This is a genomic window from Actinosynnema sp. NPDC050436, from assembly GCF_040655415.1.
Classification (GTDB): Bacteria; Actinomycetota; Actinomycetes; order Mycobacteriales; family Pseudonocardiaceae; genus Actinosynnema.
Window position 1 is genome coordinate 1 of the sequence record NZ_JBFAJV010000013.1, and the last position, 56191, is coordinate 56191.

Below are 56191 nucleotides of genomic sequence, written 5' to 3' on the forward strand. Positions count from 1 at the left end.
CAGCGAACCGCGCTTGAGTGGGTAGTGCAAGCACGCCCTTCGCTTGCACTACCCACTCAAGGGTGGTTGTCTCCGACCGGGCCACACGGGGATGACACGACGACCACCGCACTACCCGTCATCCTTGGCGGCTCGCCCGTCCGGCGAGGACGCCTTTATCTTTTTCTTCCCTGAACGCCCACAGAACCGCCCAAAACGGACCCCCAAGCAACGTGACCCCCGTCACTCACCACAATGGGTGACATGCTCTCCAGCCCCGTAGGTCGTTTCCGTCTCTTCGCGATGGCCGAGGCCGTGTCCTGGGCAGGTCTGTTGATCGGGATGTTCGTCAAGTACGCGATCGGCCCCGAGATCGGCGTCAAGATCTTCGGCCCGATCCACGGCGCGATCTTCGTCGGGTACGTCCTGGTCACCCTCATGCTCGCCGGCCGCTGGGACCGCCGCACCACCTTGTGGGCGCTCATCGCGAGCATCCCGCCCTTCGGCACCGTCTTCTTCGAGCGCTGGGCCGCAAAGCACAACAAGCTGACCCCCGCCACCTGACGAGCCGAGCCCTGACGAGCCGAGCCCTGCGAGCCGAGCGCTGACAAGGCGAGCGCTCAGAAGCTGAGGGCCGTCCGCAGCTCGCGTTCGGGGTCGCCGAGGTGGTAGACCCGCTCGCTCTCCTCGATGCGGTCCAGGAACTCCTGGTACACCAACGCGCCCACCAGGTGCGAGGCCGGCCGGGCGCACTTCAGGGCTGCCTGCGGATCGCTGTCGGGCCGGTGTCGCAACCAGGCATCGGCCCAGACCTCCGCGATCCCGAGGTCGTCCCCGACGAACCCGATCAACCGGGCGGCGTCCAGAGCGGGGTGCCCCCAGTGCGCGTCGCCCCAGTCCAGCACCACTCCGCCGGACCGCCAGTTGCCGGGGTGGAAGTCCCCGTGCAGCACCGTGTCCGGAAGCCCGAACGAGGGCACGTGCACGTTTCTCTTCCTGAGCCCTCGCCCTCGTACCTCGGCTCGTGCACCGAGAGCGGCCTGCACCGCCACCCAGCGCGGCACGATGTCCGCGATCACCTCGGCGGAGGGCTGCCAGCAGTCGACCCCCGAGGCCGCGCGCATCAGCACCCGCTGCGGCGCGGACGCCACCACGTCCGGCACCAGCCCCGGGTCCACCGAGCGCACCATCGAGATCACGGCGGACTCGTCGGCCATGAACGCGGGGATCTCCTTGGCCCAGAACGTCCCGCCTTCGGTCTCCAGCCGGTACAGGCACGACAGGTTCCACGTCTTCACCTGCACCGCCTTCCGAACCTGCCGGCCCACTCCCTCAAGCCGAGCGCCCGCCCACGCCACGAGGTCGGCCGGTCCGCCGGGCTCGGCCCACGGCATCCGTAGGGGATCGCTTTTCGCGAACTGCTCGGAACCTACGATCGGCTCGTTGCCTTCGAGCGCCTTGGAGCCCCAAGAAGAAGGGCGTGAAGCAGCTTCGACCAGGTAAGTGACCGTGCCGCCGCGCATCCCGGAGCCCGTGGCCGAGATCAGCCGCAGCACGCTGGTGGGCACGCCCAGCATCGCGTCCAGCCGGGTCACCACCGGTTCGACGTCGTTCCACCACGGGCTGTCCACGGTGAACCCGACCGAACCGAGGTGCTCCCCGCCGACCGTCACCAACGCCACGACGTCCCTCATGTCGTGCAGGGTGCTCGACCGGCCGGCCCGGCGTCGAGTGGTTTGGGGTCTGCGGCGGGGAGCAGAGCTAGTCGGTGAAGTCCCCGACCGCCCGCCGGACCTTCGCCAGCAGGTCCGTGAGCTGCTCGGTCTGCCGCTCGGTCAGCCCGCGCAGGCCGAACTCCACTTCGGTCACCGCTTCGGTGGCCGCCTCGCGCCGGGCGTGGCCGTCGGGGGTGATCTCGACCAGGGTCGTGCGCCGGTCCGTGGGGTGGGGGTTGCGCCGGACCAGGCCGTCGGCTTCGAGCCGGTCCACGATGTTGGTCACGCTCGTGGGGTGCAGTTGCAGCCGCTCGCCCATCACCCGCATCGGCAGGCTGCCGGTGCGCGCGAACGTCAGCAGCACCAACGCCTCGAACCGGGCGAACGTGAGGCCGTGCGGCTTGAGGGCGGCGTCCACGGCGGACTGGATGATCTGCTGTACTCGCATGACGCTCGTGACCGCCGCCATCGCAGTCGACGGTCCGATCCGCTTCTCCCACAGCTCGGCGGCGCGCGCGATGGGGTCGAACGGCAGCGGTTGGGACGTCATGCGCCGAAGCTATCAGTGGATACCGGGAAACCAGGAGGCAACTGTGCTCGTCGCGTTCAGCGTCAGCCCGCTCGGCGGGGAGTCGGACAGCGTCGCGGAGGCCGTCGCGGCGGCCGTGCGGGTCGTCCGGGAGTCCGGGCTGCCCAATGAGACCAACGCGATGTTCACGCTGGTCGAGGGCGAGTGGGACGAGGTGATGGCGGTGGTGAAGAAGGCGACCGAGGTGGTCCAGGCGGTGGCTCCCCGGGTCGGCCTGGTGCTCAAGGCCGACATCCGGCCCGGCTACACGGGGCAGCTCCGGGCGAAGGTCGAACGCGTGGAGCGCCACCTGGCCTCGGAGGATTAGTTCGGCTGGAAAGCAGTCGGATTTCCACCTAAAGTCGGGTGGATGACACCGCGTGATCTGTGGCTCCGGTTCGAGACCTACCACGACGTCACCTACTTCACGCCCGAATCCCGAGCCGTCACCGATGACCTGGGGTGCAAGGGCGGCTGGATGGGCTACTTCGCCATGCGCGCGGCACCGCTGGGGGCCGCGCCGCCGCAGACCGTGACGGCGGCTTTCTACAGCTTCGCCCCGTGGATGGTGGCGCGAGCGCTGCCGGACGCCTGGGGCGTCGCTGAGCCTGAGCGCTTCCTCGAAGCGCGGCTGCGGGGCGTGGACGGGGCGCTGCGGCGGATGCTGCTCGGCTCTGGCTCTGGCTCTTGTCCTGGCTCTGGTCCTGGCTCTGGTCTGTCCTCGGACCGGACAGAGGAGAGGATCGGAGAGGCTGCGCAGTTGGCTGCGGAGGCCGTGGAAGGCGCGACGCTGGCCGGACGGACCCTGGGCGCGGCCAACGCGGCGCTGGCGCTGCCCGAGGAGCCGCACCTCGCCCTGTGGCAGGCGTGCACCACGTTGCGGGAGCTGCGTGGCGACGGGCACATCGCGGCGCTCGTGGCGGCGGACCTGACGCCGTGCGAGACGTTGGTGCTGTTCGGCGCGGAGAAGGGGTTGGACGCGGCCTACCTGCGGGCGGCCAGGGGGTGGAGCGACGCGGAGTGGGCCGTTGCCGAAGCGTCGCTGAAGGACCGGGGCCTCTACGACGGAGGCTTGACCGAGGACGGCAAAGCGCTGCGCCGGGAGGTCGAGCAGCGCACCGACCAGGCTGCGGCGGGCCCGTGGAAGGCGCTCGGACCTGCCAGGACGGCGCGGTTCGTCGAACTCGTGACCCCGCTCGCGCTGACCATCGCCGAGCAGAACGACGCCATGCGCACCAACCCGATGGCCATCGACCCGGTACGCGAGCTGAGCGGGTGAAACCAGGCGCGGGTCGCGCGCAGCCAGGTCGGGGGTTCGTGCCAGGATGGAAGCGTGACAAGGCCAGACCCACGCAAGACCGCAGCACTGTCCGCCGCGCTGTCCGGGGCTGTCGACCTCGGCGCGTTGAAGGCACGGGCCGACGCCGCCCGTCAGCGGACCACCGCGCCGCCCACCTCGGCCGCCTCCGACGGTGGTCAGAGCCCGTGGGTGCTCGACGTCACGGAGGCGACGTTCCAGTCCGTCGTCGAGCGCTCGCTGGACGTCCTGGTCGTGGTCGAGCTGACCGCCGCCATGAGTCCCGAGGCCGGCCGGCTCTCCCCGGTCCTGGAGCAGGCCGCGCGGGCCGGCGGCGGCGCGTGGATCCTGGCGCGCGTCGACCTGGAGGTCAGTCCCCGCGTCGGGCAGGCGTTCGGCGTGCAGTCGGTGCCCACCGTGGTGGCGATGGCCGCCGGGCAGCCGGTGGACGCGTTCGTCGGACCGATGCCGGCCGCCGAGTTCGACCAGTGGATCGCCCGCCTGCTGGACGCCCTGCGGGACCGCCTGCCGGGGATCAAGGCGGCGGAGGCCGGTGGCTCCGGCGAGCCGCTGGAGGAGCCCGAGGACCCGCGCTTCGTGGCCGCCGAGGAGGCGTTCGAGCGCGGCGAGTTCGACCAGGCCATCGCCGCGTACGAGGCCATCCTGTCGGCCGAGCCCGCGAACGCCGACGCCAAGGCGGCACTCGCCCAGGTCCGGTTCACGGCTCGGGCCGAGGGGCTGTCCGCCGACGCCGTGACCGCTGCGGACGAGCGCCCCGACGACGTCGACGCCCAGTTGGCCGCCGCTGACGTGGAACTGGCCAACCAGGAGGTCGAGCGCGCCTTCGCCCGGCTGATCGACCTCGTCCGCCGGGTGTTCGGCGACGACCGGGACCGGGTGCGGGAGCACCTGGTCGGGCTGTTCGAGCTGTTCCCGGCTGATGACTCGCGGGTGACGGTGGCTCGGCGTCAGTTGGCCAGTGCGTTGTTCTGAGTGTCTGTAAATCTCAAAAGATAAAAGCGTCCTCGCCGGACGGGCGAGCCGCCAAGGATGACGGGTAGTGCGGGTCGTCGTGTCATCCCCGTGTGGCCCGGTCGGAGACAACCACCCTTGGTCAGGTCATGCAAGCGAAGGGCGTGCTTGCATGACCTGACCAAGCGCGGTTCGCTGCGCGCGGGCCACACGGGGATGACACGACGCGCTTGGGTGCTGGTGCGCTGGCGCGCTGGTCGGTGTGGTTGCGCGTGTAGAGGGTGGTCAGTCCGAGTACTTGCGGGTGCAGAGGCCCGAGCCGTCGTAGAAGCCGTCTCGGAAGGCTTCCACGCGGGCGAAGCCCGAGGGGACCACCTGGCCGTTCACGTCTGCCGCGATGAGGCTCTTGTCCGCCAGGAGTTCGGCCACCGCTTCGTCCAGGTCACCCGAGGACAGGCGGAGCGTGGCTTTCGACTCGGTGGTGGTGCCGGCCCAGGCTCCGGTGAGGCACGCGGTCCGCAGGCCCGCCGCCGGGCCTTCCAGGGAGTAGCCCGTCGCTTTCTGGATGGACAGGGCGTAGCGGGACGCGATTTCGGCGAAAGCCGCGAAATCCCCGATCCCGCCCTTCTGGCCGCGTTTCGGCGGGGTGCCGATCTTCACCAGGTCGGGCAGGTCGATGGTGATGGCGTTGGTCGACGGGCAGTATGCGGCGGGACTGGTCTCCTGGGCGTCGGTGCACTTCGCGTCACCCGTCTTGAGGGTGGGCGGGGTCGCGCCGCTCTGGTTGTAGGCCTTGCGGAGGCTTTCCTCCAGCAGGTCCAGGTAGCGCTTGTCGTCCACCTTCACGTTGCCCTTGCCCTGGCCCGTGTCGACGTCCAGCGCGTCGAACTTCTCCTGGGTGATCCGGGTCTTGATCTCCTGCTCGTCGATCTCGGCGCAGCGCTTCGGGTCGCCGGCGAAGCCGAACTGGAACGCGGCGACGCGGTCGAACGCGCTGCCGTGCGCTCCCTGCTTCTCCGCCGACGTGCCGGCCGCGTCCCGGATGAAGAACATCGTCGCCAGCACCTGGTTGAGACCCGGGCCGGTCGAGATCCGGAAGTGCTTCGACTTCCCTTCCGCCACCCAGCGGAAGAAGTTGCCCGCGTAGCAGTCGGCCTGCTGCTCCTTGATGATCGACGGGGTGCCTTGGGTGACGCCGCTGTCCGGGCCCAGCTTGTACTGCACCGCGTGGCCCATCTCGTGGGCGAGGACGGTGACCACGGCCATCGGGCCGAAGGCGTCGTCCAGCATGGGCAGCAGCTCGCCCCGGTCCCACGCGATGCTGTCGTCCAGCGAGCAGTAGAAGGCGTTGGCCACGCCCCTGGTGTTGGTGCGGCAGATCTCGACGCCGGCACCGTTGGAGTCGTACGACACCAGGCGCTTGACCGGCTCGAACTTCTTCCCGCCGAAGTTCTTGGGCAGTTGCTCGGCCCAGTACTCCTCGACGTCGGCCAGGGTGTTGATGGCCAGGCGGTCCATCTCGCCGCCGTCGCCGTTCTCCACCCGCAGGTCCGCGTCCGGCACGCCCGGCTTCGGGCCGCTGTCACCGGTCGTGATGTCGAGGCCCGACACCTTGGACACGTCCGGTTTCACCGCCCGCGCCGAACCGTGCACGCTCTGCGAGCAGCCGGCGGACAACGCTGCGACCGCGACCAGCGCCGCGACCGTGAACACCCGTCGAGCCATGTCCGAGCACCATCCCGATCTGTGCGGTCCGTGCCGAACACTACTTGTCCGGTGCGGTCGGCGTGACCGGAACTACCCCAGCCCGCACGCCTTGTCGCCGGTGAACACGCCGCTGCGGAACACGTCGACCCGCTTGAACCCCGGTGCCACGGTCGCGCCGCCGGCTCCGTCGCGGGCCGCGTAGTCGTAGGCGAGCAGCACCTTCACGGCCTCGTCCAGGTCGCCGGGGGACAGGCCGAAGCCCTGCCGGCGGCTGAACACCTCGCGGGTGTAGGCACCGGCCAGGCACAGCGCGCCGGCCGCCGCCTCGTCGCCCTCGACCCCCTTGCCGAGTGCCGCGCGCGCCGCCAGGCCGTACCGGGACGCGAGCAGGATGCCGGTCGCGTAGTCGCCGATCTTGGCGTGCAGCTTCGGCAGGTCCTGCGCGACCTCGACCTGCACCGACTTGTCGGCCGGGCAGAACGCGACCGGGCCCTGGTCGCCGGAGCAGTCCGGCTCCTCCTGGGTGGGGGTGGTCTTGGGCGGCGTCCAGGTCTTGCCCTTGGCGGTGACCAGCGCCTTGTAGTAGTTGTCCAGGTCGGGCGTGATGGCGTTGAGCATCTCGTCGAACGGGAGGTTGCCGCCCCGGTCGCGGTCGTCGACGCTGGTGAACGCCTGCTGGGTGAACTGGCGGTTCTCGACCGTCATGGCGGCGCAGAACTTGGTGCCCTCCTGGTACCCGTCCTGGAAGGCGGACACCCGGTCGAACGCGTTGCCGTGCGCGGCCTTGTCGGAGGGGGAGGTGCCGACCGGGTCGCGGAACGAGATGAGCGCACCCAGGGCCGAGTCGAGGGTGTCGGTGCCGATGTCGAGGTGCTCCGACTTGCCGTCGTTCACCCACTTCACGAAGCTGCCCGCGAAGCAGTCCGCCATCGCCTCGGTGAGGATGGTCGGGAACTTGCGCGGGTTCGCGCGCTCGGCCTCGGGCGTGATGCCCATCCGGCGCTGCACGGCGTGCCCCATCTCGTGGGCCAGGACGATCACCACGGCCGCGTCGCCGTAGCCGTCGCGGAGCACGGGCAGCAGCGCGGCGCGGTCCCACGCGATGGCGTCGGCGCTGGGGCAGTAGAAGGCGTTGCCCTCGACGTCGCCGGCCTTCTCGGTGCACGGCGGCGGCTTGGCCGCCGGGTCCGAGGTGTCCACGGAGTAGATGCCGCCCTGGACGGGCCGCCACGGCTCGCCGAAGGTGGCCGGGAACGCCTGCTCCCAGAACTGGTCGACGTCGGTGATCGCGGTCGCGCCCAGCCGGTCGATGTCGCCGCCGTCGGTGCCCTTGATGAAGCTCGGGTCGACGCCGCCCTCGGTCACGACCTTGCCGGCCACCGGCCGCCCGGTGACCGACCGGGTGCACGCCGACGCGACCAGCGCCGTCGAGACCACCGCTACCAGCAGGATCAGTCGAGCCGAAGCGTGCTGCATCGGTCCATTGTGCCGCCAAAGCGCCGACTTTCGACCCCTTGGAGGAGGTGAACCGGTCCATGTGGAGGAGAGGGGGAGGGAGGGGTGGGAGTGCGGGGGAGGGGGCTGGGGTGGTTGCTGAGGGGGGTCGGGTGGTGGCGGGTGGTGTTCACCTCGCATTGGGCGGATGGCCGTTGACTCCGGTCGGGGGTCGGGGCTAGCCTGCCAATTGTAAACATTCTTTACTATTCTGCTCCCGAGCCGCCGCCCCGGACCGTGAGGAGAACACCGTGCGCCGTGTCGCCCCGTTGGCGTCGGCGGCTGTGCTTCTGTTGCTCGCACAGCCGCTGACCGCCGCCAGCGCACCAGCCGATTCCCTTCTCTCCCAAGGCCGACCCGTCACCACGTCGTCGGTCGAGGACTCCAGCTTCGACGGTCGGCTCGCCGTGGACGGGCGAACCGACACCCGCTGGGCCAGCGCGCCCGGCATCGACCCCCAGTGGCTCGCCGTCGACCTCGGCGCCACCTCCGAGGTGCACCAGGTCATCGTGCGCTGGGAGGACGCCTACGCCACCAAGTACAAGGTCCAGCTCTCCGCGAACGGTTCCACCTGGACCGACATCAGCAGCCGCACCACCGGTGACGGCGACTCCGACACGCACGCCGGGCTCCAGGGCACCGGCCGCTACCTGCGGATCCTCGGCACCGCGCGGGCCACGACCTACGGGTACTCGATCTGGGAGCTGGAGGTGTACGGGGTTCGCGGCGGCGGTGACACCGTCGCCCCCAGCATCCCGACGAACCTGAAGGTCACCGGCACGACGTCCAGCAGCGCGTCGCTGTCCTGGACGGCCGCCACCGACAACGTGGGCGTGGCCGGCTACGACGTGCTGCGCGACGGTGTCGTCGTCGGCACGGCGAACGGCACGTCCTACACCGACAACGGGCTCGCGCCCAGCACCGGGTACGACTACGCGGTGCGGGCGCGGGACGCGGCCGGGAACACCTCCGGGTCCGGCAACGTCGTGCGGGCCACGACCGGGGCCGGCTCCGGGTCGTTCGTGGTCGCGGCGGCGGGTGACATCGCCGAGCAGTGCACGGCGAGCAGTTCGTCCTGCGTGCACCCCAAGACCGCCAAGCTGGTCGAGCAGATGAACCCCGTGGCCGTGATCACCATGGGGGACAACCAGTACGACGACGCCCACCTGTCGGACTTCCAGAAGTACTACGACAAGACGTGGGGCAAGTTCAAGTCCAAGACCAAGCCGATCCCGGGCAACCACGAGACCTACGACAGCCCGCCGCTGGCCGGGTACAAGGACTACTTCGGCTCGATCGCCACGCCGCAGGGCAAGACCTACTACTCGTGGGACCAGGGCAACTGGCACTTCGTCGCCCTGGACTCCAACGAGTCGAGCAAGCCCGGTTCCGCGCAGCTCGAATGGCTGAAGAAGGACCTGGCCGGCAACCGCAAGGGCTGCGTCGCCGCGTACTTCCACCACCCCCGGTGGAGTTCCGGTGAGCACGGCAACAACACCAGCAGCGCCACGTTGTGGGAGACGCTGGTGGCCAACAAGACCGACCTGGTCCTGTCCGGCCACGACCACCACTACGAGCGGTTCAAGCCGTTGAACGCCGCCGGGAAGGCCGACCCGAACGGCACCCGCTCGGTGATCGGCGGCGGTGGCGGCGCGTCGCTCTACAAGGTGTCCGCCAACCCGGCGGTCACCGAGTTCGCCAAGTCGGTCCACGGCGTGCTCAAGCTGACCCTGACCGACAGCACCTACTCCTGGCAGTACCTGGGCCTGGACGGGAAGCCGGTCGACAGCACGCCGACCTACGACTGCCACTGATGTACCTCTCGACCGCACGTCAGGCGCCGGAGGGCGCCCGGGGCGGGGGCCGGGTGGCGGGCAACGTGCTCGCCCTCGGCCTGGTCAGCCTCGTCACCGACATCTCCTCGGAGATGGTCACGGCCGTGCTGCCGCTCTACTTCGTGGTCGCGCTCGGGTTGAGCCCGCTGCTGTTCGGCGTGCTGGACGGGCTCTACTCCGGGGTGACGGCGGTGGTGCGGCTGCTGGGCGGCCACGTCGCCGACCGGTTCCAGCGGCGCAAGGCCGTGGCGCTGGCGGGCTACGGCCTGTCGGCGGCGGCGAAGATCGGGTTCCTGGTGGTGTCGTCGCCGGTCGCGCTGGGCGGTGTGCTCGCCGTGGACCGGACCGGCAAGGGCCTGCGGACCGCGCCGAGGGACGCGCTGATCTCGTTGAGCAGCCCGGCCGACGGGCTGGGGCGGGCGTTCGGCGTGCACCGGGCGATGGACACCGTCGGCGCGTTCATCGGGCCGCTGGCAGCGATGTTCGTGCTGTGGGCGAGCCTCGGCTCGTACGACGCGGTGTTCGTCACCAGCTTCTGCTTCGCCGTGCTGGGTGTGGCGCTGCTGGCGCTGCTGGTGCGGGACAAGCAGTCGCCGGCCGCGACCCGGCCCCGGCTGAGGTCGTTGTGGACCCGGGAGTTCCGCCGGGTCGTCGGCTGGGCCGCGCTGCTCGGCGTGGTCGCGGTCGGCGACGGCTTCCTGTACCTGCTGCTCCAGCAGGAGCTCCGGCTGGACGCGGTGCACTTCCCGCTGCTGGCCCTGGGCACGGCGGCGGTCTACCTGCTGCTGGCCGTGCCGCTGGGGAAGCTCGCGGACCGGGTGGGCCGGTGGCCGGTGTTCCTGGCCGGGCACGTGGCGCTGGCGGCGGCGTTCGGGCTGCTGCTCACCCCGTACGTCAACGTGGTCGCCGTGCTCGCCCTGCACGGCCTGTTCTACGCCGCCACGGACGGCGTGCTGCCGGCCGCCGCCGGCCCGTTGCTGCCCGCCGCGCTGCGCACCAGCGGCATGGCGGTGCTGCAGACCGGGCAGGCGTTGGCGAAACTCGTGTCCTCTGTCCTGTTTGGAGCGTTGTGGACGATCTGGGGAGTGTCGACGGCGTTGACGGTGTCGTTGACCGCACTGGCCGTCGTCTTGGCTGGCGCAGCGGTGTTGCGGCCGCTGTCGTCCTGATCCTGGCGGCGGCGGGCTACGTGCTCTACGCCCGGGGCCACGCGGTCGGGGCGTCCGACGAGTGCAAGCGGCGGTCCTCGGCGGCCGGCACCTCGGCGTGCCTGCGGGCGCTGCCCGGCCTGCCGCCGGTGGTCGAGCTGGTGGTGACGGCCGGCGGCCGGGAGACGCGCCACGAGGTCCCGGGCATCCCGAGCCGGCTCCAGGTGTCGCCCAGCGGGCGGATGGTGTCGTGGACGGTGTTCGTGTCCGGCGACTCCTACAACACCGCCGGGTTCTCGACGCGCACCGGCATCCTGGACACCTCGAACGACGAGGTGCGCAAGTCGATCGAGGACATCCCGCTGACCGTGGGCGGGCAGCGGTACTTCGCGCCCGACCTGAACTTCTGGGGTGTCACGTTCACCGCCGACGACAGCGCGTTCTACGCGACGGCGGCGAGCCGGGGGCGCACCCACCTCATCCGCGCGGACTACCGGGCGTGGGAGGCGGAGGCGCTGCGCGACAACGTCGAGTGCCCGTCGCTGTCCCCGGACGGCACGCGGCTGGCGTTCAAGAAGAAGGTCGACCCGGGCCCGTGGCGGCTGCACGTGCTGGACCTGGCGACCATGGCGGAGACGCCGCTGGCCGAGACCCGCAGCGTCGACGACCAGGCCGTGTGGCCGGACGCCGACACCGTGGGCTACGGGCTGGACGGCGCGACCTGGACCGTGCCGGCGGACGGCTCGGGCACGCCGGAGACCGCCCGGGGCTGAGGTCCCGGCCGAGGTCGCGGTGGTCGGCGGCGCTCCCGCCGGCCACCGCGACCGCGCTCACGCGGGGACGAGCCAGAGCACGCCGGCCGGCGGGAGCTGGAGGACCGCCGACGCCGGGCGGCCGTGCCACGGCACCTCCTCGGCCTCCACGCCGCCCAGGTTGCCCACGCCGGAACCGCCGTAGCCGACCGAGTCGGTGTTCACCACCTCGCGCCAGCGGCCCGCCGAGGGCAGGCCCACCCGGTAGTCGTGGTGCGGCATCCCGGAGAAGTTCGCCACGCACGCCAGCACCGAGCCGTCCTCGCCGACGCGCAGGAAGCTGAGCACGTTGCCCGCCGAGTCGTTCGCGTCGATCCAGGAGAAGCCCTCGGGCCTGCCGTCCGCGCTGTAGAGCGCGGGGCTGTCCTTGTAGACGTCGTTGAGGTCCGCCACGAGCGACCGGACGCCCGCGTGCAGCGGCGAGTCCAGCAGGTGCCAGTCCAGCGAGCGCGACTCCGACCACTCGCCCCGCTGGCCGAACTCGCCACCCATGAACAGCAGCTGCTTGCCGGGGTGCGCCCACATGAACGCCAGCAGCGAGCGCAGGCCGGCGGCCTTGTTCCAGTCGTCGCCGGGCATCCGCTGCCACAGCGAGCCCTTGCCGTGCACGACCTCGTCGTGGGACAGCGGCAGCACGAAGTTCTCGCTCCACGCGTAGACCAGCGAGAAGGTGATCTCGTTGTGGTGGAACGACCGGTGCACCGGCTCGCGCGAGAGGTAGTGCAGCGAGTCGTGCATCCAGCCCATGTTCCACTTGAACCCGAACCCGAGGCCGCCCAGGTGGGTCGGCCGGGTCACGCCGGGCCATGCGGTCGACTCCTCGGCCACCATCACCACGCCGGGGTGCCGCTTGTAAACGGTCGCGTTCAGCTCCTGGAGGAACCGCACGGCGTCGAGGTTCTCCCGGCCGCCGTACTGGTTGGGCAGCCACTGGCCCTCTTCGCGCGAGTAGTCCAGGTACAGCATCGAGGCCACCGCGTCGACCCGCAGGCCGTCGATGTGGAACTCCTCGATCCAGTACAGCGCGTTGGCCACCAGGAAGTTGCGCACCTCGTTGCGGCCGAAGTCGAACACCAGGGTGCCCCAGTCCGGGTGCTCGCCCCGGCGCGGGTCCTCGTGCTCGTAGAGCGCGGTGCCGTCGAACCGGGCCAGCGCCCACGAGTCCTTGGGGAAGTGCGCGGGCACCCAGTCCATGATCACGCCGATGCCGTGGCCGTGCAGCACGTCCACGAAGTGCCGGAAGTCGTCCGGGGAGCCGAACCGGGACGTCGGGGCGTAGTAGGAGGTCACCTGGTAGCCCCAGGACCCGCCGAACGGGTGCTCGGCCACCGGCATCAGCTCGACGTGGGTGAACCCGGCCTCCACCACGTAGGCGGCCAGCTCCTCGGCCAACTGCCGGTAGTCCGGGCTGCGGCCGTCCTCCCGGTGCCGCCACGAGCCGAGGTGCACCTCGTAGACGCTCATCGGCGCGTTGATCCACTCGGTCGCGGCGCGCTTGGCCGCCCACTCCTCGTCGCGCCACGTGTAGGTGGAGGCGGTGACGACCGAGGCGGTCGCGGGCGGCGTCTCGGTGGCGAACGCCATCGGGTCGGCCTTCTCGTGCCAGCCGCCGTCCCGGCCCAGGATGCGGAACTTGTACCGGGTGCCCGTCGGGATGCCCGGCACGAACACCTCCCAGACGCCCGACGAGCCCAGCGAGCGCAACGGGGTCGCACGGCCGTCCCAGCTGTCGAAGTCGCCGCACACCCGCACGCCGCGCGCGGTCGGCGCCCACACCGCGAACGACACGCCGGTCACCGTGCCGTCGGGCGTGTCGTAGGCCCGGAAGTGCGCGCCCAGCACGTCCCACAGCCGCTCGTGCCTGCCCTCGCCGATCAGGTGCAGGTCCAGTTCGCCGACCGTGGGCAGCCACCGGTACGGGTCGTCCACCTCGACCACCGTGCCGCCGTAGGAGACCTCCAGCCGGTAGTCGCCGGGGTGCTCGGGCAGCCCGCCCTCGAACAGGCCGTCGGCTACCCGGTCGAGTTCGAAGCGCTTGTCGCCGGCCAGCACGGACACCGAGGACGCGCCCGGCCGCAACGCGCGCGCGACCACCTCGCCGGAGGGCAGGTGGTGCACGCCGAGCACCGAGTGCGGGTCGTGGTGCGACCCGGAAAGCAACCGGTCGACGTCCTCGGTCATCGTGCTCCCTCTCCAGTGATCCGGGCGATCGACGACAGCGGCACCGTCAACCACTCCGGCCGGTTCGCGTACTCGTAGGCCACCTCGTACACCGCCTTGTCCAGCTCGAACGCCCGCAGCAGGTACCCGCGGGCACGCGGGTCGCCCACCGAGGACGCCGCCGCCTCCGCGTAGCCCTCGGTGAACGCCGCGCGGTTGCGCCGCGACCACTCCAGCGCCCGCACGGCCAGCTGGTGGTCCTCCGGCCGGCCGACGAGGAGCTGGTGGGCCGCGTAGTCGAAGGATCGCAGCATCCCGGCCACATCGCGCAGCGGAGAGCGCAGCGAGGTGCGCTCCGCGATCGGTGCGCCCGGCTCGCCCTCGAAGTCGATCAGCAGCCAGCCCTGGACCGTGCGCAGCACCTGGCCCAGGTGCAGGTCGCCGTGGATGTGCTGGATGGCGATCGCGCCGGGCGTGTCGCGGGCCTGCTCGAACGCCTCGCGCAGCGCCGGCGCGAACGGCAGCAGCTCCGGCACCACCTCGGCCACCGCGTCCAGCCGGGCCACCATCGCGCGGACCGTCCGGTCGATGTCCTCGGCGTCCGCGTGCTGCGTGCCCAGCGCCCGCTCCAGGTCGGCGTGCACGGTCGCCACCGCCTGCCCGAGCCGCTGCGCCTCGCCCGCGAAGTCGCCGCCCACCTCGTCGGCGTGCAGGTCGCCCTCCGCCATCAGGTCCCGCACGCTCGTGGTGGCCATCGCCCAGCCGTCCACCGCGTCCGGCAGGAACTGCTGGAGCATCCCGACGGTGGTCGGCTCGCCCTCCAGCGTGCCGGTGATCGAGCCCAGCGGCTGCGCGACGTGCTCGCAGCCCACCTCGTGCAGCGCGCGTTGCAGCACCAGGTCGGGGTTCTCGCCCTGGCTGAGCTTGCGGAACAGCTTGAGGATGTACTGGCTGCCGAACACCAGCGAGGTGTTGCTCTGCTCGGAGGTGATCGGCCGGCCGCGCAGCCCGGTCTGCAGCTCCACGCCCGGTTCGTGCGCGAAGGCCAGGCCGTCGACCGAGGCGTTGCCCGCGATCAGGTCCAGCAGCCGGCCGGTCAGCTCGGGCTCGCCGGTCGCGTCGTAGTTCTCCACCAGGTCGGTGAGCAGGAGCTGGTAGGGCGCGCGCCGGTCCTGCTGCTCCACCTCCACCACCAGGTGCACCAGCAGCGGCTCGGTCGCGTTGAGCACCGTGCTGCGCAGCGGGCGCACGGCGGTGACCGGCCGGTCCTTCCCCCCGAACCACCGCTGCGCGGGCAGCCACGCGGGCAGTTCGGTCATCACCTTGTCGACCAGGTCCTGCGGTTCGGTCACCGGGTTCACCTCGTCTCGCCCTCGTCGCCCGCTTCGACCAGTTGGAACCAGTAGAAGCCGTGACCGGGCAGCGTCAGCAGGTACGAAAGGTCGCCCACGGTCGGGAAGCGCACCCCGCCGGTCAGCTCGACCGGGCGCGCACCGCGGTGCTCGGACAGGTCCAGCTCGACGGGCTGCGGGAACCGGGACAGGTTGTTCACGCAGAGCACGATGTCCTCGTGCCCGTCCGGCCGCCGCCACCGCCGCCGGTAGGCCAGCACGCTCGGGTTCGAGCCGCCCAGGTCGGTGAAGTCGCCCTCGGCGAACGCGTGGTGCTGCTTGCGCACCTCGATCATCCGCCGCGTCCAGTTCAGCAGCGAAGACTGGTTGTTCAGCTGTGCCTCCACGTTCAGGCCCTGGTAGCCGTAGACCGGGTCCATGATCACCGGCAGGTAGATGCGCCCCGGGTCGCAGGAGGAGAACCCCGCGTTGCGGTCCGGGGTCCACTGCATCGGTGTGCGGACGGCGTCGCGGTCCCCCAACCAGATGTTGTCGCCCATGCCGATCTCGTCACCGTAGTAGAGGACGGGTGATCCGGGCAGGGACAGCAGCATCGCCGTGAACAACTCCTGCTGGTTGCGGTCGTTCTCCAGCAGGGGGGCGAGCCGCCGTCTGATCCCGATGTTGGCCTTCATCCGGGGGTCTTTGGCGTACTCGGCGTACATGTAGTCGCGCTCTTCGTCGGTCACCATTTCGAGCGTGAGCTCGTCGTGGTTGCGCAGGAAGATGCCCCACTGGCAGCCGTCGGGGATCTGCGGCGTCTGGGCCAGGATCTCCGAGATCGGGAACCGGGACTCGCGGCGCACGGCCATGAAGATGCGCGGCATCAGCGGGAAGTGGAACGCCATGTGGCACTCGTCGCCGCCCACCTCGGGGTTGCCGAAGTACTCCACGACGTCCGACGGCCACTGGTTGGCCTCCGCGAGCAGCACCCGACCGGGGTACTCGTCGTCGACCACCTTGCGGCAGCGCTTGAGGAAGTCGTGGGTGCGCGGCAGGTTCTCGCAGTTCGTGCCCTCCTGCTCGAACAGGTAGGGCACCGCGTCCAGCCGGAAGCCGTCGATGCCCAGGTCCAGCCAGAACCGGAGGGTGTCCAGCATGGCCTCCTGGACGTCGGGGTTCTCGAAGTTCAGGTCCGGCTGGTGGGAGAAGAACCGGTGCCAGTAGAACTGGCCGCGCACCGGGTCGTAGGTCCAGTTCGAGGACTCGGTGTCGACGAAGATGATCCGCGCGTCCGGGTAGCGCTGGTCGTCGTCGCCCCACACGTAGTAGTCGCCGTAGGGCCCGTCCGGCTCGGCCCGCGACTGCTGGAACCACGGGTGCGCGTCGCTGGTGTGGTTGAGCACCAGGTCGGTGATCACCCGGATGCCCCGGCGGTGCGCCTCGTCCAGCAGGTAGACGAAGTCCTCGACGGTGCCGAACTCCGGCAGCACGCTGCGGAAGTCGGAGATGTCGTACCCGCCGTCGCGCAGCGGCGACGCGTAGAACGGCGGCAGCCAGAGGCAGTCGACGCCCAGCCACTCCAGGTAGTCCAGCCGGGACGCCAGCCCGCGCAGGTCGCCCGTGCCGTCGCCGTTGGAGTCGGTGAAGGCGCGCACCAGCACCTCGTAGAACACCGCGCCCTTGAACCAGTCGGGCTCGCGCGGCGCGAGTTTCGCCGACCGGAAGTCCTCGGCCTGCGGTTCGACCAGCAGGCCGTCCGCGCCGATGGCCTCACCGGTGTGCGGCACGCCGTCCAGTCCGGTCAGCGCGGCGTCGGGTCGGGGTTCTTCTGCCATGTGCTCCACCTCGTCCCACCTCTTCGGGGGTACGGTCGACGGTCCCTCGCGCTGCGGCGCGCGGGGACTCGTGTCGGGGGTTGGTCCGCTGCTAGCTGCTGAACCTGCGCTGCACGGCGACGACGTGCGCCGACGCGCGCCACGGTTCCAGGCGGATGTAGTTGGCCTGGCCCCAGTCCCAGGTCTCCCCGGTCACCTCGTCGTGCGCGATCAGGCGTTCGTGCCAGTCGAAGCCGAGCGTGGGGAGGTCGAGCCAGACCGTGCCGTCCTGGGCGTTGTGCGGATCCAGGTTCACCACCACGACCACCGTGTCGCCGCTGCCCGGGTCCTGCTTCGAGTAGGCGATCAGCGCGGGGTTCTCGACGTGGTGGAAGCGGAGCGTGCGCATCTGCCGCAGCGCCGGGTGCGCGCGGCGGATGGTGTTGAGCTTGCGCAGCCACGGCTCCAGCGACCGGCCCTCGGCCACCGCCTGCTCGAAGTCGCGCGGGCGCAACTGGTACTTCTCCGAGTTCAGGTACTCCTCGCTGCCCTCCCGCACCGCCTGGTGCTCGAAGAGCTCGTAGCCCGCGTACACGCCCCAGGTGGGGCTCAGCGTCGCGGCCAGCGCGGCGCGCAGCGCGAACATGCCCGGACCGCCGTGCTGCAGCGACTCGTGCAGGATGTCCGGCGTGTTCACGAACAGGTTCGGCCGGGCCTCGTCCCAGTGGGCGACCAGCTCGGAGCCGAACTCGGTCAGCTCCTCCTTGGTCGTGCGCCAGGTGAAGTACGTGTAGCTCTGGGTGAAGCCGAGCTTGGCCAGGCCGTAGAGCCGGGCCGGTCGGGTGAACGCCTCGGACAGGAACAGCACGTCCGGGTGCTCGTCCTTCACCGCCCAGATCAGCCACGCCCAGAAGTCCGGCGGCTTGGTGTGCGGGTTGTCCACCCGGAAGATGCGCACCCCGTGGTCGACCCAGTGCCGCACCACGCGCAGCACCTCGTTGTAGATGCCCTGCGGGTCGTTGTCGAAGTTGACCGGGTAGATGTCCTGGTACTTCTTCGGCGGGTTCTCCGCGTAGGCGATCGAGCCGTCCGGGCGGGTGGTGAACCACTCCGGGTGCTTGAGCACCCACGGGTGGTCCGGCGCGCACTGGAGGGCGAGGTCGAGCGCGACCTCCAGGCCCAACTCGGACGCCCGTGCGACGAACGCGTCGAAGTCCTCGATCGTGCCCAGCTCGGGGTGGATCGCGTCGTGCCCGCCCTCGTCCGCGCCGATCGCCCAGGTCGATCCCGGGTCGTCCTCGGTCGCCACCAGGGTGTTGTTCGGGCCCTTGCGGTTCACCCGGCCGATCGGGTGGATCGGCGGCAGGTAGGCGACGTCGAACCCCATCGCGGCGACCCGGTCGAGGGCCTTGGCGGCGGTGGTGAACGTGCCGTGCACCGGGACGCCGGCCTCGTCGAGGCCGCCGGTGGAGCGCGGGAAGAACTCGTACCAGGACCCGAACGCGGCGCGGGTGCGGTCCACCCACACCTTCTGCGGGCGGCCCTTGGTGATCAGCTCGCGCACCGGGTGGTCGTGCATGACCTGCCGGACGTCCTGGGCGAGCGCGGGCGCGACCCGCTCCGCCAGCGGGCGGTCGGTGTCGCGCAGCGCCGAGGCGGCGTTCGCCAGCAGCGGCTTGTCGCGGCGGCGGTCGGGGCGGCGCGAGACGCGGTCGATCAGCCGCGCGCCGGACTCCAGGTCGTTGTGCAGCTCGTCGGCGCCCTGGCCGGCGGCGATCTTCACCTCGACGGCGTGCAGCCACGTGGCCCACGGGTCGGACCAGGCGTCGACCCGGAACGTCCACGCGCCCTCGGCGTCGGGGACGATCGTGGCCGCCCAGCGGTCCAGCCCGACGCCCTGCGGGACCATCCGCGTCTGTCTTGCGACCCGGTCGCCCGGTCCCCGCCACGTCACGGTGGCGGCGACGGCGTCGTGGCCCTCGCGCCACACCGTCGCCTCCACCGGGACGTGCTCACCGACCACGGCCTTGGCCGGGTACCGGCCACAGCTGACGGTCGGGGAGACGTCGTCGATACCGAGTCGTCCGCTCATCGGCAGCGCCCCTCTCACCTGGTGTGACGCTTGCTTGGTCAAGTTTGCCCGTCCTGATCGCGCAGGTCGTCACCGGGGACTACGTACTTGGTGTTCCTACCCCGTACAACCGGATCGCACACGTGGCGGTGATCCCGGTCTCGTCATGGGGGACGTCCATCCCAGTCCCCGGAGCGGGTGTCACCCGAACAGTCGATCATGACGGCGGTGCTGACCTGCGGTCGGCCCCTGGTGGACGATCTTGTCGGGTCGGTCGCCCACTTCGGTGTCACCGAAGAGAACTACGGGCCAAAAGTCGGTAGCCGGTGTGCGCCGCCGCCACGCCTGCGGCCGGCCGGGGGCGGACCCGCGCGGAGATCGCTCGATCGGGTCTGCGGACACGCCCGCACCGGGTGAGCCGGCGGGCGGGACCGCCGGGCGGGTGGCGCGCGGGCCGTCCGGTCGGCGGTGCGCGCGCCGCCGCCGGGACCGGCCGCCGGCCGCCGACCGGCACAGCGGCGGGCCCGCCGGCGCGTTGCGGTAACGCCGGGCGGTTGTGTACGAAAGAACACGGGAGGACCGTCCGCGCTGGTGGAACTGGATCGGTCCCTGCATCGGTCCGGGTGACCGTTGCCCCGCACCGCTGGATGGGGGATAAGGTCCGACGCCATGCGAGCACTCCGCCGGTTCACCGTCCGAGCCAGCCTGCCCGAGCCGCTGTCCGCACTGGGCACGCTCGCCACGAACCTGCGCTGGACGTGGCACCAGCCGACCCAGGACCTGTTCGCCTCGATCGACCCCGCGCGCTGGTCGGACAGCGGCGACCCGCTGCGCCTGCTGTCCACGGTCGACCCGGAGCGGCTGGACGCGCTGTCCCGCGACGAGCAGTTCCTCGCGCACACCCGCGCGCTCGCCGACGACCTCACCCGCTACACCACCGGCCCGCGCTGGTTCCAGCGCCGCCAGGACGAGGTGCAGCAGCGGCGTGAGCACGGCAACTTCGAGCTGAGCCCGCTGCCCTCGGCGATCGCCTACTTCTCCATGGAGTTCGGCGTCACCGAGGCGCTGCCCAACTACTCCGGCGGCCTCGGCGTGCTCGCCGGCGACCACCTCAAGGCCGCCTCCGACCTGGGCGTGCCGCTGATCGCGGTGGGCCTGCTCTACCGGTCGGGCTACTTCCGGCAGGCGCTGTCCCTGGACGGGTGGCAGATCGAGCACTACCCGGTGCTGGACCCGCGCGGCCTGCCGCTGGAGCTGCTCACCGAGCCGTCCGGCGCACCCATCCTGGTGCACGTGGCGATGCCCGGCGACCGGGTGCTGCGCGCCAAGGTCTGGAAGGCGCAGGTGGGCCGCATCCCGCTGCTGCTGCTGGACTCCGACGTCGAGGAGAACGACGAGGACCTGCGCGGCGTCACCGACCGGCTCTACGGCGGCGACCAGGACCACCGCATCCGGCAGGAGATCCTGGCGGGCGTGGGCGGCGTGCGGGCGGTGCGCACGTTCTGCGAGCTGACCGGGCACCCGGCGCCGGAGGTGTTCCACACCAACGAGGGCCACGCGGGCTTCCTCGGCCTGGAGCGCATCCGCGAGCTGGTGACCGGCGCGGGGCTGGACTTCGACCAGGCGCTGGCCGCCGTGCGCGCGGGCACCGTGTTCACCACCCACACCCCCGTCCCGGCGGGCATCGACCGGTTCCCGGTGGACCTCGTGCAGCACTACTTCGGCTCCGAGGCGCTGCTGCCCGGCGTGAGCACGCAGCGCGTCCTGGCGCTGGGCGCGGAGGAGAACCCCGGCCTGTTCAACATGGCGCACATGGGCCTGCGGCTCGCGCAGCGCGCCAACGGCGTGTCCAAGCTGCACGGCGAGGTCAGCCGGGACATGTTCCGGGGCATGTGGCCGGGCTTCGACGTCACCGAGGTGCCGATCGGCTCGGTCACCAACGGCGTGCACGGCCCGACCTGGGCGGCCACCGAGATGAGCAGGCTGCTCGGCGAGTCCGACGACGCGGGCGTCGGCCTGCGCGGGTTCGAGCCGGTCACCGACCAGCGGCTCTGGGAGCTGCGCAACGACCTGCGCGGCAAGCTCGTGCAGGAGGTGCGCCGGCGGACCCGGCTGTCCTGGCTCCAGCGCGGCGCGTCCGCCCTGGAACTGGGCTGGACGGACTCGGTGTTCGACCCCGACGTGCTGACCGTCGGCTTCGCCCGCCGGGTGCCGACCTACAAGCGGCTCACCCTGATGCTGCGCGACCCGGAGCGGCTGCGCGCCCTGCTGCTGCACCCGCAGCGGCCGGTGCAGCTCGTCGTGGCCGGCAAGTCGCACCCGGCCGACGACGGCGGCAAGGCGCTGATCCAGCAGATCGTGCGGTACGCGGACGACGCGGGCGTGCGGCACCGGATCGTGTTCCTGCCCGACTACGACATGTCCATGGCCCGCTACCTGTACTGGGGCTGCGACGTGTGGCTGAACAACCCGATGCGCCCGCTGGAGGCGTGCGGCACGTCCGGCATGAAGTCGGCGCTCAACGGCGGGCTCAACCTGTCCATCAGGGACGGGTGGTGGGACGAGCTGTACGACGGCAGCAACGGCTGGGCGATCCCGACCGCCGACGGCGTCACCGACCCCACCCGCCGCGACGACCTGGAGGCCGCCGCCCTCTACGACCTGCTCGGCAGCCAGGTCGCGCCGCTGTTCTACGACCGCTCCGACACCGGCGTGCCGACCCGCTGGCTGGCCATGGTCCGGCACACGCTGGCCTCGCTCGGCCCGGCCGTGCAGGCGTCGCGGATGGTCCGGGAGTACGTGGAGAACCTCTACGCGCCCGCCGCGTCCTCGGCGGGCGCCGTGGTCGGCGACGGCTACCGGGGCGCGAAGGAGCTGGCCGCCTACCGGCAGCGCCTGCGCGCGTCGTGGACGCGGGTGCGCGTGCTCGACTCGGAGATGACGCTGAACGGCTCGGCGGTGCCGTCGCTGGGCACGCCGGTCGGGGTGCGGGCGCGGATCGAGCCGGCCGGCCTGGAACCGTCCGAGGTGGACGTGCAGGTGGTGCTGGGCAAGGTCGGCGACTCGGACGAGCTGTACGACGTCGTCACGCACGTGATGCAGTACTCGGGCAACGGCAACTACGACATCGAGGTCCCCCTGCCGCACGCCGGCGCGGTCGGCTACACGGTCCGCGTCCTGCCCCGCCACGACCTGCTGGCCTCACCGGCCGAACTGGGCCGCGTGGTCCTGGCCGGCTAGTCCCGGACACAGGCGGCCGACGTGCCGCTCGCCGGTGAGCAGGCCCGCAAGGGGCCCGTCCGGCGAGCGGCTTCCCCGGGCGATCCGGCCCGCGAACAACCGGCCCGCACTGCGCGTCCCCGAAGGCACGGCGGGGCACCGGGCGGAGCGGGTCAGCGGACGTCGAGGCGGGCGCTGGTCTCGGCGACCCTGGGCATCCAGCCGGCGAGTTCGGTCGCCTCGGCCAGGGTGCGGCGGGCTGCCGCGTTGTCGCCGGCGGCCATCTGCGCGCGGGCGATGGTGGCCAGCGCGTCGGCCCGCCCGAGTGCGCTCTCGCTGCTGCGCTTGGCCTGCCCGGCCAGCTCGATGGCCAGGTCGGTGTCCTGCTCCAGCAGCGCGAGCTGGGCCAGCGTCGCGGTGCACCGGTAGCGGGGGTAGCCGAGCTGCACGGCGCCCTCCGACGCCCGCCGCGCCGCGCCCATGCCGACCTCCAGCGGCAGTTGCCCGGCCTCCATCGCGTTGGCCGTGGAGCTGGCCATCTCGGCCATGACGAACGCCATGTCGCGCTGGTCCAGGTCGGTCCGCCCGACCAGCGTGCCGACCAGGTGCAGCGCGTCGGCGTACCGGGTGCGCATGGTCAGCACCGCCACCTGCGAGCCGATCGCGGCCAGCAGCGTCGGGTGCGCCTCGACCAGCCGCCCGGCGATCTCCTCGGCGCGGTCCAGGTCGCCGGCGGACAGCGCGTCGGACACCTCGTTGACCATCGGCGTCGCCTCCATCTCGGCGACCACCCGGCCGGTCAGGAACGGCAGCCGGAACAGGAACCAGCCCGGCGACGTCGTGCCGGCCCCGCGCCGGGGCACCAGGCCGTGCAGCACGACGGCGGTCGCCGCCACCGCGAACCCCGTGCCGAACGCCGTGGCCGGCGGGAACGCCCAGCAGGCGGCCACCACGAGCGCGGTCAGCAGGACGGAGACCAGCGAAGTCAGCCACAGCCGGCGGCGGACCGGCGCGCGCACCGACGTGAGCCCGACCGACATCACCACCGGGACGGTGCGCAGCACGACGCGGCGGCGCGGCGTGGTCCAGGTGCGCAGCTCACCGCCGACCCCGACGACCACCAGCGAGACCCGGACCTGCCACAGCAGCGCGCCGAGCAGCAGGCCGACCTGGAGCAGCGCCAGGGCGGCCAGCGCACCGCAGGTCGCCCCGGCGAGGCTCTCCGCCCAGAACCCGGGCTCCCACACGACCAGTCCGATGACGACCAGCGCCGTCAGCACGATCCACACAAAACCCCAGACGCTACCCGCCGGCGGGAGGTTCCCGGCGGGGTGCCGCCCCGGCAGGCGTCCCGGACCGGGCCCTGCCCCCGATCCGGGAAACCTGCCGGAGCGACACCCCTCGACGCGGCCGGCGCCGCGCGGGTCAGACGACCGCCGGGGTGGCGCCCTCGCGGATCGGCAGGCCGGCCTCGGCGTACGCGCGGAACCCGCCGATCAGGTCCGTGGCGTTGGGCAGCCCGACCTGCTGCAGGTCGCGGGCGGCGAGGCTGGACGCGTAGCCCTCGTTGCACAGCACGACCACGGTCGTCTCCGCACCGAACCCCGGTATCCGGTACTCGCCGGTCGGGTCCAGCCGCCACTCCAGCACGATCCGCTCGACCGGCACCGAGCCGGGGACCTCGCCCTCGGCCAGCCGGTTGTGGTGCGGCCGGATGTCGACCACCAGCACGTCGGACAAGCCGGCCAGCTCGTGCGGCGCCACCCGGCGCAGCCCGGCCCGCGCCCGCGCCAGCACCGCCTCCGCGCTCACGGCCCCTCCTGGTCGGCCAGCTCGCGCAGCCGGTCCAGCGGCAGTCGCTGGGCGGGCAGCGGCGGGATGTCGGCCGGGATGTCGGCGAGGCTCGGGTACTCGCGGGTCGGCACCAGCGGCGGGGAGTAGGCGTGCACGCTGGACGCGCCCACCCGACCCCTGTTCGTCACCTGGTGCGCCCGCCCGGCCCCGAACCCGATCGACGACCCGACCCCGCGCACGGTCGAGCGGACCGGTCCGCCCGGGTAGCGGTAGTCCTCGGACAGCTCGCCGGTGAGCACGGTGAACGACCCGGCCGCGCCGCCGTGGTCGTGCGGTTCGGTGCCCTGGCCGGGCAGCCAGGACAGCAGCCACAGCTCCACGCCCTCGGTGAGGCCGAGCCGGGCCCACCAGCGCTGCCCGGCGTCGAAGTCGAGGACGGACAGCAGCGGCGTGGTCAGCTCGCCGGCCACGTAGGAGGTCAGTTCGCGGAGTTCGCGGGGCGTCCACAGCTCCCGCGAGGGGTGCAGCAGGTCGCGGAACAGCGGGAGGTCGAGGGTCGGGTGCACGTCGGCGCGTGCGAGTGCGGAGGTCAAAGGTCGCTCCTGATGGCTACGGGGCGTACGGGGTAGCGATCAAGACGCGGCGCGGGCCGGTCGGCTCACCGGGGCGGGGCACCCGCCCGTGGGGTCAGCGCGAGCCGCCGCGCCGCGTCCGGCTACACCCGCACGACGCCACCAGGAGGAGGTCGATCGTGCGGTCGCACCACGTGAGCAACTGACGGGCCACGCCTGCATGGTGCCACGCCGGCGCAGGGCCCCGCATGGGCTCCCACCAGCCAGGATTGTGTCGGACCCCGAGGTGGTCAGCGTGCTGCGCGCCCCGTCTCGGGCACGCGCAGCAACAGCAGCGACCGCGCGCCCAGCTCCAGCGGCGCACCCGGCTCCAGCGCGCCCGGACGCGCCGGCGACCCGTCCCGCGTGGTCGAGTCGATCACCGGTTCGTACCGCTCGCCGTACTCCACGCCGGGCAGCGCGACCGTGACCGGGTCCGCGCCGGCGTGCAGCAGCAACAGCCACGAGTCGTCCGACACCAGCTCGCCGTCGCGGCTGCGCGACAGCGAGGTGGAGCCGTCGATCCACATGCCGAGGAACCGGCGGCCCTCGTCGAACCAGTCGGTCTCGGCCATCTCCTCGCCGTCCGCCCGGAACCACACCAGGTCCGGTGCGCCGGAGGGGGTGGTGCGGCCGTCGAAGAACTCGGGCTGCCGCAGCGCCGGGCTGGTCGCGCGCAGCCCGATCACCCGGCGGGCGAACGCGAGCATCGACTCGCCCTCGGGGGTCGCGTCCCAGTCGACCCACGACGTCCCGTCGTCCAGGCAGTAGGCGTTGTTGTTGCCGCCCTGGGTGCGCCACAGCTCGTCGCCGGCGGTCAGCATCGGCGTGCCGGTGGACAGCAGCAGCGTGGCCAGCAGGTTGCGGGCCTGGCGGGCGCGCAGCGCGAGCACCTCGGGGTCGTCGGTCTCCCCTTCGGCGCCGCAGTTCCAGGACCGGTTGTCGTTGGTGCCGTCCCGGTTGTCCTCGCCGTTGGCCTCGTTGTGCTTCTCGTTGTACGACACCAGGTCGCGCAGCGTGAACCCGTCGTGCGCGGTGACGAAGTTGATCGACTGCCACGGCCGGCGCAGGTCGTCGGCGTACAGGTCGGACGAGCCGGACAGCCGGTAGGCGAGGTCGCGCACGCCGGTCTGGCCGCGCCAGAAGTCCCGCACGGTGTCCCGGTAGCGCCCGTTCCACTCGGCCCACTGCACGCCGAAGTCGCCCACCCGGTAGCCGTCGCCGGTGGCGTCCCACGGTTCGGCGATCAGCTTGCACCGGGACAGCACCGGGTCCGAGGTGATCGCGGTGAGCAGCGCCGACGCCCGGTCGAACCGGCCGCCGCCGGGCCGGCCGAGCGTGGAGGCCAGGTCGAACCTGAAGCCGTCCACGCCCAGCTCGGTGGTCCAGTACCGCAGCGAGTCGGTGACCAGCCGCACCACCTGCGGCGACCCGGCCTCCAGGGTGTTGCCGCAGCCGGTGATGTCGAGCGTGCCGCCGCCCTCGATGTGCAGGTAGTAGCCGGGCGCGTCGAAGCCCCGGTAGGACAGCGTCGGGCCGTCCGGGCCGCCCTCGCAGGTGTGGTTGTAGACCACGTCGAGCAGCACCTCGATGCCGGCTGCGTGCAGCGCGGCCACCATGGTCCGGAACTCCTCGACCTCCCGGCCCGGTTCGGCGGCGTAGCCGGGGTGCGGCGCGAAGTAGCTCAGCGGCGAGTAGCCCCAGTAGTTGTGCCTGCCCTCGCGGACCAGCGCCGGTTCGTCCAGGAACGCCTGCACCGGCAGCAGCTCGACGGACGTGACGCCCAGCCGGACCAGGTGCTCGACCACCGCCGGGTGCGCCAGGCCGAGGTAGGTGCCGCGCAGGTGCTCGGGCACGTCGGGGTGCCGCCGGGTGAACCCGCGCACGTGCAGCTCGTAGATCACCGCCTCCTCGAACGGCACCTCGGGCTTGACCCCGGTGTCCGAGCCGCCCGGCGAGGCCACCACGGACAGCGGCACCGCGCCCAGCGAGTCGACCGGTGACGGCGGGCCCAGCATCGGGTCGTCGACGTACCCCAGGGCCGCGTCCGGCGAGGTGACCGTGCCGGTGATCTGCCGCGCGTAGGGGTCGAGCAGGAGCTTGGCCGGGTTGCAGCGCAGCCCGCGCGACGGGTCGTAGGGGCCGTGCACCCGGTAGCCGTAGCGCTGGCCGGGTGTGATGCCGGCCACGGTGCCGTGCCAGACGCCGAACGTGCGCTCGGTCAGCTCCACGCGCCGTTCCACGCCGTCGTCGCTGATCAGGCACACCTCGACGGCGGTGGCGGGCGGTACGGACACCGCGAAGCGGACGCCGCCCGCCTCGGGGTGGGCACCGAGCGGGAACGGCCGACCTGCGAGCGGGGACGAGTCGAGGGCCATGGCCCGATCTTCCCAGCATCCGGCCCCGGAGTGGGGACGACGGCCCTGCCGCCCCCGCGCGTCGGGCATTGCACGAGAATGGGCGCGGCGAGGCATCGACGGGGCGAGGGCAGGCGTGGAAAACGAAGATCTGGTCATCCACATGCAGGGTGTTTCGGTTCGACGGGGCAGGACCACGCTGGTCGGGGACGTCGACTGGGCCGTGGAGCTGGACGAGCGCTGGGTGGTGCTCGGTCCCAACGGCGCGGGCAAGACGACGCTGCTGCGGCTGGCCGCAGCGGAGCTGCACCCGACCAGGGGCGTCCTGCACCTGCTGGGCGAGCGCATCGGCCGGACCGACGTGTTCGAGCTGCGCCCGCGCATCGGGCTGTGCTCGGCGGCCATCGGCACGCGCATCCCGGCCGAGGAGAAGGTGCTCGACCTCGTGGTCAGCGCCGGCTACGCGGTGCTGGGCCGGTGGCGCGAGGAGTACGACCGGCTCGACACCGGCCGGGCGCGGCAGCTCCTCGGCCAGTTCGGCATCGAGCACCTGGCCGACCGCACGTACGGCACGCTGTCCGAGGGCGAGCGCAAGCGCACGCTGATCGCCCGCGCGCTGATGACCGACCCCGAGGTGCTGCTGCTCGACGAGCCGGCGGCGGGGCTCGACCTGGGCGGGCGCGAGGACCTGGTGGCCCGGCTCTCGGAGCTGGCGCTCGACCCGGACGCGCCGGCGACCGTGCTGGTCACCCACCACGTGGAGGAGATCCCACCGGGCTTCACGCACGTGCTGCTGCTGCGCGACGGCGGGATCGTGGCGCAGGGCCTGCTAGACGACGTGCTCACCGAGGAGAACCTGTCCAAGACCTTCGACCAGTCCTTGGAGCTCCAGCGGGCGGGCGACCGGTACTTCGCGCGCCGCAAAGCTACCCAGGGGTAACCTGCGAGGCGCTACCGACGGAGGTCGAGGAGGACCTGTGGGTGAGTTCGTGAAGCTCGAAGTCGAGGACGGGATCGGCGTCATCCGGCTGGACCGCCCGCCGATGAACGCGCTGAACCGGCAGGTCCAGGAGGAGATCCGGGCGGCGGCGCTGGAGGCGGCGCGGCGCGAGGACGTCTACTCGGTGATCGTCCACGGCGGACCCAAGGTGTTCGCGGCGGGCGCGGACATCAAGGAGATGGCCGAGCTGACCTACGCCGAGATGGCGGCGCGCGCCGGGTCGTTCCAGTCCGCGCTGCGCTCGGTCGAGGAGATCCCGAAGCCGACCGTCGCCGCGATCACCGGCTACGCGCTGGGCGGCGGCTTCGAGCTGGCGCTGTGCGCGGACCGGCGGATCGCGGGCGACAACGCCAAGGTCGGCCAGCCGGAGGTGCTGCTGGGCGTCATCCCCGGCATGGGCGGCACGCAGCGGCTGCCCCGGCTGATCGGGCCGTCCCGCGCGAAGGACCTGATCTACACCGGTCGGTTCGTCGGCGCCGAGGAAGCGCTGCGGATCGGCATGGTGGACGAGGTCGTCGCGCCGGACGACGTGTTCGCCGCCGCCAAGCGCTGGGCCGGCCAGTTCGTGAACGGCCCGGTGCGCGCCTACGCGGCGGCCAAGGCCGCGATCGACGGCGGCCTGGACACCGACCTGGGCAACGGCCTGAAGCTGGAGAGCCAGCTCTTCGCGGCGATGTTCGCCACCGAGGACCAGAAGGCGGGCATGGCCTCGTTCATCGAGCACGGCCCCGGAAAGGCGAAGTTCAGTGGTCGCTGACCCCGAGGTCCCGGCGGACCCCACCCCCTCGGCGGGCGGCCCCCGGGTCGACCCGAAGCCGAACCCGCACGCCACGGCGGAGGAGGTGCGCGCCGCCTACTCCGACCCCAAGCTCGCCAACGTGCTCTACCACGACTGGGAAGCCGGCACGTACGACGAGAAGTGGTCGATCTCCTACGACGAGCGCTGCATCACCTACGCCACCGACCGGTTCCGCGCGGTGTCCGGCGGCGTCGGCCCCTACGGCCACGCGCTGGAACTGGGCTGCGGCACCGGTTTCTTCCTGCTGAACCTGATGCAGGGCGGGGTCGTCCAGCGCGGCTCGGTCACCGACCTGTCGCCGGGCATGGTCGAGGTCGCCCTGCGCAACGCCGAGGACCTCGGCCTGCCGGTGGACGGCCGGGTGGCCGACGCGGAGCGCATCCCGTACGACGACGACACGTTCGACCTGGTCATCGGGCACGCCGTGCTGCACCACATCCCGGACGTGGCGGCGGCGATGCGCGAGGTGCAGCGGGTGCTCAAGCCCGGTGGGCGGTTCGTGTTCGCGGGCGACCCGACCGACATCGGCAACTTCTACGCCCGCAAGCTCGGCCAGTTGACGTGGTGGCTGACCACCACCGTGACCAGGTTCGCGCCGCTGAACGACTGGCGGCGCCCGCAGGAGGAGCTGGACGAGTCCTCGCGCGCCGCCGCGCTGGAAGCCGTGGTGGACCTGCACACCTTCGACCCGGCCGACCTGGAGCGCACCGCGCGGGGCGCGGGCGCGACCGAGGTGCGGGCGGTGACCGAGGAGCTGTCGGCGGCCCTGTTCGGCTGGCCGGTGCGCACCTTCGAGGCGGCCGTGCCGAGGGGGAAGCTGGGCCTGGGCTGGGCGATGTTCGCCTACCGGACCTGGCAGCGGCTGTCCTGGGTGGACGAGAACGTGCTGTCGAAGGTGCTGCCGCGCGAGGTGTTCTACAACGTCTCCGTGACGGGCCGCAAGCCGGTCGCCTGAGTGGGGTACGCGTTCAGCCTCGACGACGTGGCGTACCTGCGTTCCGACGCGGGGTGCGCCGCGTTGTCGGCGTTGGCGGAGCTGCCGCTGACCCCGGCGTCCCGCCTGACCGACGTGCAGCGGGCCCGTCGGGTCGCGCCGGAGCACTTCGCGGCCGTGCTGGAAACCTTGCTGCTGCGGCGCAAAGCACCGTCCAAGGTGGACTTCACCGACGGGCTGTACACCGACGACGCGTTGCAGCAGGCCACCCCCCGGCCGGTCGCGGAGCACCGGGCGCGGCGCTTCGGCGGCCGGCCGGTGCACGACGTCACCTGCTCGGTCGGCGCGGACCTGGCCGCGCTGCCGCCCGGCTCGGTCGGCTCGGACCTGGACCCGGTGCGGCTGGCCATGGCCCGGCACAACCTGGGCGACGCGGTGCCGCTGCTGCGCGCGGACGCGCTGCACCCGGTCTCCCGCGACACCCCCGTGGTCGCCGACCCGGCCCGCCGGGACGCGGCCGGCCGGCGCACCTGGCGGCCCGGGGACTTCGCGCCGCCGCTGGACGCCCTCGCCGCCGCCTACGCGGGCCGGGACCTGGCCGTGAAGTGCGCGCCCGGCGCGGACTTCGCGGTCGCGCCGTGGGCGGACGAGGTCGAGCTCGTCTCGCTCGACGGCCAGGTCCGCGAGGCGTGCCTGTGGACGCGCGGCCTGGCCACGCCGGGCGTCACCCGCCGGGCGTCCGTGCTGACCTCGGACGGGCCGGGCTGGACGATCACCGACGCCGAGCCCGACGACTGCCCGGTCACCCCGCCCGCGCGCTGGCTGGTCGACCCGGACGGCGCGGTGGTGCGGGCCGGCCTGGTGCGGCACTACGCCGCCCGCCACGGCCTGGCCCAGCTCGACGAGCGCATCGCCTACCTGACCGGTCCGACGCCGCCGCCGGGCGTGCGCGCGTTCCGGGTGGTCGAGCACGGCCACTACAGCGAGAAGGCGCTGCGCGGCGTGCTGCGCGCGCACGACGTCGGCCGGCTGGAGATCCTGGTGCGCGGCCTGGACGTCGACCCGAACGCGCTGCGCCGCAGGCTCAAGCCCGCCGGCGGCGCGGAGGCCACGGTCGTGCTGACCAGGATCGGCCGCACCCCGACCTACCTACTCGCGCACGCCGAGCGCACGTAGCCGGTCCAGGACGAAGCCGCGCAGGCCGTCCAGGTCGGTGTCCACGGCGACGTCCACCCCGTCGCGGTGGGCGTGCTCCAGCCGCTCGTCGACCAGCAGCGCGCCCCGGCCGGGCCCGAACGAGCACTCCACGTCCACCGGGAACCGCCGCGCCTCCAGGATGCCCGGCCGCACCGCCTCGGCGACCGCGACCGCGTCGTGCAGCGCCATCCCGTCCCAGCCGAGGAACTTCCGGTAGGTGGCCAGGTAGTCCGGCGTCAGGCCGACCAGCTTCGCGCCGACCGGCGAGGCCGCGCCCAGCTCGTCCAGCCACGCCGCGCTCACCGCGCAGCGCCGGGTGAGGTCCATCGGCACCAGCGTGACCGGCACCTCCGCGCCCACCAGCACCCGGCGGGCCGCCTCCGGGTCGCACCACAGGTTGAACTCGGCGGCGGCCGTCACGTTCCCGCCCCGGACGCCGCCGCCCATCACGACCAGGCGCGCGATCCGGTCCCGCAGGCCGGGGTGCGCGGCGAGCAGCAGCGCGATGTTGGTCAGCGGCCCGATCGGCACGATCGTCACCGGCTCGTCGGCGGCGGTCAGCAGGTCCCGCAGCAGGGTCACCGCGTCGCGCTCGTCGGGACCCCGGGTCGGTTCGGGCAGCGTGTCGGCGAACCCGGACAGGCCGTCCGAGCCGTGCGCCCGCGACACGTGCGGCTGGGCGTGCACGAGCGGTCGCGCCGCGCCCGCCGCGACCGGCACGTCCTCCCGGCCGAGCAGGGCCAGCACGCGCAGCGCGTTGCGGGTGGTCAGCTCGTGCGACACGTTGCCGAACACCGTGGTCACGCCGATCAGGTCGACCTCGGGGCTGGCCGCCGCGAGGGCCAGCGCGAACGCGTCGTCCACGCCCGGGTCGGTGTCGATGATGAGGGGGGTCGTCACGTGCGCCCATCCTGCCCGACAGCGGCCGGAGGACCCCGTGGACCGACCGGCGGCGGTCCTCCGGGTGCCGGCTAGAGTGCCCCGCGTGACGAGCATGTGGGGTGCGCCCGTGTGGACCAGGTGGGGCAGTGCGCGGCGCGACCCGGCCCAGGCGAGGTTCCTCACCCTGGCGTCGCTGAGGTGGGTCCTGCGGCACCGCGCGTACACGCCGTGGTACCTGGTCCGGTACTGGCGGCTGCTGCGGTTCCGGCTGGCCAACCCGCACGTCGTGCTGCGCGGCATGGTGTTCCTCGGCAAGAAGGTCGAGCTGCACTGCCGCCCCGGCTACGGCCGGCTGGAGATCGGCCGCTGGGTGCACATCGGCGACGGCAACGCCATCCGCTGCCACGAGGGGTCGCTGCGGATCGGCGACAAGGCGGTGTTCGGCAAGGACAACACCGTCAACTGCTACCTGGACGTCGAGATCGGCGCGGCCACCCTCGTCGCCGACTGGGTGTACATCTGCGACTTCGACCACGTGACGGCGGACGTCGCGCTGCCGATCAAGGACCAGGGCATCGTCAAGTCGCCGGTCCGGATCGGGCCGGACTGCTGGCTGGGCACGAAGGTCACCGTCACCCGGGGAACGAGGGTGGGGCGCGGGTGCGTGCTGGGCGCGCACGCGGTGGTTCGCGGCGACGTGCCGGACTACAAGATCGCGGTCGGCATCCCGGCGCGGGTGGTGAAGGACCGGCGCGAGGACTACGAGGCGGACGCCGTGCGCCGCGCCGCCGTGGCGGACATGGCGCGCAAAGCCCGTGAGGCGCTGGAGAAGTCGCGGGAAGCCGACTGACGGCGGAGGTGCGCGGTCCGACTCGGCCGGGGCGGCGGTCGGGCGTTCAGAGGAAGGCGTTCCCGGTGGGGATCTTGGGGCGGCCCAGCGGCCCGTGCTCGCGGGTCGCCGCCGCCCGGTACACCTCCACGGTGTCCGAGGCGATGCGCGCCCAGGTGAAGTCGGTGGCCAGGCGGGCTTTCGCGGCCTTCGCCCGGCGCACGGCGGCGGGCCGGTCGTCCAGCACCGACCGCACGGCCCGCGCCAGGCCGTCCACGTCGCCCGGGGCGAACGACAGCCCGGTCACGCCGTCGAGCACGACCTCGCCCAGCCCGCCGGCGGTCGACGCGACCAGCGGCGTCCCGGCGGCTGCCGCCTCCAGCGCCACGATCCCGAACGGCTCGTAGCGGCTGGGCAGCACCACCGCGTCGGCCGAGGCGAGCACGGCCGCGAGCGCCCGGTCCGGCAGGTGCCCGACGAACTCGACCGACCGCAGCACCCGGTGCTTGCGGGCCTGCTCGACCAGCCAGTCGCGGTGCGTCCCGCCGCCGGCGACCAGCACCCGCGTACCCCGGTGCGCCCGCCGGATGCGGGGCAGCGCCGCGATCAGGTCCTGCACGCCCTTCTCCCACTCCAGCCGCCCGAAGAACAGCAGCAGCGGCCCGGTCGGGGCGTGCTCCGCGCGGGCCGCCGCCACGCCGGCCGGCGGCACCCGCCACCGCCGGGGCTCGATCCCGTTGTGCAGCACGGTGATCCCGCCGGGGTCGACCTCGAACAGGTGCGCCACCTCGGTCCGCATCGCCGACGAGCAGGTGATCAGCGAGTCCGCCCGGTTGGCCAGCCACCACTCCACCGAGTGCACCTGCTGGTTGAGCGTCTGGGACAGCCAGCCGCTGTGCCGGCCGGCCTCGGTCGCGTGCACGGTCGCCACCAGCGGCACGCCGGCGGCCTCGGCCAGCGCGATCGCGGGGTGCGTGACGAGCCAGTCGTGCGCGTGCACGACGTCCGGCCGCCACCCGCGCAGCAGCGCCAGCCCGGCGCGGGTCATCGCGTGGCCCATGGCCAGCGTCCACGCCACGAGGTCGCGCTCGAACACCAGGTGCGCCGGGTCCTCGGCGACGCGGACCAGCCGCACGCCCTCGGCCGGCGAGTCCGACGTCGGGTGGGTGAGGGCGTCCGACCCGGCGGGCTGGCGGCACAGCACGACGACGTCGTGCCCCTGCCCGGCCAGCTCCGTCGCCAGGGCGTGCACGTGCCGGCCCAGCCCGCCCACCACGACCGGTGGGTACTCCCACGACAACATCAGCACGCGCATGTCGCATCCTCGCATCCCGTGGACGTCCCCGGTCGCACCGAGGGGGCCACCCGGCGGGTCGGCGACCCCGGTGCCCCGGACCCGGTGGAGCACCGCCGCGACGGTCCTGCGCCCGGCGGGTGCATCAGGCCAGCCCCCGTGCGTCGAGGTGGCCGAACGGCCCGTCCACGGCGCGCAGCTCGGCCGCCCGCGCCTGCCCGCGCCCCCGGCGGAGCAGGGCGGCCAGCTCGGCGAACCGGTCCGCGTGGACCTTTGCGCGGTAGCGGGCGTAGTCGGCGGCCGAGTCCTTGGTGACCATGAACGCCCAGTCGCTGGACAGCGCCAGCAGCGCCTCGCGCACGGCCTGGTCGGCGACCGGGTCGCGGGTGCGGCCGGCGAGGTCGAGCGCGAGCAGCTCGCGCTGCACGCCCGCGTTGAGGTCCACCACGTCGGCGACCTGCGGGCCGTTCCACACGTGCCAGTCCTTGCCCGCGCCCCACGACGACGGCGGGATCTCCACGGGTGCGCCGACGTGCCCGGCCTCGACCGCGCCGCGCAGCGTCGTCACGCGCACGCCCGCCTCGGGCAGCGCCCGCAGCACGGCCTCAAGCCACGCCGGGCCCTCGTGCCACCAGTGCCCGTACAGCTCGGTGTCGTACGCGGCGACGACCAGCGACGGCCTGCCGTGCCGTTCGCGCAGCGCCCGCAGCCGCCGCACCACGACGTCCACGAAGTCCGCCGCGTCGCGCCGCACGGCCGAGGCGGCGTCCTCCGGCGAGTACGGCGCCTTGTCCTCCGGCGCGACCCGCACGCCGGTCACCCGCGACGGCTTGAGCCCGCTGGGGTGGTCGTAGGTGTGGAAGTCCCGGTACGCCGGGTCTCCGGGGTAGCCGACCTTCGGCGACCACACCCGGTAGGACACCTCCAGGTCGCGCCCGAAGCACAGCACGTCCGAGGACCCCACCGGGCGCGCGGCGGCCGTGTCCCCGTGCAGGGACGGGCCGTCGACCAGGAACCGCCGCACGCCCGCCGCCGCGTACCCGTCCTCCATGCCCGGCGCGTACGCGCACTCCGGCGCCCAGATGCCCTCCGGCGCGGACCCGAGCCGCAGCCGGGTGTCGTCCAGGCCGGTGCGCAGGGAGAACGCCCGCAGCGCCGGGTCCAGCAGCGGTTGGAACGGGTGCGCCGCCGGGCCGCCCAGCAGCTCCACCACCCGGCTGTCCACGAGTCCCCGCAGGACGGGGGAGAACCCGTGCCGCCAGCGGGTCTCGAACGTCTCCAACGCCCACCGGGACGCCCGGTGCTCGCGTGCCGACAGGTCCGGCAGCCGGCGGGCGGCGCCGTGCGCGCGCAACTGCCAGTCGCCCAGCCAGGCGTGCACGCCGCGCAGGCAGTAGGGGTCGTCGAGCTGGGCGGCGAGCACGGGCGTCACGCCCAGCGTCAGCACGTCCTCGCGGCCCTCGGCGGCGAACCGCTCCAGGAGGTCCACCACCGGCAGGTACGAGTGCGCCCACGCCTGGTAGAGCCACTCCTCGCCGACCGGCCAGGCCCCGTGGTGCGCCAGCCACGGCAGGTGGCTGTGCAGCACCAGGCAGAACGTCCCCTCGGTCATGGCCGGACCGCCACCGCGACCAGGTCCAGGCTCGCGTCCAGGTCGTCGGCGGTGATCTCGAAGTCCTCGCTGCGCACGCCCGCGACGGCGGCCAGCAGGTCGTCCGGCCACGGCCGCCCGGCCACCGCCACGGCTACCTGGGCGTCGATCAGCGAGCCGCCGAAGCGGGCGTCGAGCGCGCGCAGCGCGGGGCCGTGCCGCAGCCCGGCCAGCAGCTCGACCCGCAGCCCCGCGCCGGTCAGCAGCCCGGCCAGCTCGTCGGCGTCCAGCTCCCTGGTGTGGAAGGGGTTGAGCGGCGTGTCGCGGCCGGGGGAGAAGGTGATCCGGTTGGGCGTGGTCACGATCAGCCGCCCGCCGGGGCGCAGCACCCGCGCGCACTCGGCCAGGAAGCCCTCCTGGTCCCACAGGTGCTCGATCACCTGGAGGTTGGCCACCACGTCCACGCTCGCGGCGGCCAGCGGCAGCGCGGCCAGGTTCCCGCGCACGACGGCGAGTTCCGGGTACGCGCGGGCGGCGTGCGCGGCGGTGGTGGCGTCGTAGTCCAGCGCGACGACGCGGGCGGCGTGCCGGGCGATTAGGGCGGCCCCGTAGCCCTCGCCGCACCCGGCCTCGAGCACGACCGCGCCGGCGCAGTGGCCGACCAGGTCGAGGTACGCGGCCTCGTGGCGGCGGAACCAGTAGTTCTCGGCGGGGATACCGGGCACGGTGCGCTCGCCGGTGAGGGGCAGCGGCTCGACGGTCACCGGGCCAGCGTAGTCGCTCGTTACTCGCCGGTAGGCAGCGCCCGGCCCATCAGGTGTCACTGTTTCGTGTGAACTTGCCGGTATCGATTACGGGAAGTCGGCGCGCGACCGATTGTTCGTCGGCCGGGCCGTGACGCGAAAATGACACCATCGGGTGACCTCCGGCTGTGCAGTGTTGATCTCTTATTCCGCTGTTTGCCCTGCGAGGAGGCTTGCTGTCGGGCGTCGCGCCGGAGCCGGCGGAGCCCGTTCCACGGTGGTTGGCCACTCTAATGGTCGGTATCCTCGGTCAATCTTCAAACGAGTGGGGCGGCCATGGGTGCCAAAGAGCCGGAGATTGTTCCGCTGCACGCGGGTTTCGACGTCGTCTACCGCGGTTTCCACCGCCGACAGGTGATCGAGCACATCGAGAACCTGGAGGAACAGCTCCGGTACACCAGCGTGGACCGCGCCGAGGCGCTCGCCCAGGCGGCCGACCTGCGCAAGCTGCTGGAGATGACCCGGGGCGACCTGGAGGAGACCCGGGCGCGCGTCGAGCGGCTGGAGATGTCGCCCGCCACGACGGCGGGCGCGACCGAGCGCCTGCACCGGATGCTGCTGCTGGCCGAGGACGAGTCGGCCGAGCTGCGCCTGCGCGCCGAGCGCGAGGTGGACGCGCTGCGCAAGCGCACCGAGGTGGAGCTGGCCGAGCTGCGCCGCGAGGCCGAGGCCGAGCTGTCCGCGCTGCGCGCCGCCGAGGAGCAGCACGCCCGCGAGCTGCGCGAAGCCGCCGCCCGCAGGGCCGCCGAGCTGGACCAGCGCGAGGTCGAGCTGGAGCGCCGCCGCGCCGACACCGAGGCCCACCTCGCCGACCGCACCCGGCACGTCGAGGCCGAGTGCGCCGCCGCGATGGCGCAGGCCCAGGACGACGCGGACCACCTGCTGCGCGAGACCGCCGGGCAGTGCAACCGCCTGGAGTCCGAGTCCGAGGACCGGCGCACCAAGGCGCACAACTACTTCGAGCTGACCATGACCCGCCGGCGCAACGAGGCCGCCCAGCACTTCGCCGAGCAGGAGGAGCTGGCGCGGGCGCGCGCCGCGTTCGTGATCAAGGTGGCCGGGCGGGAGGCCCAGCGCCGGATCGCCGAGATCCACCAGCGGGCGGACGAGCTGCGCGAGCTGCGCCGCGTCGTGGCCGCCCAGCTCGGTGCGGCCCGCGCCGCCCTCGACGCGGCGGCGGACCGGGTGCCGGGCCTGATCCCGGAGCAGACCGCCGCCCAGACGGCGCCGGAGCAGACCGCCGACGGGGAGCGGGTGGGTGCCTGATGGCCCGGAAGCCCCCGGTGCTGCCCCTGCTCGTCGGGCTCCTCCTGGTGCCCACCGCGCTCACCGCGTTCGGCTTCTCGGTGTACGGCGACGAGATCACCGGCGCGATGCCGTTCCCGTCCTCCCCGGTGCCCGGCCACGTCGTGACGCACCCGACCCGGTCACCGGTCCCGATCCGGCCCACCGCGGTGCCCGACGCCGCGCCGGAGCCCGCGCCGCCGACGCCCGAGCTGGTCCGGCGGGACCTGGCGAGCCTGTTCGCCGGCAACGGGGTCAAGGGCATCACGTTCGCCCCCGGCGGCACCGAGTTCGCCGGGCGCGGCGAAGCCGTGCAGCACGGGGTGGGGACCCTGCTGGGCGCGGCGACCGGTGCGGTCGTGATGCTCGTCGCGCACGCGTGGAGCGGCGAGACCGCCAGTCACCGCTGCGACCTGCTGGCCCTGCGGCGCGCGGAACTGGTGCGCGCGTTCCTGGTCGCGCGCGGGGTCCCGGAAGAGGCCATCAGCACGCGGGTCGTGGTCGACCCGGACTGGGGCCCGCCGTCCGACGGCGGACCGCAGGTCGACGTGCTCGTCGGGTAGGAGCGTTATGTCAGGCGCGGTCGCGTTCGTCTTCGGGTTGTGCGCGCTGTCGTTCGCGGCCGGCTGCGTGCTGACGGCGTACATGCTCAGACGCGATCCCGAGCCCGCACCCGTCCCCGAGCCGGCACCGGTCCGGGAGGAGCCGAGGCTCGACTTCCCGTGGCCGCCGGAGGACTACGCGACCAGGCCCATCCACCGCAACCCGGTCATGGGCCTGCCGGTCGCCGCCCCACCGCCGGAGCCGGCCCGCCCGGCGCTCACCCTGGTGCCGGCGCTGGTCGCCGTGGTGGAGGACCCACTCCCCGAACCGGGGGCCACGGGGCCCGAGGACGTCGAGCCGGAAGAACGCGATCCCGCGCGACCGCAGCACTCCGGTCGGGACGGCGTCGAGCCGGACAGGCCCGACTCCACCCGACCGGAGCACGGCCGGCCGGAACCGGGGCACGCGGTGCCGGGAGCGCCGGTCGTCGAGGACGCCGACGCCGCACCGGCCGCCGTCACCGTGGTCGCCGCGCTCGAACTGCCCGCGCAGGCCGGTTCCGTCGGGTCACGGGGTGACCAGGGCGAGTTCCGCCGCCGCTACCTGCGCACGTTCGAGGAGGCGCGGCGGCGGAGTCGCTGACCCCACCGGAGGTGGGCTGGTCCCCCGGTGGGCTAGCGCTTGCGCAGCCTGCGCAGGAACTGCTGGACCCTGGCCTTGTTGCGCGGGTCCCGGGCGGCGTGCTTGAGCTGCTCGGTGACCCGCCGCCCCTGGGGACTGCGGGCCAGCGCGGAAAGCTTGCTGAACAGCGAAGGCATGTCGTCTCCTCTCCGGCGTCTGCATTCCCTGGCAGCTCAACGGGCAAACCCCGCCGGGAGTTCCTAAACCGGCGAAACGGTCACGCCGACCGCGCCCGGACCGACGTGCGCGCCGATCGCCGAGCTGACCGTGGTGACCAGGAACCGCCGCACCTTGGGCAGCTTGGCGCGCAACTGGTCCAGCACCGACTGCGCCCGCTCCGGCGCGGAGAAGTGCTCGACGGCGATGTCCACCTCGCCGTCGCCGGCCCGGCGCACCGCGATGTCGACGATCCGGCGCAGCGCCCGGTCCGCGCCGAGCACCTTGTCCAGCGGCGCTATCCGGCCGTCGGCCATGGTGAGCAGGGGCTTGACCGACAGGGCCGAGCCGAGCAGGGCCGCCGCCGCGCCGATCCGCCCGCCGCGCCGCAGGTACTCCAGGGTGTCGACGTAGATCAGCTCGCTGCTGCGCCGGCAGCTCTGCTGCGCGGCGGCGATCACGCGCTGGACGTCGCCGCCCGCCGCCGCCGTGGTGGCCGCCGCGACCACCGCGTAGCCCAGGCTCATGCCGCAGGTCCGGGTGTCGACCACGTGCACCGGGACCTGCACCTGCCCGGCCGCCTGGCGGGCGGCCTCCGCCGTCTGCGACAGGCCGGTGGACACGTGCAGCGACACGATCGCCTCGGCCCCGGCGGAGACCGCGTCGGCGTAGGTCCAGAAGAACGCGCCGGGGTCGGGCGCCGAGGTGGCGACGTCCTGCTGGTCGCGCATGGCGTCGAGGAGCCGGGGCAGCGGCACCCGGGCCTCGTCGTCCACCCAGTCACCGATGCGGACCTGGATCTGCGCCACGGTGATGCCGAGCTTCTCGGCGAGTTGGGGCGGCAGGCACGCGGTGGAGTCGGTGACGATCGCTACTCGACGGTGCATGTCCACCGACCCTAGCCGAGCAGGGGGTCGGCCTGTAACGCCGCCGCAGGCAGGCACGATATCGTTCAATCGGCCTCATAACGCTTGTGGGGATGGTCACGCGATATGGGCCGCGCCGGAGTTTGTCGCCCTGCTACTGGCGGGTAACATCAGGGTGGCAGACACCACCATGCCAATGCGGCGAGGACATGGCAGGGTCGCGAGACACGCTCTGATTGCCCGGCGGTCGGTCGCAGCGCACCGGCTCGCCCGAGACACCGCCGCCCGTCCGCAGGAGGTCGAAGAGGACCCATGAACATTGTCGTCCTGGTCAAGCAGGTGCCCGACACCTGGTCCGAGCGCAAGCTCACCGACGCCGACCACACCCTGGACCGCGAATCCGCGGACGCCGTGCTCGACGAGATCAACGAGCGCGCGGTGGAAGAAGCGCTGCTGCTCCAGGAAGCGCACGGCGGCGAGGTGACGGTGGTCGCCATGGGTCCCGACCGCGCCACCGACGCGATCCGCAAGGCGCTGTCCATGGGCGCGGACAAGGCGGTGCACGTCACCGACGAGGCGCTGCACGGCTCCGACGTGCTGACCACCGCCAAGGTCCTGGCCAAGGCGATCGGCACCGTCGAGGGCTACGACCTCGTCATCGCCGGCAACGAGGCCACCGACGGCCGCGCGGGCGCGATCCCCGCCATCCTGGCCGAGCTGCTGGGCCTGCCGCAGGTCACCCAGGTGCGCAAGCTGACCGTCGAGGGCGGCGTCGTCAAGGCCGAGCGGGAGACCGACGAGGGCCTGGCGTTCATCGAGGCGGAGCTGCCCGCCGTGGTCAGCGTGACCGAGAAGATCAACGAGCCGCGCTACCCGTCCTTCAAGGGCATCATGGCGGCGAAGAAGAAGCCCGTGTCGACGCTCTCGGTGGCGGACCTCGGGCTGGACGCGGGCGAGGTCGGCCTCGGCGCCGCCTGGTCCCAGGTGCTCGAAGCGGCCCCGAAGCCGCCGCGCAGCGCCGGTCAGCGCGTCGAGGACTCGGGTGACGGCGGCGCGAAGATCGCCGAGTACCTGGTCGGCCAGAAGCTCATCTGAAGGCGAGGGAACGAATGTCTGAGGTACTGGTCCTCGTCGACCACGTCGACGGCGAGGTCAAGAAGGTCACCCATGAGCTTCTATCCGCCGCGCGCCGTCTCGGCGAGCCGGCCGCGGTGGTGGTCGGACCGCCCGGCACCGCGGGCAAGGTGAAGGAGTCCCTGGCCCGCTACGGCGCGGCCAAGGTGTACGCGGTCGAGTCCGAGGACGCGGTCAACCACCTCGTCACGCCCAAGGTCGACGCGCTGCAGGCCGTGGCGGGCACCGCCTCCCCGGTCGCCGTGCTCGTCTCCGGGACCATCGAGGGCAAGGAGGTGGCCGGCCGGCTCGCCGTGCGGCTGGGCTCCGGCCTGCTGTGGGACGTGGTGGACGTCGACGCCGAGGGCGTCGCCACCCAGCCCGTCTTCGGCGGCGCGTTCGTGGTGAAGTCCAAGGTCAGCAACGGCATCCCGGTCATCGCGGTGCGCCCCGGCGGCGTGGAGGCCGAGGAGGCGCCCGGCGACGCCGTGGAGCAGCCCGTCGAGCCGCCCGCCACCGGCACCGCCAAGGTGACCCGGGTGACCGGCCGCGAGCCGATCGTGGGCGGCGACCGCCCGGAGCTGACCGAGGCGTCCGTCGTGGTGTCCGGCGGTCGCGGCGTCGGGTCGGCGGAGAGCTTCGCCGTGGTCGAGAAGCTGGCCGACAGCCTCGGCGCGGCCGTGGGCGCGTCCCGCGCGGCGGTGGACTCCGGCTACTACCCGCACCAGTTCCAGGTCGGCCAGACCGGCAAGACCGTCTCGCCGCAGCTCTACATCGCGCTGGGCATCTCCGGTGCCATCCAGCACCGCGCGGGGATGCAGACGTCCAAGACGATCATCGCGGTGAACAAGGACGCCGAGGCCCCGATCTTCGAGATCGCGGACTTCGGCGTGGTGGGCGACCTGTTCGCGGTCACCCCCCAGCTCACCGACGAGGTCGCCAAGCGCAAGGGCTGACCTCGCAGCCGACGAGGGCCGTACCGCGTTTTCGCTGGTACGGCCCTCGTCGTGCGTAAGCACACCAGGGTTTAACCGTTCCGCCGCTATCGCGTCACCCCAAGGGCCTGCCGGAGGTCGCCATCCGGTCGGTACACCAGTGCCATGACGCAGCCTCAACTGCTTGTCAGCACCGGGGACGCCGCCGCCGACGCACCCCGGTACTCCCTGCTCGTCGCCCGGGACGGCGCCGAGGTGGTGGCCGCGCAGCGACTGCGCCACCAGGTCTTCGCCGGCGAGATGGGCGCGACCCTGCACTCACCCGTCGCCGACCACGACGTCGACCCGTTCGACGAGTTCTGCGACCACCTCGTGGTGCGCGACGACCGCACCGGCGAGATCGTCGGCACCTACCGGATGCTGCCGCCCGAGCGCGCCGCCGACGCGGGCCGGCTCTACTCCGACACCGAGTTCGACCTGTCGCGGCTGGCGGCGCTGCGGCCGAGCGTGGTGGAGACCGGCCGCTCGTGCGTCCACCCCGACCACCGCACCGGCGGCGTGGTGTCGCTGGTCTGGGCCGGGATCGCCCGCTACATGCTGCTGTCCGGCCACTCGTGGCTGGTCGGCTGCGCCTCCGTGCCGCTGCACGACGGCGGCTCGTATGCCGCCGCCGTGTGGGACCAGGTGCACGCCAAGCACTACGCGCCCGAGCAGTACCGGGTGACGCCGCGCAACCCCTGGGACGTCGACGCGGTGCGGCGCCCGGCGAAGGCCGTCCTGCCGCCGCTGCTCAAGGGCTACCTGCGGCTGGGCGCGTGGGTGTGCGGCCGGCCCGCGCTGGACGAGGACTTCGGCGTCGCGGACCTGTTCGTGCTGCTCGGGATGGACCACGTCGACCAGCGCTACCTGAAGTTCTTCCTCGGCGAGACGTCATGAGCCCCGCCCACCCGTGGATGCCCTGCTCGCCGTGCGGTGACGGGTGCGTGGACCGCGCGGCGCCGACGGTGGGCGCCGTCCGCCTGGCGGCGCGGGTGGTCGCCGCGCTGACCGTGCTGTCGGCCGGGGTGCTGGTGGCGCCGCTCGCCCTGGCGTGCCGGGGCCGGTCGCGGGAAGCCGTGCTGCGCCGGTGGTTCCGGGCCCTGGTGCGGGCGTTCGGCGCGCGGCTCGCCGTCGTCGGCGGCCCGGTCTTCCAGGCCACGCCCGGCCGTGGCGTGCTGGTGGTGTCCAACCACGTGTCCTGGTTGGACGAGCTGGCCATCGACGCGGTGCAGCCGATCCGGCTGGTGGCCAAGCGGGAGATCCGCGACTGGCCGGTGCTGGGCCGGGTGATCACCGCCGCCCGCACCGTCTACCTGGACCGCGAGCGGCTGTCCCGGCTGCCGGGCACGGTGGCCGAACTGGCGTCGGCGCTGCGCGACGGCGCGGCGGTCGGCATCCACGCCGAGGGCACCACGTGGTGCGGCCTGGCCTCCGGCCGCTACCGGCCGGCGCTGTTCCAGTCCGCGCTGGACGCCGGCGTGCCGGTGCGCCCGGTGGTGCTGCGCTACCTGGCCGGCGGCGAGTCGACGAGCCGCGCGGCCTTCGTCGGCACGGACACGCTCGTCGGGTCCCTGCTGCGGGTGCTGCGCCTGCGCGGACTGGTGGTGGAGGTGCACGTGCTGGACGAGATCGCGCCCGGCCGGGCCGCCGACCGGCGCGAGCTGGCGGGCCTGGCGCAGTGGGCGTCGGAACGCGCGCTGTACGGGGACGTCCTGGTCCCGATCCAGCGCGTCCACGGCACCGGCCCGAGGACGGGCGCACGCCGTGCGACCACACCGGCACCGGGCGCGTCGCTGGTGGACGTGCCGCCGGCGCGCAGGCGGCGGGCCGCCGCACGCCGCTGAGCCCGACGGACCCGACCGGCGGCCCGACCCGGAACCCCACAGGGCAACCCCTCGGGCAATCACCCCAGGCAACCACGTTGGGGGGCAACCACCCCGGGCAACCACCTCGGCACCCGACCGGACCGAGGCAGGGGAGCCCGGACCCGGCTTCGGCGGGGGCGCGGTCGCCTACGCGCCCCCGCCGTGCCTCTCCGCCCGCCGCGCCTGCCGCCCCGCCCCACCTGCCCCGCGCCGCCGCCCCGCGCCCGCCCCGCGCTGCCCCGCCGCCCTGCCTGAACTCCGCAATCCGGTTGCGCCCCGGACCGTTCCGCGTCAAATCACCTTGACCTCGACCCCCGTCGAGGTTGAACCATGGGTGCGTGACCACCACCGACGCGGGACGTGAACCCGGCACGACGAACAAGGCCAGGCTCTGGGCTCCCGACCGGCGGGGGCCGACGATCGGGATCGTCCTGCTCGTCACTTTGCTCGCGTTCGAGAACATGGGTGTCAGCACGGCCATGCCGCGCATGGTCGCCGAACTGCACGGCAACGACCTCTACGCGTGGCCGTTCCTGGCCTTCCTGGCCGCCAGCGTGGTCGCCACCGTCCTGTCCGGACGGCTCAGCGACCGCCGGGGTCCCCGGCCCAGCCTGCTGATCGGGCCCGCGCTGTTCCTGGTCGGACTGGTGGTCGCCGGACTCGCGCAGGACATGCCGCAACTGCTGCTCGGCCGGGTGCTCCAGGGGCTCGGCGGCGGCGCGCAGGTGGTGGCCGTCTACGTGCTGATCGCGCTGGTCTACCCGGAGCGCGACCGGCCGGCGGTGTTCGGGCTGCTGTCCAGCGCCTGGGTGGTGCCGTCGCTGGTGGGGCCGGCGGTGTCCGGCTGGCTGACCGAGACGCTGTCCTGGCGCTGGGTGTTCCTGGGCCTGGCACCGCTGGTGCTGCTCGGCGTGCTGCTGCTGGTGCCGGTGCTGCGCAGGCTGCCCGAGCACCGCCCGGACCCGGACCGGCGGCGCGGCCTGCCGATGGCGGCCCTGGGCGCGGGGCTGGGCGTGGCGGGCCTGAGCTGGGCGGCGCAGCACCCGACCGGGCTGGACCTGGTGCTGGGGCTGGCCGGGCTGGCCGTGCTGGTGCCGTCGCTGACCGTCCTGCTGCCCAAGGGCACGCTGCGCGCCCGCCGGGGCCTGCCGGCGACGATCCTGGCCCGGGGGCTGCTGGCCGGCTCGTTCTTCGCCACCGAGGCGTTCATCCCGCTCACCCTCACCGCCGTGCACGGCTACTCGGCGGTCTGGGCGGGCCTGCCGCTGACGGTGACCGCGCTGGGCTGGACGGCCGGCTCGTGGTGGCAGGCCCGCAACCCGGACGTCCCGCGCGCCACCGTGGTCCGGTGGGGGTTCGTGCTCAACGCGATCGGCGTCGCGGGCGTGACGCTCGTCGCACCCGAGTGGGGGCCGGCGTTCCTCACCCCGGTGCTCTGGACGATCGCCGGCACCGGCATGGGGCTGGCCATGTCCAGCCTGAGCGTGCTCACCCTGTCCGCCTCCAGCGACGTGGACCGGGGGTTCAACTCGGCGGCGCTGCAGATCAGCGACATGCTCGGGTCGGCCCTGCTGGTCGGGCTGGGCGGTGTGCTGGTCGCCACGTTCGCGTCCGCCGAGGCGCCCACCGCCGCCGTGGTCCCGTTCGACCTGCTGATGGCCGGCGTCTCGGTCCTTGGTGCCGTGCTCACGAGGAGGCTGGGCCGGGCTACCCTGGGGGACTGATGGCCTACTTCGACCACGCCGCCACGACCCCCATGCTCCCCGGGGCGATCGAGGCGATGACCAGGGCGTTGTCCACCACGGGCAACGCCTCGTCGCTGCACACCTCCGGGCGGCGGGCGCGGCGCGCGGTCGAGGAGGCCCGGGAGGACATCGCGGACGCCCTGGGTGCGCGCCCCTCCGAGGTGATCTTCACCAGCGGCGGCACGGAGAGCGACAACCTCGCGGTGAAGGGCGTCTACTGGGCCCGCCGCACCGACCGCCGGCGCCGGGTCGTCGCCTCCGGCGTCGAGCACCACGCCGTGCTGGACACCGTGCAGTGGCTGGCCGAGCACGAGGGCGCCGAGGTCACCTGGCTGGAGCCCGACGAGCTGGGCCGCATCCGGCCCGAGGCGCTGGCCGACGTGCTGGACGACGACGTCGCCGTGGTGACGGCGATGTGGGCGAACAACGAGGTCGGCACCATCAACCCGGTGGCCGAGCTGGCGGCCCTCGCCGCCGCGCGCGGCGTCCCGCTGCACACCGACGCGGTGCAGGCCCTGGGCGCGGTGCCGGTCGACTTCTCCGCGTCCGGTGCGAGCGCGCTGACCCTGTCCGGGCACAAGGTCGGCGGCCCGTACGGGGTGGGCCTGCTGCTGCTGGGCCGGGACGTGCCGACGACCCCGCTGCTGCACGGCGGCGGCCAGGAGCGGGACGTGCGCTCCGGCACGCTGGACGTCCCGGCGATCGTCGCCCTGGCCACGGCGGTGCGGCACGCGGTGACCGAGCAGCTCGCGCACGCGGGCGAGCTGGCCGCGCTGCGCGACGAGCTGGTGGCCGAGGTGCGCCGCGCGGTGCCGGACGTGGTGCTCAACGGCGACCCGGTGCTGCGGCTGCCGGGCAACGCCCACCTGACCTTCCCCGGCTGCGAGGGCGACAGCCTGCTGATGCTGCTCGACGCCAAGGGCATCGAGTGCTCGACCGGGTCGGCGTGCACGGCCGGTGTCGCGCAGCCCAGCCACGTGCTGCTGGCGATGGGCGTCGACCCGGTGCCGGCCCGGGGCTCGCTGCGGTTCTCGCTCGGGCACACCTCGACCCCCGCCGAGGTGCGCGAGCTGGCCGGGACGATCGGACCGGTGGTCGAACGGGCCCGCACGGCGGGCATCGCGGGGATGAAGCGGCTCAAGGCGGAGGTGTGAGCGGGATGCGGGTGCTGGCGGCGATGAGCGGCGGGGTGGACTCCGCCGTCGCTGCGGCGCGGGCGGTGGCGGCGGGTCACGACGTGACCGGCGTGCACCTGGCGCTGTCGGCCAAGCCGGGCACGTTGCGCACCGGCGCGCGCGGCTGCTGCACGGTCGAGGACGCGCGGGACGCCCGCCGCGCCGCCGACGTGCTGGGCATCCCGTTCTACGTCTGGGACTTCGCCGAGCGGTTCACCGAGGACGTGGTGGAGGACTTCGTCGCGGAGTACGCGGCGGGCCGCACGCCCAACCCGTGCCTGCGGTGCAACGAGCGGATCAAGTTCGAGGCCCTGCTGGACAAGGCGATCGGCCTCGGTTTCGACGCGGTGTGCACCGGCCACTACGCCCGGCTGTCCACCGTGGACGGTCGGCTGGAGCTGCGCCGCAGCGCCGACGACGGCAAGGACCAGTCGTACGTGCTGGCCTCGCTGACCCACGAGCAGCTGGCGCACGCCCTGTTCCCGCTGGGCGGCTCGACCAAGGCCGAGGTGCGCGCCGAGGCGGCCGAGCGCGGCCTCCAGGTGGCGGAGAAGCCGGACAGCCACGACATCTGCTTCATCCCCGACGGCGACACCCGGGGCTTCCTGACCCGGCGGCTGGGCGAGCAGCCCGGCGTGCTGGTGGACGACGAGACCGGCGCGGTGCTCGGCCGGCACGTCGGCGTGCACGAGTTCACCGTCGGCCAGCGCAAGGGCCTGGGCATCGACGCGCCCGCGCCGGACGGCCGGCCGAGGTACGTGCTGTCACTGGAGCCGGTGTCCGGAACGGTCCGGGTCGGCGCGGCGGAGAAGCTCGCGGTGACCGAGATCGTGGCGCGCACCCCGGTGACCCGGGTGGCGTTCGACGGGCCGGTGGAGTGCGTGGCCCAGGTGCGCGCGCACGGCGGCCTCGCGCCGGCCGTGGCCGAGCTGGTCGGTGAGGAGCTCCACGTGCACCTGCGGGAGCCGTTGAGCGGCGTCGCACCGGGCCAGGCGGTCGCGGTGTACCGGCGGGACCCGGCGGGCGACCTGGTGCTGGCCAGCGCCACCATCAGCACCACCCGCTGACGCACCGCACGCCCCGGACCTGCTGCCACCCGCCCGGCCCGTTGCCCACGCCGAGTCCGCTGCCACGCGCCCGGATCCGCCGCCTTCGCGCGGAAGCCGCGCCACGCGTGCAACCGCCGTCCGCTCGCAGACCCGCGGCCGGGCAGGGCTACCCGGCCGCGTCGACCGCCCTCGCTACGCCGTGGGGACGCGGCGGGCGGGGTGTGCGGTGCGGGGCTTGAGCAGCGCTTCCACCAGGGTGTCCACCAGGTCGCCGGGCACGTCCGACCCGGTCAGCGCGCGGTAGACGATCGGGCCGGCGAGGGCGTCGATCGTCGCGTCGGGGCTCAGCGGCGGTGCGATCTCGCCGGCGTCGACGGCGCGGGTGAGCAGGGTGAGCTCCTGCGCGCGGCGCGGGTCGAGGTAGCGGCGGCGGAAGCTCTCGGCCGTGCCGGCGTCGTGCTGCGCCTCGGCGAAGAGGCTGAGCAGGACCTTGCCCGCCGGGTCGTCGCAGAGGAAGCGCGCGAAGTCGTGCAGGTAGCCGCGCACGGCCTCGGCCGTGGGCTCGCCGACCGGGACGGGGAGCCGCTTGCCGCTGTCCTCGATCAGGGTGTCCAGGAGGATGTCGACCTTCGACGGCCACCAGCGGTAGATCGTCTGCTTGGCGACGCCGGCGCGGCGGGCGATCGCCTCGACGGTCAGCGCGCCGAAGCCGTGCTCGACCAGCAGGTCGTCGGCGGCGTGCAGCACGGCGAGGCGGGCGGCCTCGTCGCGGCGGCTGCCGGAGCGCGCCCTGGGGGCCTGGGGGTTCACCTCGGGCATGACCGACACCCTAGCGGCCCCGAGATATCGTGATATTGTCTAGACGCAACGTCGCGTCTAGACAATGGCTCCGCCGATCGAACGCCACACCGTGCAGGACCCGGTGCTGAGAAGGAGTGCCCGTGCCCACCACGTCCGACCGCCACGCCCTCGTCCTCGGGGCCTCCCGGGGTCTGGGTCTCGCCCTCGCCGACGAGCTCGTCCGCCGGGGTTGGCGGGTCACCGCCACGGCCCGCCGCGACGCGGGGGAGCTGGGGGCGCTCGCCGACGAGTCGCACGGGCGGCTGGCGGTCGAGCGGCTGGAGATGACCAGCTCCGACGAGCTGGCCGGCCTGCGCGAGCGGGTCGCCGGCCCGCTGCACCTGCTGTTCGTCAACGCCGCGATCGACCGGGGCGACCTGCCGATCGGGGACGTCCCGACCGACGTGTTCACCGAGGTGATGATCACCAACGCGCTGAGCCCGCTGCGCGCCCTGGAGGCCCTGCGCGGGCTGGTGGTGCCCGGCGGCACCGTCGCGGTCATGTCGTCCGAGCAGGGCAGCGTCTCGCTCAACACCGAGGACGGCTACGAGCTGTACAAGGCGAGCAAGGCCGCGCTCAACCAGTTGGTGCGCAGCTATGCCACCCGCTACGCCGACGACGGGCACACCAAGCTGCTCCTCGATCCCGGCCACAACCGGACCGCCCTCGGCGGGCCGGACGCCCCGCTGGAACCGCGCGAGAGCATCCCGTCCGTCGTGGACGTCCTCGAAGCGCAGGCCGGCGCACCCGGCCTCCAGTTCCTGGACCGCCACGGCGAAACCGTGCCCTGGTAGACGTCGCCGCGCTACAGGGTCGCCGCGTTGAACACCGCCGCCGCGACGACGAGCGCGCCGTACCCGCCGGAGGCCAGGCCGACCACGCGGGTGCGGCGCGCTTCGTCCCACGCGGTGAACGTGAGCAGCCACGCCAGCACCGGCAGCAGCAGCACGCCGTGCATGGCCACCCCGTGCGACAGCTTCCACGACCCGCCGCGCTCGGCGACCATCAGACCGCCGAACGCCAGCGCCACGGCCAGGCTCGCCGCCCCCGCCCGCACCGCCACCGCCGTGCTCGGCGCGAGGTGCGAGGCCCGGAACGCCGCCACCACGAGCGCCACCACCGACACGACGAGCACCACCCCGCCGGCGGTGAGGCAGCGGGTGACGACGGAGTCGAATGCGGTGGCCTCGTTGAAGTGCGACGGCACCCCGCGCCACGCCTGGAGCGAGATCAGCGCCACCTCCAGCACCGAGGCGCAGGCGAACAGCCCGACCCAGGTCCTGCGCAGCCGCACGACCCCGCCCACCCACGCGCAGGTGGCGAGCGTCAGCCCGAACGACAGCCCGAACGTCACCGGTTTGCGCCACGACACCGGCCCCTCCCACGGCCCGCCGGCGACGAAGTGCACGCCGAGGTGGAACAACCCGGCCAGGAACAGCACCGCCGCAACCCGGTACGCGACACGCGAAGTCATGACACCGGATCGTGCCCACCCGCACGCGCGGCGGCGTCCCGCCGGAGGCGGCACCCCGCCGTACGCCCCGACACGTACGCGCCGCCCGGTTGCCGGTCAGGGCGTCCAGTCGGTGTTCGCGCCGCACAGCACCACGCACGCCGTGCCCGGCACCCGGCCGTGCAGCCAGGCCGCGAACGGCACGGCCGCCGCCGGTTCGACGGCCAGCCGGAACTCCTCCCACAGCCGGTCCCGGGCGGAGAGCAGCTCGTCGTCGCCGACCAGGACCGACGTCACCGGCGCGGCCCGCAGCAGCTCGAACGGGACGGCCCCGACCCGGCTCGCGCCCAGCGCCGACGCGGCGACCGAGTCCACCGCCGAGTCGACCGGCTCGCCGGCGGCCAGCGCGTCGTGCAGCGCGCGGCACCCCTCGGGTTCGACGGCGGCCACGCGCAGGCCGGACAGCGCCGTCCCGGCCGCCAGCCCGCCGCCGCCCACGGCGACTGCGACGACGTCCACGTCGGGCGCGTCCTCGACCACCTCGGCGGCGACCGTGCCCTGCCCGGCGATGACCACCGGGTCGTCGTAAGCCTCGACGTAGTGCCCGGCGGCCTCGCGCGCCGCCTCGGCCGCCTGCGCGTAGGTGGCGCCCACCCGGATCAGCTTCGCGCCCGCCGCCTCGATCCGACGCACCTTGCCCTCGGGGGCGGAGACCGGCACGTACACCGTGGCCTGGGTGCCCAGCAGCCGGGCGGCGGTGGCCACGCCCAGCCCGTGGTTGCCGCCGGACGCGGTGACGACCCGGTCCGGCACGCCGGCCGCGAGCAGCGTGTTCACCGCGCCGCGCAGCTTGAACGACCCGGTGAGCTGGAGGTGTTCGAGCTTGAGCACGAGCGGCCGGCCGTCGACCTCGACCCGCCACAGCGGGGTGCGGCGGACGTGCGGGCGGATGCGGTCGGCCGCGGCGGCGACGTCGGGGGTCATGCACCCAGGATGGCCCACCGGCGGGTGGCCCGGCCCGGCTACCCGGCGATGCCCCGGTACGCCCACGTGACCAGGGTCACCAGGCCGACGACGAAGCACAGCAGCACGAAGATCAGGCCCAGCAGCACCAGGATGTTCGTGGTCCACGACGAGTCCCGGTCGTCGGCCACCGCGAGTTCGGCCCGCACCTGCTCGGACACCGCGCCCTGCAACGCGGTCAGCCGGATGCGCGCGGTCTCCGTCGTCGCCTCGCCGCTCACCCAGTTCAACGACGCCAAGCGGGCTTCGGGGGTGCGGTAGGCGCGTTCGAACGCCGCCGTCTCGGCCTCGTCCCGGCGGTCCGCGAGGTAGCTCCAGCGGCCCGCCTGCGCGGTGTCGCCCAGAACGCGGTAGACCTCGGCGAGCCGGTCGCGCAGGTCGAGCCGGTCCGGGTAGCTGGTGACCAGGCCGACGAGCCGTTGCCGGGCGCGCAGGACGCTGGCCAGATCGCCACGCTCGACCTCTTCTGCGGCTCTGCGAAGCGTCAGCTCGACAGGCATGACCCACATGGTCCCAGTGGGCGCAACCGTAGGATCCTCGGGTGATCGGGGTGTCGGTGGTGGCGTTCGGCCTGGCCTGGTGGCTGGGCCTGTACCTGGTGGCGAGGAATCCCGGCAAGCCGGTCCTGCGGCGGGCGTCGGCCGGCCTGCTGGCCTACGCGGCGGCGCTGGCGCTGCCCGTCCCGCCGGTGGTGCTCGCGGTGCCGGCGGTGGCGTGGACCGGCGCGATCACCTGCCTGCTGCCGGAGCGCCACGACCGCTGGTGGCGGTGGAGCGCGGTTCCGCTGCTGGTGGCGGCGTGGTTCGCGCCGCCGGTCGTGCTGGTGCCCCTGGCCCTGGCGCTGTTCGCCCACGTGCGGCGGACGCGGACGCTGCTCGGCGCGGCCACGGTCCTGTTCCTGCTCGGTTCGGCCCTCGTGCTGACCGGGATCACCCCGTCGGTGTGGCTGGTCGCCGCGATCGGCGTGGACCTGCTGGTGTTCGGGGTGCTGGTCGCGCTGCGCGACGCGTTCGACGAGGGCGAGGAGATCCGGGCCGACATGGCGCGCTCGGCGCTGGTCTCGGTCGGCCTCGCGGCGGTGTTCGGCGGGCAGGTGGCGCTGTTCCTGGACGACCGGCTCACACCGCTGCTGTTCGGCACGGTCGCGGCGGCCATCGCCCTCCAGGTGCTGGCGAACCCGCTGGCGGCGGTCGTGGACCGGGTGGCCGTGCCGGACGTGGCGGCGCAGCGGGCGGAGCTGCGCGACGCCGTCGAGGCGCTGCCCAAGCTCGACCAGCGGACGTCCCTGGAGGAGCTGGACCTGGTGAAGTCGACCCGGCGCGCGCTGAGCAGCTACGGCGACCTGGGCAAGCTGGTGGCCAACCCGTTGACCAGGCTGCCGGTGATCGACGCGAGGCTGGCCGCGCGGGGCGTTCCCGACCAGCCGCTGGAACGCGCGGCCGAGCTGAAGTCGCTGTTGCTGGAAAGCATCCTCCGGTTGAAGCCGAGAGAAGGCGGGTTCGGCACCAGCGACGAGTGGCGGCACTACAACGCGCTCTACTTCTACTACGTGGTCGGCATTCGCCCGTATTCGCGCCGCACGAAACGGGAAGACCTCGACGCTGATTCCCGGAAAGCGCTCGCGTGGTTCGTCAACCAGGTGCCCGAGCGCACCCTGCACAACTGGCAGAACGCCGCGGCCAAGCTGGTGGCCGCCGACCTGTCCGCGCGCGTGCCGGACTGAGCTGACCCAGGTCGACCTGCGGGAACTGGCAGTGGTTGGCAGTGTTCGACGTCGTGCCGGCAGTGCTCGCGGCCCTAGCTTCAGGGCCATGACGACAACTCAGGTCCGCAACGACGGTCTTCTCCGCTTCGCACTCAAGCTCGACGGCGTCGCCTCAGGGGGAATGGGCATCCTCGCCCTGGCCATCGACGCGCCGCTCGGTCTGCCCCGAGCGCTCTTGATCGGGCTCGGCATCTTCCTCACGGCTTACGGGATCGGTGTTCTCGCTCTCGGCGTCAAGCCGATCCGACCGCTGGTGGGTGTCGTGGTGGTCGGCAACTTCGTGTGGGTGGTCGACAGCTTCCTGACCGCTTTCGCGGGCTGGTTCCCGGTCACCGCGCTCGGCGTGGGCGTGATCGTCGCCCAGGCGGTCGCCGTGCTGGGGTTCATCGCCCTCCAGGTGGTCGGCCTGCGCCGCTCGGCCTAGGCCGGGGGGTGCCGCAGGGTGCGGCTGCGACCCCGGAACTCCGCCACCACCTGGTCGCCCCGGCGCACGGTGATGTCGTAGATCCCGCTGCGCCCGGTCCGCACCCGCTCCACGGCGGTGGCGACCAGCTCGTCACCCACCCCGCACGGCACCAGGAAGTCGATCTCCGCCTGCGCCGCGACCGTCACCGACCCGGGGCGGTTGCAGGCGCAGGCGAACGCCGTGTCGGCGAGCAGGAACACGTACCCGCCGTGCGCGATCCCGTGACCGTTGATCATCCGCTCGGTTACCGTCATCGACAGCGTCGCCGTCCCGTCCGCCAGCGCGAGCGGCCTGATCCCGAGCGCGGTGGACGCGGCGTCGGCGGCGAGCATCTGAGCAGGTCCGTCCATGGGTGCACCTTAGGAGGTCGCGTGTTCGGGGCGAAGCGGCGCGCGGAAGCGCTCCAGGCCAGGGTCGCGGAGCTGGAACACCAGGTGGCAACCCTGTCGTCCGCCGTCGAAGCCCTCCGCCCGCTGCTGGCCGACACCACCCGCGTGGCGGAGTTGACCAGGGCGGCGAACAGCGCGGTGAGTGCGCTGGAAGGCCGCGCGACCCCGTTGGGCATCGGTAGGCCGCGCACTGACGGGCAGTTGAACACCCTCTACCGGGCGGACGTGCCAGGGTTCGTGGCTGTCTACGTGGACGCGGGCCTGACTTCGGACGTCCGACTCCTGGTGGGCCCGCACAACCCGCCGACCGAGTGCGTGGGCGTGCTGGACACCGGGGGAGAACGCAACTGCTACGCGGGGACGGTCGTGCGTCCGGGCGAGTACTGGATCGCGGAATCGTCCCGCACAACCCCGAACCCGTCGTTCAAAGTCCACTTCACCCCGCTGTCCTGACCGGGGGTCTTGCCGAACAAACACCCGTCTGCTGCCGTTCGAGCGGTCGGGCTCGAACGGCAGCAGACGGGGTGTTCCGTCCGCAGGAGGCAGGGAGACCCCGGACGGCCTGACGACGGCCAGGCAAGATCCACCGTCGTCATTCTTGCGGGTCAGGCGGTGAAGCCCTTGAAGATGTTGGTGAACTCGTACTGCGACTGGGAGATGCTGCTGCACGTCGGCGAGATGCCTCCGCCCGGGCAAGAGCCGTTGTCGCGGCCCACCGACCAGAAGCCGAGCAGGCCGATCCGGTTCGCGTTCGCCCACGCCACCAGCTTGTTCGCGTGCGCCTGGGTGAAGATCTTGCCGTTGTAGTTCCGGCCGATCATCGGCGTCACGCCCAGCAGGCGCTTGAGCTCCGCGTCGGACTTCGACGGCCAGATCGTCTTCATCTGCTTGAGCGACGCCTCGGCCGCCGCGATCACCGCGTCGCCCCAGTCGGCCCGGGACGAGCCGAACTCCATGGTCATCGGGTTGACCAGGACGGTGAGGCCCTTGGCCGCCGCGTTCTGCAGGATCTGCACCGAGTACGGGTCCATGCCGTAGTCGTCGCCCTGCACCCGCATCGTGTAGCTGATCGCCGTCCCGCGCTCGCTCTGGAGCTTCTTCAGCGCCGTGTTGACCAGGTCGTGCGGGATGGACGCCTCGACGTCCACGTCCAGGTGGTTGCTGCCGACCGCGTCGAGCACCTTCTTGTACGCGCCGACCAGGGCGTCGGCCGTGGAGCAGGTGTACTCCAGGTACGGGCCGGCCGCGCCGCCGGTCGCCACGATCACGTCGCCGCCGAGCGCCTTCAACGCCTTGACGTCGTTGATGATCCGGCTGTCGTTGAGCGGGATGGTGCCGCCCCACGACGGGTTGCAGCCGGAGCTGTCGGCGAGCGCGAACGCCAGCGTGTACACCTTCTGGCCGGTCGCTCGGGCCATCGACTCCAGCGACGGCGTGGGCATCGTGATGTCCACGTACGGCGCGGACTTGATGCTGCCGGGCGGGTGGGGCGTGGTGGTCGTGGTGCTGCTCGACGTCGTGGTGGTGGTGGTGGACGACGTCGACCACGTGGTCGTGGTGGTCGGGTTCGGCGAGGTGGTGGTGGGTCCGCCCGCGCACGGCTGGCCGTTGAGCTTGCAGTTCGCCGGCGTGCCGGTGCCGCTGACCAGGAACCCGAACGAGGCGGTCGCGCCCGCCGCGACGGTGCCGTTGTACTCGCGGTTGGTGAACGTGTGGTGGTTGCCGGAGCTGGCCAGCGTGGCGTCCCAGTAGGACCCGGGCTTGGTGCCCGCCGGCAGGTCGAACTCCAGCTTCCAGCCGGACAGCGGCGTGCTGCCGGCGGTGATCGCGTACTTGCCCTGGTAGCCCGATCCCCAGGACGAGTCCTGGGTGAAGGCGGCGGTGGGCGTGGCGGCGGCGCCCGCCGGCGCGACCAGGACGAGGCCCGTGGTCACCGCCGCGGCGACGGCCGCCGCGAGGGCGGCCAGGGTCTTGCGCTTGTTCGACATCGCACTTGCTCCCGTGGCAGGGGGACGGGGTTTGGAAGTGGTGCGGGAGCGCGGGGCGCGGCACGCCCCCACACCACGTCGTGTGCGGTGCCGTCGCAACTGTCAGCACCGACAACGTGACGGTAGGTGGCCTAGACCACCTCGTCAATGGGTCTAGACCTTTTCGATTTTCACCCCGTCAAAACCGGGGGTGGGAGACTGTCCCCGTGGATGACGCACCTTGGCCCGCCGGAGCGGCCACCGGCATCGGTTCGCTGCCCGGGACGGACCCCCTGGAAGCCGCGCGGATCGTCCTCGGCGAGCTGCCCGACCTGCCCCACCTGCCCGAGCTGCCCGCGCGCGGGATCGGCGCGGACGTCATCGGCCGCACCGCCGCGCTGCTGGTCGACCTGCCGGTGGAGGTCGTGACGACCGGCTACCGGACCGCCGCGCACCCCGGACGGGACCACCGGCGGGGGGTGGACCTGCTGCGCCGCGACCTCGACGCGTTCGAGGAGGCGGCCGACGGGCTCGCGCCGAAGACGGTCAAGGTCCAGGCGGCCGGGCCGTGGACGCTGACCGCAGGCGTCGAGCTGCTGCGCGGCCACCGCGTGCTCACCG

Annotated in this window: 52 protein-coding genes (1 of these 52 cut by a window edge); 28 read left to right on the forward strand and 24 right to left on the reverse strand. The window is 73.0% G+C overall.

Going from position 1 to position 56191, the window contains the following annotated elements; all coding sequences use genetic code 11:
• Positions 1 to 243 precede the first annotated feature (243 nt).
• Positions 244 to 543: a DUF3817 domain-containing protein gene (locus AB0I60_RS27580; RefSeq protein WP_360734556.1), complete on the forward strand. Its 300-nt coding sequence runs from the start codon at positions 244 to 246 to the stop codon at positions 541 to 543.
• A gap of 56 nt (positions 544 to 599) precedes the next feature.
• On the opposite strand, the gene AB0I60_RS27585 is transcribed toward AB0I60_RS27580, so the two are convergent.
• Both AB0I60_RS27585 and AB0I60_RS27590 read right to left on the reverse strand, forming a co-directional pair.
• Positions 600 to 1673, reverse strand: coding sequence for a phosphotransferase (locus AB0I60_RS27585; RefSeq protein ID WP_360734559.1), 1074 nt, complete (start codon positions 1671 to 1673; stop codon positions 600 to 602).
• A gap of 67 nt (positions 1674 to 1740) precedes the next feature.
• Positions 1741 to 2244, reverse strand: a complete 504-nt coding sequence (locus AB0I60_RS27590) for a MarR family transcriptional regulator (protein ID WP_360734562.1) — start codon at positions 2242 to 2244, stop codon at positions 1741 to 1743.
• 43 nt (positions 2245 to 2287) lie between these two features.
• Here AB0I60_RS27590 and AB0I60_RS27595 point away from each other — a divergent pair, with 43 nt between their 5' ends.
• Genes AB0I60_RS27595 through AB0I60_RS27605 form a run of 3 tightly spaced genes read left to right on the forward strand, consistent with a single transcriptional unit; the run spans position 2288 to position 4552 of the window.
• Complete coding sequence (locus AB0I60_RS27595; protein WP_360734564.1) at positions 2288 to 2590, forward strand: MTH1187 family thiamine-binding protein; 303 nt, start codon at positions 2288 to 2290, stop codon at positions 2588 to 2590.
• Between the two features lie 42 nt (positions 2591 to 2632).
• Complete coding sequence (locus AB0I60_RS27600) at positions 2633 to 3541, forward strand: hypothetical protein (protein ID WP_360734567.1); 909 nt, start codon at positions 2633 to 2635, stop codon at positions 3539 to 3541.
• A gap of 54 nt (positions 3542 to 3595) precedes the next feature.
• Positions 3596 to 4552, forward strand: a complete 957-nt coding sequence (locus AB0I60_RS27605; protein ID WP_360734570.1) for a tetratricopeptide repeat protein — start codon at positions 3596 to 3598, stop codon at positions 4550 to 4552.
• Between the two features lie 264 nt (positions 4553 to 4816).
• Here the strand turns inward: AB0I60_RS27605 and AB0I60_RS27610 are convergent, their stop codons facing one another.
• A complete protein-coding gene (locus AB0I60_RS27610; RefSeq protein WP_360734573.1) occupies positions 4817 to 6256 on the reverse strand; it encodes a neutral zinc metallopeptidase in 1440 nt (479 codons plus the stop codon).
• A 72-nt stretch (positions 6257 to 6328) separates the two neighbouring features.
• Entirely contained in the window at positions 6329 to 7714 is a 1386-nt protein-coding gene (locus AB0I60_RS27615; RefSeq protein WP_360734576.1) for a neutral zinc metallopeptidase, read from the reverse strand.
• A 269-nt stretch (positions 7715 to 7983) separates the two neighbouring features.
• Here AB0I60_RS27615 and AB0I60_RS27620 point away from each other — a divergent pair, with 269 nt between their 5' ends.
• The 3 genes from AB0I60_RS27620 to AB0I60_RS27630 are packed head-to-tail and all read left to right on the forward strand — an operon-like array spanning position 7984 to position 11488.
• Positions 7984 to 9546: a discoidin domain-containing protein gene (locus AB0I60_RS27620; RefSeq protein ID WP_360734579.1), complete on the forward strand. Its 1563-nt coding sequence runs from the start codon at positions 7984 to 7986 to the stop codon at positions 9544 to 9546.
• Positions 9546 to 10736: an MFS transporter gene (locus AB0I60_RS27625; protein WP_360734582.1), complete on the forward strand. Its 1191-nt coding sequence runs from the start codon at positions 9546 to 9548 to the stop codon at positions 10734 to 10736. Before AB0I60_RS27620 ends, AB0I60_RS27625 begins: the two co-directional genes overlap by 1 nt.
• Before the next feature lie 20 nt (positions 10737 to 10756).
• Complete coding sequence (locus AB0I60_RS27630; RefSeq protein ID WP_360734585.1) at positions 10757 to 11488, forward strand: hypothetical protein; 732 nt, start codon at positions 10757 to 10759, stop codon at positions 11486 to 11488.
• Between the two features lie 57 nt (positions 11489 to 11545).
• Here AB0I60_RS27630 and glgB read toward each other — a convergent pair whose 3' ends face one another.
• The 4 genes from glgB to AB0I60_RS27650 form a co-directional block, all read right to left on the reverse strand.
• Complete coding sequence (glgB, locus tag AB0I60_RS27635) at positions 11546 to 13708, reverse strand: 1,4-alpha-glucan branching protein GlgB (protein ID WP_360734588.1); 2163 nt, start codon at positions 13706 to 13708, stop codon at positions 11546 to 11548.
• Entirely contained in the window at positions 13705 to 15039 is a 1335-nt protein-coding gene (locus AB0I60_RS27640; protein WP_360734590.1) for an aminoglycoside phosphotransferase, read from the reverse strand. The genes glgB and AB0I60_RS27640 overlap by 4 nt, the downstream gene beginning before the upstream one ends.
• Positions 15040 to 15044: 5 nt before the next feature.
• Entirely contained in the window at positions 15045 to 16856 is a 1812-nt protein-coding gene (gene treS, locus AB0I60_RS27645) for a maltose alpha-D-glucosyltransferase (protein WP_360734593.1), read from the reverse strand.
• A gap of 91 nt (positions 16857 to 16947) precedes the next feature.
• Positions 16948 to 18927, reverse strand: coding sequence for an alpha-1,4-glucan--maltose-1-phosphate maltosyltransferase (locus AB0I60_RS27650; protein ID WP_360734596.1), 1980 nt, complete (start codon positions 18925 to 18927; stop codon positions 16948 to 16950).
• A 648-nt stretch (positions 18928 to 19575) separates the two neighbouring features.
• Here AB0I60_RS27650 and glgP point away from each other — a divergent pair.
• Positions 19576 to 22146, forward strand: a complete 2571-nt coding sequence (gene glgP / locus AB0I60_RS27655) for an alpha-glucan family phosphorylase (protein WP_360734600.1) — start codon at positions 19576 to 19578, stop codon at positions 22144 to 22146.
• 152 nt (positions 22147 to 22298) lie between these two features.
• On the opposite strand, the gene AB0I60_RS27660 is transcribed toward glgP, so the two are convergent.
• From AB0I60_RS27660 to glgX, 4 genes are all read right to left on the reverse strand, one after another.
• A complete protein-coding gene (locus AB0I60_RS27660) occupies positions 22299 to 23414 on the reverse strand; it encodes a hypothetical protein (RefSeq protein WP_360734603.1) in 1116 nt (371 codons plus the stop codon).
• A 136-nt stretch (positions 23415 to 23550) separates the two neighbouring features.
• Entirely contained in the window at positions 23551 to 23937 is a 387-nt protein-coding gene (locus AB0I60_RS27665) for a rhodanese-like domain-containing protein (RefSeq protein WP_360734605.1), read from the reverse strand.
• The gene (locus tag AB0I60_RS27670; RefSeq protein WP_360734607.1) at positions 23934 to 24512 is read right to left on the reverse strand and encodes a cysteine dioxygenase family protein; all 579 of its coding nucleotides are present in this window, start codon (positions 24510 to 24512) and stop codon (positions 23934 to 23936) included. Before AB0I60_RS27670 ends, AB0I60_RS27665 begins: the two co-directional genes overlap by 4 nt.
• Before the next feature lie 269 nt (positions 24513 to 24781).
• A complete protein-coding gene (gene glgX, locus AB0I60_RS27675) occupies positions 24782 to 26908 on the reverse strand; it encodes a glycogen debranching protein GlgX (protein ID WP_360734610.1) in 2127 nt (708 codons plus the stop codon).
• A 142-nt stretch (positions 26909 to 27050) separates the two neighbouring features.
• On the opposite strand from glgX, the gene AB0I60_RS27680 reads away from it, so the two are divergent.
• From AB0I60_RS27680 to AB0I60_RS27695, 4 genes are read left to right on the forward strand one after another with little or no spacing between them, the layout of a single operon-like run.
• The gene (locus AB0I60_RS27680; RefSeq protein ID WP_360735026.1) at positions 27051 to 27827 is read left to right on the forward strand and encodes an ABC transporter ATP-binding protein; all 777 of its coding nucleotides are present in this window, start codon (positions 27051 to 27053) and stop codon (positions 27825 to 27827) included.
• Positions 27828 to 27864: 37 nt separating this feature from the next.
• The gene (locus tag AB0I60_RS27685) at positions 27865 to 28644 is read left to right on the forward strand and encodes an enoyl-CoA hydratase-related protein (RefSeq protein ID WP_360734613.1); all 780 of its coding nucleotides are present in this window, start codon (positions 27865 to 27867) and stop codon (positions 28642 to 28644) included.
• Positions 28634 to 29641, forward strand: coding sequence for a class I SAM-dependent methyltransferase (locus AB0I60_RS27690; RefSeq protein WP_360734616.1), 1008 nt, complete (start codon positions 28634 to 28636; stop codon positions 29639 to 29641). Before AB0I60_RS27685 ends, AB0I60_RS27690 begins: the two co-directional genes overlap by 11 nt.
• Positions 29642 to 30796, forward strand: a complete 1155-nt coding sequence (locus AB0I60_RS27695; RefSeq protein ID WP_360734619.1) for a class I SAM-dependent methyltransferase — start codon at positions 29642 to 29644, stop codon at positions 30794 to 30796.
• On the opposite strand, the gene AB0I60_RS27700 is transcribed toward AB0I60_RS27695, so the two are convergent.
• A complete protein-coding gene (locus AB0I60_RS27700; protein WP_360734622.1) occupies positions 30770 to 31717 on the reverse strand; it encodes a nucleoside hydrolase in 948 nt (315 codons plus the stop codon). The genes AB0I60_RS27695 and AB0I60_RS27700 overlap by 27 nt on opposite strands.
• Positions 31718 to 31802: 85 nt before the next feature.
• Between AB0I60_RS27700 and AB0I60_RS27705 the strand changes: the two genes are divergently transcribed.
• Positions 31803 to 32549, forward strand: coding sequence for an acyltransferase (locus AB0I60_RS27705; protein ID WP_360734625.1), 747 nt, complete (start codon positions 31803 to 31805; stop codon positions 32547 to 32549).
• Positions 32550 to 32595: 46 nt separating this feature from the next.
• Here AB0I60_RS27705 and AB0I60_RS27710 read toward each other — a convergent pair whose 3' ends face one another.
• From AB0I60_RS27710 to AB0I60_RS27720, 3 genes are all read right to left on the reverse strand, one after another.
• Positions 32596 to 33843 carry a glycosyltransferase family 4 protein gene (locus tag AB0I60_RS27710; protein WP_360734628.1) on the reverse strand — a complete coding sequence of 416 codons (1248 nt, stop codon included), beginning with the start codon at positions 33841 to 33843 and terminating at the stop codon, positions 32596 to 32598.
• Positions 33844 to 33967: 124 nt separating this feature from the next.
• A complete protein-coding gene (locus AB0I60_RS27715) occupies positions 33968 to 35434 on the reverse strand; it encodes a glycoside hydrolase family 57 protein (RefSeq protein WP_360734632.1) in 1467 nt (488 codons plus the stop codon).
• Positions 35431 to 36177, reverse strand: a complete 747-nt coding sequence (locus tag AB0I60_RS27720) for a class I SAM-dependent methyltransferase (protein ID WP_360734635.1) — start codon at positions 36175 to 36177, stop codon at positions 35431 to 35433. Before AB0I60_RS27720 ends, AB0I60_RS27715 begins: the two co-directional genes overlap by 4 nt.
• A gap of 315 nt (positions 36178 to 36492) precedes the next feature.
• On the opposite strand from AB0I60_RS27720, the gene AB0I60_RS27725 reads away from it, so the two are divergent.
• Genes AB0I60_RS27725 through AB0I60_RS27735 form a run of 3 tightly spaced genes read left to right on the forward strand, consistent with a single transcriptional unit; the run spans position 36493 to position 38685 of the window.
• Positions 36493 to 37482 (forward strand): hypothetical protein, encoded by a 990-nt coding sequence (locus AB0I60_RS27725; RefSeq protein ID WP_360734638.1) that lies wholly within the window; start codon positions 36493 to 36495, stop codon positions 37480 to 37482.
• Positions 37482 to 38063, forward strand: coding sequence for a hypothetical protein (locus tag AB0I60_RS27730; protein WP_360734641.1), 582 nt, complete (start codon positions 37482 to 37484; stop codon positions 38061 to 38063). Before AB0I60_RS27725 ends, AB0I60_RS27730 begins: the two co-directional genes overlap by 1 nt.
• Before the next feature lie 7 nt (positions 38064 to 38070).
• Positions 38071 to 38685 (forward strand): hypothetical protein, encoded by a 615-nt coding sequence (locus AB0I60_RS27735; protein ID WP_360734644.1) that lies wholly within the window; start codon positions 38071 to 38073, stop codon positions 38683 to 38685.
• 32 nt (positions 38686 to 38717) lie between these two features.
• Here AB0I60_RS27735 and AB0I60_RS27740 read toward each other — a convergent pair whose 3' ends face one another.
• Both AB0I60_RS27740 and AB0I60_RS27745 read right to left on the reverse strand, forming a co-directional pair.
• Positions 38718 to 38861 (reverse strand): hypothetical protein, encoded by a 144-nt coding sequence (locus AB0I60_RS27740; RefSeq protein WP_360734647.1) that lies wholly within the window; start codon positions 38859 to 38861, stop codon positions 38718 to 38720.
• A gap of 63 nt (positions 38862 to 38924) precedes the next feature.
• Positions 38925 to 39767, reverse strand: a complete 843-nt coding sequence (locus tag AB0I60_RS27745; RefSeq protein WP_360734649.1) for a DegV family protein — start codon at positions 39765 to 39767, stop codon at positions 38925 to 38927.
• Positions 39768 to 40058: 291 nt separating this feature from the next.
• On the opposite strand from AB0I60_RS27745, the gene AB0I60_RS27750 reads away from it, so the two are divergent.
• The 7 genes from AB0I60_RS27750 to mnmA all read left to right on the forward strand — a co-directional run bounded on the left by AB0I60_RS27750 (position 40059) and on the right by mnmA (position 47685).
• Positions 40059 to 40841, forward strand: a complete 783-nt coding sequence (locus tag AB0I60_RS27750; protein ID WP_360734652.1) for an electron transfer flavoprotein subunit beta/FixA family protein — start codon at positions 40059 to 40061, stop codon at positions 40839 to 40841.
• A gap of 14 nt (positions 40842 to 40855) precedes the next feature.
• Complete coding sequence (locus AB0I60_RS27755; protein ID WP_360734655.1) at positions 40856 to 41815, forward strand: electron transfer flavoprotein subunit alpha/FixB family protein; 960 nt, start codon at positions 40856 to 40858, stop codon at positions 41813 to 41815.
• A 144-nt stretch (positions 41816 to 41959) separates the two neighbouring features.
• Positions 41960 to 42730 carry a GNAT family N-acyltransferase gene (locus AB0I60_RS27760; protein ID WP_360734657.1) on the forward strand — a complete coding sequence of 257 codons (771 nt, stop codon included), beginning with the start codon at positions 41960 to 41962 and terminating at the stop codon, positions 42728 to 42730.
• Entirely contained in the window at positions 42727 to 43677 is a 951-nt protein-coding gene (locus tag AB0I60_RS27765) for a lysophospholipid acyltransferase family protein (RefSeq protein ID WP_360734659.1), read from the forward strand. The genes AB0I60_RS27760 and AB0I60_RS27765 overlap by 4 nt, the downstream gene beginning before the upstream one ends.
• Before the next feature lie 359 nt (positions 43678 to 44036).
• Positions 44037 to 45422 carry an MFS transporter gene (locus AB0I60_RS27770; RefSeq protein WP_360734661.1) on the forward strand — a complete coding sequence of 462 codons (1386 nt, stop codon included), beginning with the start codon at positions 44037 to 44039 and terminating at the stop codon, positions 45420 to 45422.
• A complete protein-coding gene (locus AB0I60_RS27775; RefSeq protein ID WP_360734664.1) occupies positions 45422 to 46597 on the forward strand; it encodes a cysteine desulfurase family protein in 1176 nt (391 codons plus the stop codon). The genes AB0I60_RS27770 and AB0I60_RS27775 overlap by 1 nt, the downstream gene beginning before the upstream one ends.
• Positions 46598 to 46602: 5 nt before the next feature.
• The gene (gene mnmA / locus AB0I60_RS27780) at positions 46603 to 47685 is read left to right on the forward strand and encodes a tRNA 2-thiouridine(34) synthase MnmA (RefSeq protein ID WP_360735027.1); all 1083 of its coding nucleotides are present in this window, start codon (positions 46603 to 46605) and stop codon (positions 47683 to 47685) included.
• 174 nt (positions 47686 to 47859) lie between these two features.
• Here the strand turns inward: mnmA and AB0I60_RS27785 are convergent, their stop codons facing one another.
• Positions 47860 to 48486, reverse strand: a complete 627-nt coding sequence (locus tag AB0I60_RS27785; RefSeq protein WP_360734667.1) for a TetR/AcrR family transcriptional regulator — start codon at positions 48484 to 48486, stop codon at positions 47860 to 47862.
• A 122-nt stretch (positions 48487 to 48608) separates the two neighbouring features.
• On the opposite strand from AB0I60_RS27785, the gene AB0I60_RS27790 reads away from it, so the two are divergent.
• Positions 48609 to 49301, forward strand: coding sequence for an SDR family NAD(P)-dependent oxidoreductase (locus AB0I60_RS27790; protein WP_360734670.1), 693 nt, complete (start codon positions 48609 to 48611; stop codon positions 49299 to 49301).
• An 11-nt stretch (positions 49302 to 49312) separates the two neighbouring features.
• Here the strand turns inward: AB0I60_RS27790 and AB0I60_RS27795 are convergent, their stop codons facing one another.
• The 3 genes from AB0I60_RS27795 to AB0I60_RS27805 all read right to left on the reverse strand — a co-directional run bounded on the left by AB0I60_RS27795 (position 49313) and on the right by AB0I60_RS27805 (position 51483).
• Positions 49313 to 49981 (reverse strand): hypothetical protein, encoded by a 669-nt coding sequence (locus AB0I60_RS27795; RefSeq protein WP_360734672.1) that lies wholly within the window; start codon positions 49979 to 49981, stop codon positions 49313 to 49315.
• Positions 49982 to 50077: 96 nt separating this feature from the next.
• The gene (locus AB0I60_RS27800; RefSeq protein WP_360734675.1) at positions 50078 to 50944 is read right to left on the reverse strand and encodes a serine/threonine dehydratase; all 867 of its coding nucleotides are present in this window, start codon (positions 50942 to 50944) and stop codon (positions 50078 to 50080) included.
• 38 nt (positions 50945 to 50982) lie between these two features.
• Positions 50983 to 51483 (reverse strand): DUF6584 family protein, encoded by a 501-nt coding sequence (locus AB0I60_RS27805; protein WP_360734678.1) that lies wholly within the window; start codon positions 51481 to 51483, stop codon positions 50983 to 50985.
• A gap of 41 nt (positions 51484 to 51524) precedes the next feature.
• Here AB0I60_RS27805 and AB0I60_RS27810 point away from each other — a divergent pair, with 41 nt between their 5' ends.
• Together AB0I60_RS27810 and AB0I60_RS27815 are read left to right on the forward strand one after the other, a co-directional pair.
• The gene (locus tag AB0I60_RS27810; protein ID WP_360734681.1) at positions 51525 to 52706 is read left to right on the forward strand and encodes a hypothetical protein; all 1182 of its coding nucleotides are present in this window, start codon (positions 51525 to 51527) and stop codon (positions 52704 to 52706) included.
• A gap of 88 nt (positions 52707 to 52794) precedes the next feature.
• The gene (locus AB0I60_RS27815) at positions 52795 to 53172 is read left to right on the forward strand and encodes a hypothetical protein (protein ID WP_360734684.1); all 378 of its coding nucleotides are present in this window, start codon (positions 52795 to 52797) and stop codon (positions 53170 to 53172) included.
• On the opposite strand, the gene paaI is transcribed toward AB0I60_RS27815, so the two are convergent.
• Positions 53169 to 53564, reverse strand: coding sequence for a hydroxyphenylacetyl-CoA thioesterase PaaI (gene paaI, locus AB0I60_RS27820; protein WP_360734687.1), 396 nt, complete (start codon positions 53562 to 53564; stop codon positions 53169 to 53171). The genes AB0I60_RS27815 and paaI overlap by 4 nt on opposite strands.
• 21 nt (positions 53565 to 53585) lie before the next feature.
• Here paaI and AB0I60_RS27825 point away from each other — a divergent pair, with 21 nt between their 5' ends.
• Entirely contained in the window at positions 53586 to 54056 is a 471-nt protein-coding gene (locus AB0I60_RS27825) for a hypothetical protein (protein WP_360734690.1), read from the forward strand.
• A 152-nt stretch (positions 54057 to 54208) separates the two neighbouring features.
• On the opposite strand, the gene AB0I60_RS27830 is transcribed toward AB0I60_RS27825, so the two are convergent.
• Positions 54209 to 55591, reverse strand: a complete 1383-nt coding sequence (locus tag AB0I60_RS27830; RefSeq protein WP_360734693.1) for a cellulose binding domain-containing protein — start codon at positions 55589 to 55591, stop codon at positions 54209 to 54211.
• Between the two features lie 206 nt (positions 55592 to 55797).
• On the opposite strand from AB0I60_RS27830, the gene AB0I60_RS27835 reads away from it, so the two are divergent.
• Positions 55798 to 56191, forward strand: the beginning of a protein-coding gene (locus tag AB0I60_RS27835; RefSeq protein WP_360734695.1) for a methionine synthase. 617 nt of this gene lie beyond the right edge of the window; the window shows 394 of its 1011 coding nt (coding positions 1-394); it begins with the start codon at positions 55798 to 55800; the stop codon falls past the right edge of the window.

Coding starts and splice junctions, on each gene's coding strand:
- glgB (WP_360734588.1), bottom strand. CDS start 13,708: ATGACCGAGGACGTCGACCGGTTGCTTTCCGGGTCGCACCACGACCCG.
- AB0I60_RS27585 (WP_360734559.1), bottom strand. CDS start 1,673: ATGAGGGACGTCGTGGCGTTGGTGACGGTCGGCGGGGAGCACCTCGGT.
- AB0I60_RS27730 (WP_360734641.1), top strand. CDS start 37,482: ATGGCCCGGAAGCCCCCGGTGCTGCCCCTGCTCGTCGGGCTCCTCCTG.
- AB0I60_RS27740 (WP_360734647.1), bottom strand. CDS start 38,861: ATGCCTTCGCTGTTCAGCAAGCTTTCCGCGCTGGCCCGCAGTCCCCAG.
- AB0I60_RS27755 (WP_360734655.1), top strand. CDS start 40,856: ATGTCTGAGGTACTGGTCCTCGTCGACCACGTCGACGGCGAGGTCAAG.
- AB0I60_RS27775 (WP_360734664.1), top strand. CDS start 45,422: ATGGCCTACTTCGACCACGCCGCCACGACCCCCATGCTCCCCGGGGCG.
- AB0I60_RS27610 (WP_360734573.1), bottom strand. CDS start 6,256: ATGGCTCGACGGGTGTTCACGGTCGCGGCGCTGGTCGCGGTCGCAGCG.
- AB0I60_RS27590 (WP_360734562.1), bottom strand. CDS start 2,244: ATGACGTCCCAACCGCTGCCGTTCGACCCCATCGCGCGCGCCGCCGAG.
- AB0I60_RS27715 (WP_360734632.1), bottom strand. CDS start 35,434: ATGACCGAGGGGACGTTCTGCCTGGTGCTGCACAGCCACCTGCCGTGG.
- glgX (WP_360734610.1), bottom strand. CDS start 26,908: ATGGCCCTCGACTCGTCCCCGCTCGCAGGTCGGCCGTTCCCGCTCGGT.
- paaI (WP_360734687.1), bottom strand. CDS start 53,564: ATGGACGGACCTGCTCAGATGCTCGCCGCCGACGCCGCGTCCACCGCG.
- AB0I60_RS27765 (WP_360734659.1), top strand. CDS start 42,727: ATGAGCCCCGCCCACCCGTGGATGCCCTGCTCGCCGTGCGGTGACGGG.
- AB0I60_RS27580 (WP_360734556.1), top strand. CDS start 244: ATGCTCTCCAGCCCCGTAGGTCGTTTCCGTCTCTTCGCGATGGCCGAG.
- AB0I60_RS27745 (WP_360734649.1), bottom strand. CDS start 39,767: ATGCACCGTCGAGTAGCGATCGTCACCGACTCCACCGCGTGCCTGCCG.
- AB0I60_RS27805 (WP_360734678.1), bottom strand. CDS start 51,483: ATGCCTGTCGAGCTGACGCTTCGCAGAGCCGCAGAAGAGGTCGAGCGT.
- AB0I60_RS27600 (WP_360734567.1), top strand. CDS start 2,633: ATGACACCGCGTGATCTGTGGCTCCGGTTCGAGACCTACCACGACGTC.
- AB0I60_RS27625 (WP_360734582.1), top strand. CDS start 9,546: ATGTACCTCTCGACCGCACGTCAGGCGCCGGAGGGCGCCCGGGGCGGG.
- treS (WP_360734593.1), bottom strand. CDS start 16,856: ATGGCAGAAGAACCCCGACCCGACGCCGCGCTGACCGGACTGGACGGC.
- AB0I60_RS27710 (WP_360734628.1), bottom strand. CDS start 33,843: ATGCGCGTGCTGATGTTGTCGTGGGAGTACCCACCGGTCGTGGTGGGC.
- AB0I60_RS27750 (WP_360734652.1), top strand. CDS start 40,059: ATGAACATTGTCGTCCTGGTCAAGCAGGTGCCCGACACCTGGTCCGAG.
- AB0I60_RS27785 (WP_360734667.1), bottom strand. CDS start 48,486: ATGCCCGAGGTGAACCCCCAGGCCCCCAGGGCGCGCTCCGGCAGCCGC.
- AB0I60_RS27815 (WP_360734684.1), top strand. CDS start 52,795: ATGACGACAACTCAGGTCCGCAACGACGGTCTTCTCCGCTTCGCACTC.
- AB0I60_RS27650 (WP_360734596.1), bottom strand. CDS start 18,927: ATGAGCGGACGACTCGGTATCGACGACGTCTCCCCGACCGTCAGCTGT.
- AB0I60_RS27795 (WP_360734672.1), bottom strand. CDS start 49,981: ATGACTTCGCGTGTCGCGTACCGGGTTGCGGCGGTGCTGTTCCTGGCC.
- AB0I60_RS27615 (WP_360734576.1), bottom strand. CDS start 7,714: ATGCAGCACGCTTCGGCTCGACTGATCCTGCTGGTAGCGGTGGTCTCG.
- mnmA (WP_360735027.1), top strand. CDS start 46,603: ATGCGGGTGCTGGCGGCGATGAGCGGCGGGGTGGACTCCGCCGTCGCT.
- AB0I60_RS27735 (WP_360734644.1), top strand. CDS start 38,071: ATGTCAGGCGCGGTCGCGTTCGTCTTCGGGTTGTGCGCGCTGTCGTTC.
- AB0I60_RS27760 (WP_360734657.1), top strand. CDS start 41,960: ATGACGCAGCCTCAACTGCTTGTCAGCACCGGGGACGCCGCCGCCGAC.
- AB0I60_RS27830 (WP_360734693.1), bottom strand. CDS start 55,591: ATGTCGAACAAGCGCAAGACCCTGGCCGCCCTCGCGGCGGCCGTCGCC.
- AB0I60_RS27725 (WP_360734638.1), top strand. CDS start 36,493: ATGGGTGCCAAAGAGCCGGAGATTGTTCCGCTGCACGCGGGTTTCGAC.
- glgP (WP_360734600.1), top strand. CDS start 19,576: ATGCGAGCACTCCGCCGGTTCACCGTCCGAGCCAGCCTGCCCGAGCCG.
- AB0I60_RS27680 (WP_360735026.1), top strand. CDS start 27,051: ATGCAGGGTGTTTCGGTTCGACGGGGCAGGACCACGCTGGTCGGGGAC.
- AB0I60_RS27800 (WP_360734675.1), bottom strand. CDS start 50,944: ATGACCCCCGACGTCGCCGCCGCGGCCGACCGCATCCGCCCGCACGTC.